52 protein-coding genes, 5 pseudogenes and 1 riboswitch (2 of these 58 only partly in view) are annotated in these 56,814 nt (G+C 59.0%); of the genes and pseudogenes, 29 read left to right on the top strand and 28 right to left on the bottom strand.

The genetic code is table 11. The features are described 5' to 3' along the window. From ABLV04_RS20780 to tenA, 6 genes are all read right to left on the bottom strand, one after another. Nucleotides 1–555: the beginning of an aspartate aminotransferase family protein gene (locus ABLV04_RS20780; protein ID WP_348816150.1), read on the bottom strand. It extends 927 nt beyond the left edge of the window; 555 of the gene's 1,482 nt are visible here — the first part of the coding sequence; its start codon is at nt 553–555; its stop codon lies beyond the left edge, outside the window. Nucleotides 556–564: 9 nt separating this feature from the next. After that, on the bottom strand, nt 565–1,950 hold the full coding sequence (locus tag ABLV04_RS20775) for a diaminobutyrate--2-oxoglutarate transaminase (protein ID WP_072096675.1): 1,386 nt from the start codon (nt 1,948–1,950) through the stop codon (nt 565–567). A gap of 306 nt (nt 1,951–2,256) precedes the next feature. Next, entirely contained in the window at nt 2,257–3,192 is a 936-nt protein-coding gene (locus tag ABLV04_RS20770) for an ABC transporter substrate-binding protein (protein WP_032452954.1), read from the bottom strand. Nucleotides 3,193–3,216: 24 nt separating this feature from the next. Then, complete coding sequence (locus ABLV04_RS20765; protein ID WP_180265905.1) at nt 3,217–3,957, bottom strand: ABC transporter permease; 741 nt, start codon at nt 3,955–3,957, stop codon at nt 3,217–3,219. After that, nucleotides 3,954–4,682 (bottom strand): ABC transporter ATP-binding protein, encoded by a 729-nt coding sequence (locus ABLV04_RS20760; RefSeq protein ID WP_044523394.1) that lies wholly within the window; start codon nt 4,680–4,682, stop codon nt 3,954–3,956. The genes ABLV04_RS20765 and ABLV04_RS20760 overlap by 4 nt, the downstream gene beginning before the upstream one ends. After that, nucleotides 4,679–5,374 carry a thiaminase II gene (tenA, locus tag ABLV04_RS20755; RefSeq protein WP_048335800.1) on the bottom strand — a complete coding sequence of 232 codons (696 nt, stop codon included), beginning with the start codon at nt 5,372–5,374 and terminating at the stop codon, nt 4,679–4,681. Before tenA ends, ABLV04_RS20760 begins: the two co-directional genes overlap by 4 nt. A 68-nt stretch (nt 5,375–5,442) precedes the next feature. After that, nucleotides 5,443–5,544, bottom strand: a riboswitch (TPP riboswitch). Between the two features lie 220 nt (nt 5,545–5,764). On the opposite strand from tenA, the gene ABLV04_RS20750 reads away from it, so the two are divergent. The 3 genes from ABLV04_RS20750 (at nt 5,765) to ABLV04_RS20740 (ending at nt 9,021) form a co-directional block, all read left to right on the top strand. Continuing rightward, nucleotides 5,765–6,886 carry a BamA/TamA family outer membrane protein gene (locus tag ABLV04_RS20750; protein WP_102002470.1) on the top strand — a complete coding sequence of 374 codons (1,122 nt, stop codon included), beginning with the start codon at nt 5,765–5,767 and terminating at the stop codon, nt 6,884–6,886. An 18-nt stretch (nt 6,887–6,904) separates the two neighbouring features. Then, complete coding sequence (locus ABLV04_RS20745; RefSeq protein WP_050534078.1) at nt 6,905–7,849, top strand: hypothetical protein; 945 nt, start codon at nt 6,905–6,907, stop codon at nt 7,847–7,849. 65 nt (nt 7,850–7,914) lie between these two features. Then, nucleotides 7,915–9,021, top strand: coding sequence for a DUF4056 domain-containing protein (locus tag ABLV04_RS20740; RefSeq protein ID WP_023289781.1), 1,107 nt, complete (start codon nt 7,915–7,917; stop codon nt 9,019–9,021). A 36-nt stretch (nt 9,022–9,057) separates the two neighbouring features. On the opposite strand, the gene ABLV04_RS20735 is transcribed toward ABLV04_RS20740, so the two are convergent. The 3 genes from ABLV04_RS20735 to ABLV04_RS20725 form a co-directional block, all read right to left on the bottom strand. Then, nucleotides 9,058–10,230, bottom strand: a complete 1,173-nt coding sequence (locus tag ABLV04_RS20735) for a Gfo/Idh/MocA family oxidoreductase (RefSeq protein ID WP_180265907.1) — start codon at nt 10,228–10,230, stop codon at nt 9,058–9,060. Between the two features lie 12 nt (nt 10,231–10,242). Next, on the bottom strand, nt 10,243–11,166 hold the full coding sequence (locus ABLV04_RS20730; RefSeq protein ID WP_180265908.1) for a TIM barrel protein: 924 nt from the start codon (nt 11,164–11,166) through the stop codon (nt 10,243–10,245). A 190-nt stretch (nt 11,167–11,356) separates the two neighbouring features. Further along, a complete protein-coding gene (locus tag ABLV04_RS20725) occupies nt 11,357–12,397 on the bottom strand; it encodes a LacI family DNA-binding transcriptional regulator (RefSeq protein ID WP_048298678.1) in 1,041 nt (346 codons plus the stop codon). 396 nt (nt 12,398–12,793) lie between these two features. On the opposite strand from ABLV04_RS20725, the gene ABLV04_RS20720 reads away from it, so the two are divergent. Beyond that, complete coding sequence (locus ABLV04_RS20720) at nt 12,794–14,050, top strand: sensor domain-containing diguanylate cyclase (protein ID WP_032428856.1); 1,257 nt, start codon at nt 12,794–12,796, stop codon at nt 14,048–14,050. An 89-nt stretch (nt 14,051–14,139) separates the two neighbouring features. Next, entirely contained in the window at nt 14,140–15,081 is a 942-nt protein-coding gene (locus ABLV04_RS20715; protein WP_023289776.1) for a hypothetical protein, read from the top strand. Between the two features lie 54 nt (nt 15,082–15,135). Here ABLV04_RS20715 and guaD read toward each other — a convergent pair whose 3' ends face one another. Then, nucleotides 15,136–16,446 (bottom strand): guanine deaminase, encoded by a 1,311-nt coding sequence (guaD, locus tag ABLV04_RS20710; RefSeq protein ID WP_180265909.1) that lies wholly within the window; start codon nt 16,444–16,446, stop codon nt 15,136–15,138. A 101-nt stretch (nt 16,447–16,547) separates the two neighbouring features. Then, complete coding sequence (locus ABLV04_RS20705; protein ID WP_180265910.1) at nt 16,548–18,044, bottom strand: NCS1 family nucleobase:cation symporter-1; 1,497 nt, start codon at nt 18,042–18,044, stop codon at nt 16,548–16,550. Nucleotides 18,045–18,189: 145 nt separating this feature from the next. Here ABLV04_RS20705 and ABLV04_RS20700 point away from each other — a divergent pair, with 145 nt between their 5' ends. The 8 genes and pseudogenes from ABLV04_RS20700 to ABLV04_RS20665 all read left to right on the top strand — a co-directional run bounded on the left by ABLV04_RS20700 (nt 18,190) and on the right by ABLV04_RS20665 (nt 25,533). Next, nucleotides 18,190–18,906 (top strand): GntR family transcriptional regulator, encoded by a 717-nt coding sequence (locus tag ABLV04_RS20700; RefSeq protein WP_002905523.1) that lies wholly within the window; start codon nt 18,190–18,192, stop codon nt 18,904–18,906. Then, a pseudogene (gene hpxA / locus ABLV04_RS20695) lies at nt 18,906–19,771 on the top strand (allantoin racemase). The gene ABLV04_RS20700 and the pseudogene hpxA overlap by 1 nt, the downstream one beginning before the upstream one ends. Beyond that, the gene (puuE, locus tag ABLV04_RS20690; RefSeq protein ID WP_223171644.1) at nt 19,695–20,594 is read left to right on the top strand and encodes an allantoinase PuuE; all 900 of its coding nucleotides are present in this window, start codon (nt 19,695–19,697) and stop codon (nt 20,592–20,594) included. Before hpxA ends, puuE begins: the two are co-directional and overlap by 77 nt. A 90-nt stretch (nt 20,595–20,684) precedes the next feature. Continuing rightward, a pseudogene (locus ABLV04_RS20685) lies at nt 20,685–20,759 on the top strand (hypothetical protein); the annotation flags it as partial. A 204-nt stretch (nt 20,760–20,963) separates the two neighbouring features. Continuing rightward, a complete protein-coding gene (locus ABLV04_RS20680; RefSeq protein ID WP_180265911.1) occupies nt 20,964–21,188 on the top strand; it encodes a hypothetical protein in 225 nt (74 codons plus the stop codon). A 143-nt stretch (nt 21,189–21,331) separates the two neighbouring features. Further along, complete coding sequence (locus tag ABLV04_RS20675) at nt 21,332–21,952, top strand: histidine phosphatase family protein (protein ID WP_180265912.1); 621 nt, start codon at nt 21,332–21,334, stop codon at nt 21,950–21,952. Nucleotides 21,953–22,195: 243 nt separating this feature from the next. Then, the gene (gene betT, locus ABLV04_RS20670) at nt 22,196–24,193 is read left to right on the top strand and encodes a choline BCCT transporter BetT (protein WP_142793133.1); all 1,998 of its coding nucleotides are present in this window, start codon (nt 22,196–22,198) and stop codon (nt 24,191–24,193) included. 62 nt (nt 24,194–24,255) lie between these two features. Next, the gene (locus ABLV04_RS20665) at nt 24,256–25,533 is read left to right on the top strand and encodes a DUF2254 domain-containing protein (RefSeq protein ID WP_348816146.1); all 1,278 of its coding nucleotides are present in this window, start codon (nt 24,256–24,258) and stop codon (nt 25,531–25,533) included. An 88-nt stretch (nt 25,534–25,621) separates the two neighbouring features. Here ABLV04_RS20665 and ABLV04_RS20660 read toward each other — a convergent pair whose 3' ends face one another. The 4 genes from ABLV04_RS20660 to ABLV04_RS20645 all read right to left on the bottom strand — a co-directional run bounded on the left by ABLV04_RS20660 (nt 25,622) and on the right by ABLV04_RS20645 (nt 29,548). Further along, entirely contained in the window at nt 25,622–25,969 is a 348-nt protein-coding gene (locus tag ABLV04_RS20660) for an ASCH domain-containing protein (protein ID WP_117136986.1), read from the bottom strand. Between the two features lie 164 nt (nt 25,970–26,133). Next, the gene (locus tag ABLV04_RS20655) at nt 26,134–26,904 is read right to left on the bottom strand and encodes an SDR family NAD(P)-dependent oxidoreductase (RefSeq protein ID WP_180265914.1); all 771 of its coding nucleotides are present in this window, start codon (nt 26,902–26,904) and stop codon (nt 26,134–26,136) included. 55 nt (nt 26,905–26,959) lie between these two features. Then, nucleotides 26,960–28,159, bottom strand: coding sequence for an arabinose transporter (locus ABLV04_RS20650; protein ID WP_241509230.1), 1,200 nt, complete (start codon nt 28,157–28,159; stop codon nt 26,960–26,962). A 66-nt stretch (nt 28,160–28,225) separates the two neighbouring features. Next, on the bottom strand, nt 28,226–29,548 hold the full coding sequence (locus ABLV04_RS20645) for an amidohydrolase family protein (protein WP_101861620.1): 1,323 nt from the start codon (nt 29,546–29,548) through the stop codon (nt 28,226–28,228). Between the two features lie 98 nt (nt 29,549–29,646). On the opposite strand from ABLV04_RS20645, the gene ABLV04_RS20640 reads away from it, so the two are divergent. Then, the gene (locus ABLV04_RS20640) at nt 29,647–30,648 is read left to right on the top strand and encodes a LysR family transcriptional regulator (protein WP_218969104.1); all 1,002 of its coding nucleotides are present in this window, start codon (nt 29,647–29,649) and stop codon (nt 30,646–30,648) included. Nucleotides 30,649–30,819: 171 nt separating this feature from the next. Here the strand turns inward: ABLV04_RS20640 and ABLV04_RS20635 are convergent, their stop codons facing one another. Then, complete coding sequence (locus ABLV04_RS20635) at nt 30,820–31,545, bottom strand: type 1 glutamine amidotransferase (protein ID WP_180265915.1); 726 nt, start codon at nt 31,543–31,545, stop codon at nt 30,820–30,822. Nucleotides 31,546–31,637: 92 nt separating this feature from the next. Between ABLV04_RS20635 and ABLV04_RS20630 the strand changes: the two genes are divergently transcribed. Beyond that, complete coding sequence (locus tag ABLV04_RS20630; RefSeq protein ID WP_175393105.1) at nt 31,638–32,438, top strand: helix-turn-helix transcriptional regulator; 801 nt, start codon at nt 31,638–31,640, stop codon at nt 32,436–32,438. Nucleotides 32,439–33,071: 633 nt separating this feature from the next. Here ABLV04_RS20630 and ABLV04_RS20625 read toward each other — a convergent pair. Both ABLV04_RS20625 and ABLV04_RS20620 read right to left on the bottom strand, forming a co-directional pair. After that, nucleotides 33,072–33,428, bottom strand: a complete 357-nt coding sequence (locus ABLV04_RS20625) for an ASCH domain-containing protein (RefSeq protein WP_072096678.1) — start codon at nt 33,426–33,428, stop codon at nt 33,072–33,074. 238 nt (nt 33,429–33,666) lie between these two features. Continuing rightward, a complete protein-coding gene (locus ABLV04_RS20620) occupies nt 33,667–34,602 on the bottom strand; it encodes a LysR family transcriptional regulator (protein ID WP_180265916.1) in 936 nt (311 codons plus the stop codon). Nucleotides 34,603–34,701: 99 nt separating this feature from the next. On the opposite strand from ABLV04_RS20620, the gene ABLV04_RS20615 reads away from it, so the two are divergent. Both ABLV04_RS20615 and ABLV04_RS20610 read left to right on the top strand, forming a co-directional pair. Beyond that, nucleotides 34,702–35,136, top strand: coding sequence for a DMT family transporter (locus ABLV04_RS20615; RefSeq protein WP_023289765.1), 435 nt, complete (start codon nt 34,702–34,704; stop codon nt 35,134–35,136). A 9-nt stretch (nt 35,137–35,145) separates the two neighbouring features. Continuing rightward, nucleotides 35,146–35,637: a DMT family transporter gene (locus tag ABLV04_RS20610; RefSeq protein ID WP_072420149.1), complete on the top strand. Its 492-nt coding sequence runs from the start codon at nt 35,146–35,148 to the stop codon at nt 35,635–35,637. Nucleotides 35,638–35,898: 261 nt separating this feature from the next. Here the strand turns inward: ABLV04_RS20610 and fabF are convergent, their stop codons facing one another. The 3 genes and pseudogenes from fabF to ABLV04_RS20595 all read right to left on the bottom strand — a co-directional run bounded on the left by fabF (nt 35,899) and on the right by ABLV04_RS20595 (nt 37,967). After that, nucleotides 35,899–37,173: a beta-ketoacyl-ACP synthase II gene (gene fabF, locus ABLV04_RS20605; RefSeq protein ID WP_180265917.1), complete on the bottom strand. Its 1,275-nt coding sequence runs from the start codon at nt 37,171–37,173 to the stop codon at nt 35,899–35,901. Nucleotides 37,174–37,192: 19 nt separating this feature from the next. After that, a pseudogene (locus ABLV04_RS20600) lies at nt 37,193–37,368 on the bottom strand (EmrB/QacA family drug resistance transporter); the annotation flags it as partial. Nucleotides 37,369–37,409: 41 nt separating this feature from the next. Then, the gene (locus ABLV04_RS20595) at nt 37,410–37,967 is read right to left on the bottom strand and encodes a helix-turn-helix domain-containing protein (protein ID WP_048297543.1); all 558 of its coding nucleotides are present in this window, start codon (nt 37,965–37,967) and stop codon (nt 37,410–37,412) included. Between the two features lie 323 nt (nt 37,968–38,290). Here ABLV04_RS20595 and asd point away from each other — a divergent pair, with 323 nt between their 5' ends. After that, complete coding sequence (asd, locus tag ABLV04_RS20590) at nt 38,291–39,409, top strand: aspartate-semialdehyde dehydrogenase (protein WP_072413229.1); 1,119 nt, start codon at nt 38,291–38,293, stop codon at nt 39,407–39,409. Between the two features lie 172 nt (nt 39,410–39,581). On the opposite strand, the gene hpxZ is transcribed toward asd, so the two are convergent. Genes hpxZ through hpxW form a run of 4 tightly spaced genes read right to left on the bottom strand, consistent with a single transcriptional unit; the run spans nt 39,582 to nt 43,141 of the window. Continuing rightward, complete coding sequence (gene hpxZ / locus ABLV04_RS20585; protein ID WP_032452923.1) at nt 39,582–39,968, bottom strand: oxalurate catabolism protein HpxZ; 387 nt, start codon at nt 39,966–39,968, stop codon at nt 39,582–39,584. Next, nucleotides 39,965–41,362: an AtzE family amidohydrolase gene (locus tag ABLV04_RS20580; protein WP_044523349.1), complete on the bottom strand. Its 1,398-nt coding sequence runs from the start codon at nt 41,360–41,362 to the stop codon at nt 39,965–39,967. Before ABLV04_RS20580 ends, hpxZ begins: the two co-directional genes overlap by 4 nt. Beyond that, complete coding sequence (hpxX, locus tag ABLV04_RS20575; RefSeq protein WP_023289758.1) at nt 41,359–41,544, bottom strand: oxalurate catabolism protein HpxX; 186 nt, start codon at nt 41,542–41,544, stop codon at nt 41,359–41,361. The genes ABLV04_RS20580 and hpxX overlap by 4 nt, the downstream gene beginning before the upstream one ends. 10 nt (nt 41,545–41,554) lie before the next feature. Next, entirely contained in the window at nt 41,555–43,141 is a 1,587-nt protein-coding gene (hpxW, locus tag ABLV04_RS20570; protein ID WP_117128879.1) for an oxamate amidohydrolase, read from the bottom strand. Nucleotides 43,142–43,320: 179 nt separating this feature from the next. Between hpxW and hpxU the strand changes: the two genes are divergently transcribed. From hpxU to ABLV04_RS20525, 9 genes and pseudogenes are all read left to right on the top strand, one after another. Continuing rightward, nucleotides 43,321–44,160, top strand: coding sequence for a MurR/RpiR family transcriptional regulator HpxU (gene hpxU, locus ABLV04_RS20565; RefSeq protein WP_023289756.1), 840 nt, complete (start codon nt 43,321–43,323; stop codon nt 44,158–44,160). A 214-nt stretch (nt 44,161–44,374) separates the two neighbouring features. Further along, nucleotides 44,375–45,160, top strand: coding sequence for a transporter substrate-binding domain-containing protein (locus ABLV04_RS20560; protein ID WP_023289755.1), 786 nt, complete (start codon nt 44,375–44,377; stop codon nt 45,158–45,160). A gap of 9 nt (nt 45,161–45,169) precedes the next feature. Next, nucleotides 45,170–45,835, top strand: coding sequence for an amino acid ABC transporter permease (locus ABLV04_RS20555; RefSeq protein ID WP_025712445.1), 666 nt, complete (start codon nt 45,170–45,172; stop codon nt 45,833–45,835). Continuing rightward, on the top strand, nt 45,835–46,491 hold the full coding sequence (locus tag ABLV04_RS20550) for an amino acid ABC transporter permease (RefSeq protein WP_002905295.1): 657 nt from the start codon (nt 45,835–45,837) through the stop codon (nt 46,489–46,491). The genes ABLV04_RS20555 and ABLV04_RS20550 overlap by 1 nt, the downstream gene beginning before the upstream one ends. Beyond that, on the top strand, nt 46,472–47,209 hold the full coding sequence (locus ABLV04_RS20545) for an amino acid ABC transporter ATP-binding protein (protein ID WP_147733465.1): 738 nt from the start codon (nt 46,472–46,474) through the stop codon (nt 47,207–47,209). Before ABLV04_RS20550 ends, ABLV04_RS20545 begins: the two co-directional genes overlap by 20 nt. Before the next feature lie 15 nt (nt 47,210–47,224). Beyond that, nucleotides 47,225–48,466 (top strand): alanine--glyoxylate aminotransferase family protein, encoded by a 1,242-nt coding sequence (locus ABLV04_RS20540; protein WP_023289753.1) that lies wholly within the window; start codon nt 47,225–47,227, stop codon nt 48,464–48,466. Further along, nucleotides 48,463–49,722, top strand: coding sequence for an allantoate amidohydrolase (gene hpxK / locus ABLV04_RS20535; RefSeq protein ID WP_180265918.1), 1,260 nt, complete (start codon nt 48,463–48,465; stop codon nt 49,720–49,722). The genes ABLV04_RS20540 and hpxK overlap by 4 nt, the downstream gene beginning before the upstream one ends. Before the next feature lie 63 nt (nt 49,723–49,785). After that, a pseudogene (locus ABLV04_RS20530) lies at nt 49,786–49,938 on the top strand (LysR family transcriptional regulator); the annotation flags it as partial. 88 nt (nt 49,939–50,026) lie between these two features. Beyond that, nucleotides 50,027–50,515 carry a hypothetical protein gene (locus ABLV04_RS20525; RefSeq protein WP_032452914.1) on the top strand — a complete coding sequence of 163 codons (489 nt, stop codon included), beginning with the start codon at nt 50,027–50,029 and terminating at the stop codon, nt 50,513–50,515. Nucleotides 50,516–50,744: 229 nt separating this feature from the next. Here ABLV04_RS20525 and ABLV04_RS20520 read toward each other — a convergent pair whose 3' ends face one another. Further along, on the bottom strand, nt 50,745–51,845 hold the full coding sequence (locus ABLV04_RS20520; RefSeq protein ID WP_023289748.1) for an NADH:flavin oxidoreductase/NADH oxidase: 1,101 nt from the start codon (nt 51,843–51,845) through the stop codon (nt 50,745–50,747). Between the two features lie 107 nt (nt 51,846–51,952). Then, nucleotides 51,953–53,560, bottom strand: coding sequence for an FAD-NAD(P)-binding protein (locus ABLV04_RS20515; protein WP_180265919.1), 1,608 nt, complete (start codon nt 53,558–53,560; stop codon nt 51,953–51,955). 275 nt (nt 53,561–53,835) lie between these two features. Between ABLV04_RS20515 and ABLV04_RS20510 the strand changes: the two genes are divergently transcribed. Next, nucleotides 53,836–55,068 carry an MFS transporter gene (locus ABLV04_RS20510; protein WP_023289746.1) on the top strand — a complete coding sequence of 411 codons (1,233 nt, stop codon included), beginning with the start codon at nt 53,836–53,838 and terminating at the stop codon, nt 55,066–55,068. Between the two features lie 39 nt (nt 55,069–55,107). On the opposite strand, the gene ABLV04_RS20505 is transcribed toward ABLV04_RS20510, so the two are convergent. Beyond that, nucleotides 55,108–56,022, bottom strand: coding sequence for a DMT family transporter (locus ABLV04_RS20505; RefSeq protein WP_023289745.1), 915 nt, complete (start codon nt 56,020–56,022; stop codon nt 55,108–55,110). A gap of 202 nt (nt 56,023–56,224) precedes the next feature. Here ABLV04_RS20505 and ABLV04_RS20500 point away from each other — a divergent pair. Then, nucleotides 56,225–56,814, top strand: a pseudogene (locus tag ABLV04_RS20500) (iron-containing redox enzyme family protein); it runs 509 nt beyond the window's last position.

Here is a 56,814-nt window from a genome sequence, read left to right as displayed (position 1 = left end):
GCGGATATCCCCCGGCAGTCCATCCTGCTGGATGGAGTGTCCCTGACGGGCGAAGAAGGCGTCGCGCGCCAACATCAGGCCCATCAGGTTGCTCTGGGTGCCGCCGCTGGTGAAGACGCCGGCGTCGCCTGCCGGATAGCCGACCCGGGCGCGCAGCCACTCGATCAGCTTCATCTCAATGATGGTCGCCGACGGGCTCTGATCCCAGGAGTCCATGCTCTGGTTGGTGGCGTTGATCAGCACTTCCGCCGCCTGGCTAATCACCAGGCTCGGGCAGTGCAGGTGCGCCACGCACTGTGGGTGATGCACCGACAGGCTGTCTTTCAGGAAGTACTCGATCGCACGATCAATCGCCGCCTGGTTACCCAACCCCTGTTCGTTAAATTCAAGGGAGATACGCTCACGCAGTTCGTTAACGCTTTTCCCCTGATACATCTCAGGTTGCTTCAGCCACTGCACAACGGCCTGACTGGTCTGCTCGATAACCTGCTGATAGGCCTCAACGCTCTGCGCCGAACCAGCAAGAATCGGATTCAATGTGGACATGGTGGTCACTGACTCCACTCAGACCGGTTTCACACCGGCGGCCAGCAGGGCCTGTTCAAATTTGTCGAGGAACACATTCAGTTCCGCGTCGCTGATCAGCAGGGACGGCAGCAGGCGCAGCACGCAGCCGTGACGGCCACCGCGCTCCAGAATCAGGCCCGCTTCGAAGCATTTCTTCTGCAGCAGGGCAGAGAGTTCGCCGTCAGCCGGGTAGCAGCCCATGTGATCCTGCGCGTCGTTCGGCTTGACGATTTCGATACCGATCATCAGACCGAGACCGCGAACGTGGCCAATGACCGGGTAGCGCTTCTGCAGCTCCGCCAGTTTGCCTTTCAGCCACTCGCCCTGGGCGGCGACTTTGTCGGCAATGTTGTTGTCGCGCAGGTGGCGCAGGGTGGTCAGGCCGGTAGCCATCGCCAGCTGGTTGCCGCGGAAGGTGCCGGTGTGGTGACCCGGTTCCCAGGCGTCGAACTGCTTTTTAATGCCCAGCACCGCCAGCGGCAGACCGCCGCCAACCGCTTTCGACATCACGATGATGTCCGGCTGAATACCGGCGTGTTCGAAGGCGAAGAATTTACCGGTACGGGCAAAGCCGGCCTGCACTTCATCAACGATCAGCAGAATGCCGTGCTCTTCGGTCACTTTGCGGATGCGCTGCAGCCACTCGACCGGCGCCGGGTTCACGCCACCTTCGCCCTGAACGGCTTCGAGGATCACGGCCGCCGGTTTACGGACGCCGCTCTCCACGTCGTTGATCAGGTTTTCGAAGTAGTAGGTCAGCGCTTTGACGCCGGCTTCGCCGCCGATGCCCAGCGGGCAGCGGTACAGGTGCGGGTAAGGCATAAACTGCACTTCCGGCATCATGCCGTTGACCGCCGCTTTCGGCGACAGGTTGCCGGTGACCGACAGCGCGCCGTGGGTCATCCCGTGATAGCCGCCGGAGAAGCTGATCACCGACGTACGACCGGTGTATTTTTTCGCCAGCTTCAGCGCCGCTTCCACGGCGTCAGCGCCGGAAGGACCGGTGAACTGCAGGCAATACTCTTTCCCTTCGCCCGGCAGGCAAGAGAGCAGGTATTCGGAGAAACGATCTTTTAACGGAGTAGTCAGATCGAGAGTATGTAACGGCAAGCCGCTGGTAATGACACTTTGGATGCTCTGCAATACATCAGGGTGGTTGTGGCCCAGAGCGAGAGTACCGGCGCCGGCGAGGCAGTCCAGGTACTGTTTGTTATCCGCATCCGTCAGCCACACGCCTTCAGCTTTAGTGATAGCCAGCGGTAACTTACGCGGGTAACTCCTGACATTCGATTCGAATTCGGCCTGACGGGCCAAAAAGGTTTCGTTGTTTGCGTCTAATAAATCGGCACGTAAAGTATCAATACGGACTTTATCCGTCATCATATCACTCCCACAACCAGCATTGCGGTTGAACGCTGGTTGAATAATTGGTGTAAGGAATTGAATTGGCATTCATAAAGCGCGCACAATATATGGCTTTTTAAATCCGCATTCAACGTTTTATTGATTGCGTTATTTTGACGTTATTCTTACCGGGGTAAAAATTAACGTAACCTGCTGAATTATAATAAAACAACCCAAGGTAACGATAACCCTTTAAAGTGTAATTATTAGTGAGAAAGTCTCTATATTTTTATTGCCGCTGCGTTAAAGCGCTGACGGAAAGCCTTCCGTCAGCGATAGCAAGAGTCAATGCAGCTCAACCGCATAATTTGTTAAAGGTGTAACTTTTTTCACCAACTTATTGTTATATAAAAACTGTTCGTAAGTGTCGTAGCGCGCTTTATCCAGCGCCGCCGGATCGGCGGCGAACAGCGGCACGGTTTGCAGCCACGCCTGATGGTTAAGCTCGGTCTTCAGCTCCGGATGCGCGGCGGCGAACGCCTCCCAGCTCTCCTGCGGATGCGCGCGCAGGTAGCTGACCCCGGCCTGCAGGGCGGTGAGGAATTTACGGATTTTCGCCTCATGAATCGCGTCGCGGTGGGCGACAATCACCAGCTCGTCATAGGCCGGTACGCCATAATCCTCAACGTTCATCACCACCGGGGCTTTGCCCTGCAGCTTCAGCTCCTGCGCTTCTATATTACGATAACCGCCGATGACCGCGTCCACCTGGCCCGCCAGCAGAGCGCTGGTCAGCTGAAAATTGACGTTGACCAGCTTGATACTGGCTGGATCGATCCCCGCATGCTGCGCCATGGTCGACAGGGTGGCCTGCTCAATGCCGCTGACCGAGTACCCCACCTTCTTGCCTTGCAGATCCGCCGGGGTTTTGATCTGCTTATCCAGGGCGATCACCGTGTTCAGCGGCGAGCCGATCAGGGTGCCCACGCGCACCAGCGGTAACCCTTCGTCAGCGAAGAAGTGCACCTGCGGCTGGTAGGTGATGGCCAGGTCCGCCTGACGGGCGGCCACCATGCGGGGCGGCAGCGCCGGATCCGACGGGGGGACAATCTTGACGTCCAGACCCTGGGCCTTAAAGGCGCCGATCTGCTCGGCCACCATAATCGGCGCATGGTCGGGGTTAATATACCAGTCCAGCACCAGGGTGAGCGGTTCATTGGCCAGCGCGTGACCGCTGAGCAGCGCCGTCAGGGTTGCTCCGGCGAAAAGCGACGTTTTCATCTGTTTTCCTTTATTACTTCATGATTATTCCGGCGACCAGTCGATCAGCCGGTGCAGCAGGGTGTCTACCGCCAGCCACAGGAAGAGGGTCAGCAGTACTAAAATAAACAGCGCGGCGAAGCAGATATCGGTTTGCAGCCGCGCGTTGGCATTGAGCATGACGTAGCCCAGCCCCTCGGCGGAGCCGACCCATTCGCCGATAATAGCGCCGATGGGGGCCACCGCCGCCGCCATGCGCAGGCCCGAGCCCAGCGCCGGCAGGGCGGCCATCAGGCGGACATGCCGCAGCTGAGCGCCGAAGGAGGCGTTCATACTGCGCGCCAGATCGAGATACTCGTGGTTGACCCGTCGCAAGCCGTCAAAGAAGGCGGACGTGACTGGAAAGAAAATCACCAGCACCGCCATCGCCACTTTGGCGCTCATGCCAAACCCCAGCCACAGCACCAGCAGCGGGGCGAGGGCAAAGACCGGGATCGCCTGACTGGTGAGCACCAGCGGCATCAGCCAGCGCTGCAGGCGCGGGGAGAGGATCATGCCCAGCGCCAGCGTGACGCCGAGCGCCACCCCCAGCGCCAGGCCGCTGAGGATCTCGCTGAGGGTAATCAGCGTGTGCCAGCCGAGATAGGCGCGATTGATCCACAGCGCCTCGGCGACCGCCGCCGGGGAGGGTAAAAGAAAGTGCGGAATGCCGCTGCGGCTGGCCAGCCCCCAGAGAAGCATCAGTCCGCAGAACACCATGCCGCCGCGCCAGAGACGTCCAGTCATGAGTGGGCCCTCATCAGCTGCTGCAGCAGCGCCGCCTGGGCGTTCAACAGCTCGGGCGCATCCGGCGCGCGCGGAGGCGCGCCGGTGAGGTGATGGCTGTCGTCGATCTCCCCGTCGGCGGCCGAGAGGACCAGCAGACGGTGGCTCAGCCGGCAGGCTTCCAGCGGATCGTGGGTGATCAGCACCACCGTGCGCCCCGCCAGTAGAGTGGCTGCGAGGGTCTGAATGCGCGTGCGGGTGAGGGTGTCCAGCGCTGAGAAGGGCTCATCCATCAGCACGATGGGCCGGTCCTCATACAGGGTGCGGGCCAGCGCGGCGCGCTGACGCATCCCGCCGGAGAGCGTCGCCGGCCGGGCGTCGGCGCAGGAGGCGAGCTCCACCTGTTCAAGCAGGGTGGCGACCCGGGCGTGATCCACTTTCTCACCGCGCAGCCGCGCGCCGAGGGCGACGTTCTCCCGAACGCTCAGCCAGGGGTAAAGCAGGTCTTTCTGCCCCATCCACGCCAGGCGGCCGGGTATCGGCTTTCCGTCGCTGGCGACCACTTCCCCGCGGGTGGCGGGGGCCAGGCCGGCCATGACCCGCAGCAGGCTGGTTTTACCGGCCCCGCTGGCGCCGAGCAGCGACACCCACTGGCCGCCGGGGACCGTCAGCGACAGGTTGTCGAACAGGCGGCGGTCGCCGAAATGGAGGCTCAGCTTACGGACCTCGATACCTGGCGCCGTCACGCCCTGGACTCCGACGCGGCGTTAAGCCCCATCTGCCAGAACTGCGCCTCCAGGCGGGTGGCGGTGGTGAAGATGTCGCTCAGCCCGGCGAGGCGGGCCTCGCTTCCGCGCTGTTGCCACACGGTCTCCAGCAGCGCCAGCGCGGCGCTGACGCCCTGCAGATAGCCTTCATCGCCATAGTTTCGGATCCACGAGGCGTAAGGATTATCCTCCAGTCGGGTGGCGGGGTGATGCAGCAGGCCCAGACCGATTTCGGCGTAACCCGCCACGCAGGGCATCAGGGCGACCAGCAGATCCAGCGCGTCGCCTGAATGACCGATATCCAGCACGTAGCGGGTGTAATTGATGGTTTCTGGCGCTTCGGGCTGGGCGGCCATCTCCGGTTCGCTAATGCCCCACTGGGCGCAGTAGCCGACGTGCAGCGGCACTTCGTTAAGGATGGCGTTCATGGAGGCGGCCGCGGCGCGCATCTCCGGCAGCGTGCGCAGTTTACTCACCAGCAGCGCGTAGCTGCGGGCGAAATGGATCAGAAACAGATAATCCTGGGTCAGATAGCGACGGAACGCGCTTTTCGCCAGGGTGCCTTCGGCAAGCTGCTGAACGAAAGGGTGCGCCACATAGTGCTGCCAGTCAGCGGCGGCCAGCTGGCGTAAACGGCCATAAAGACCTTGGCTAAACGCGGGAACAATCACAGGACCTCCATTTATGCAGGGGAGATCCGGGCGTGCAGGGGTGTGAACAGGCAATGGCGGTAATGCTGGCAAAATTGCCGACCCGTCCCTTCGCTGGCATGACCCAGATCAGGTTCAAAGGGTTCGGCTTGCGCCATCTCAGCCCTCACGGGACACCCCTCGGTAGCGCTATGTTATACGACATTCACCTTATGAATACAATCATCGCGCCGACCGGCGGCGCAAAGGCGTTTTTCTGTGACGGCCAGCTCTTTTTTGTACAAAAATACCCGAAAAACAGGCCGCTGCGCGTTGGTGAGGGTTCTCCGGTTACGTTATATTTTCATTATTCCGATGTAATAATCCTGTTCGCCACGCGTGTCGTGCGCGCCCCAACGCCCTGGAGTGAGCATGAAATTCCCGCTGTCCGCGCTGGCGCTTCTGTTCCTGTTGTGCCCGCCTGGCGATGCCGCCGATCTCTTCGATGCGGAAGATAGCATGCTCGACATGAGTCAATATCTGGCGGAAAACCGTTACGGTTTTCTGCCGGTGCCGCTGGCGATAACCGAGCCGGCGATCGGCTATGGCGGCGGACTGTTTGGCCTGTTTTTACACGGTAAAGGCAGCCGGGAGGGCGGGCAGTTTATTCCTCCGCCGCTCACCGCTTTCGGCGGGGCCGCCACGCAGAATGGCACCTGGTTTATTGGCGGCGGCCATCGTCACACCTGGCGGCATGATCGCATTCGTTACCTGGCGGGAGCCGGCTACGCTAACGTCAATCTGGATATCTATTCCGGCGATACCGGCGGCTTCAGCCATGCTAAACCGGTGCAGACGCAGACCAAAGGGGTCGCCGCGCTGCAAAAGCTGCTGTTTCGCGTGGGCGATACGCCGGTGTTCCTCGGAGCCTCCCAGGTGTATGCCCGGGCGGATGTCGCTTTCGATAATCCGCGGGTCAACCGGGTCTGGCAGCAGGTGCTCGGGCAAAACAGCACCTCTTCGGCGCTGGGGGTGGTGGCGGAATATGACACTACCGATAATATTTTCTATCCTCAGAGTGGGTTAGCGCTGAAGGGCGAATATCGGTTTTTCCGTTCGCTGCTCGGGGGCGATTATCACTACAACACGTTTTCGCTGGACGGGAAGGTGTTTATTCCGCTCAGCCAGACGCTGACCCTGGCGGTCGCGGGCAATTATCAGTCCTTAACCCACCATGATAAGCACCTGATGCCGATGGCGCGTCCTTACATCGCGCTGCGTGGGATTTCGCGCTACCGCTATCAGGGCGACTACGTGGCCACGGCGCAAACCCAGCTGGCCTGGGCCGTCACTCCGCGCTGGATCCTGCAGGGATTCGTTGGCGCCGGGAGCGCGGCGGACGCGGCGGAAACACTATGGGAACAGTCAGAGGTGGCATGGGGGGCCGGTTTTCGTTACCTGATCGCGCGACAGTACGGTTTGCGTACCGGGATTGACGTGGCGTTCAGCGAGCATGAGCAGGCGGTCTATTTCAATGTCGGTTCGGGTTTATAACTACACATGAGAACAAAAATGAGAGCATCCGGCGCGGTGTTAACGCTGCTGTTAGCGACCTGGGGCACGTCGGCTGCGGAGCCGGACGAGAGCGACAGCTATTTTCCGATCTGGGGCGATGAGGCTCGCGCCAGAGGATATTCCATTCCGTTACCCTACGGCGTCAACCTGAGCTATATGAATATCCGCCAGGATATCATGGTCGACAGTATTACCTTTTCCGGGCTTAAGCTCGGCAATCATCCCATTCCCAGCGATATGTTCGCCATCGATGCCGGACACACCCGCGAGAAAAGCAAAACCGAAAACCTGCGCCTGGATATGTGGGTCTTTCCGTTCCTCAACGTATACGGACTGGTGGGGCATACCCGCGGGTCGTCCGTCTCCCAGGTATCAGTGGATTCAGACCCGTCGCAGTTTCGCGGCCTGGATCGGGCCATCGCCGGCGCGGTTCACCAGCTTTATCAGAGCGGGAAGTTGCAGGATATTGATTTTAAGCTTGATTTTAAAGGGACCACCTGGGGGGCCGGCTTTACGCTCGCCGGCGGCTACGGCAACTGGTTTGGGTTAGTGGATACTAACTATACCCGCACCGACTTCGATATCCTCGACGGCAGCATTTCGGCGGTCACCGTCTCGCCGCGCGTCGGCTACCGTTTCAGTTTTCAGGGGATCGACGGGCCGTCCCATCTCAGCCTGTGGGTCGGGAGCATGTATCAGGACGTGCAGCAGGAGTTTAAGGGCGATCTCGCCGACCTGCACATGCCGCCAGAGCTGCAGCCCCTTATTGCCGCGGTCAATAAAGACGGCGAGGGCAAATTCGACGTTAAGCAGAAGCTTACCTCGCCGTGGAATATGCTTATTGGCGCCCAGTATGAGGTCACCAAAAACTTTAACGTGCTGACTGAATTCGGTTTTAACGACCGCAACAGCTTCTTTGTCTCCGGTGAATACCGTTTTTAACTAAAACTGCAGGCGCCGTCTGCCGGTAAGATGCGCGCTCTTTTGTTGCTGTGGAGAGGCTGTTGATGCGTAAAGCCTTATGGCTGTTATTCGCGCTGGCGCTGCCGGCGCTGGCGCAGGACCCGGTGTTGCCCGCCGTGACGGCGATCCATCCTGCGCCCACCCTGGGCGAGCTGTCGCCGCCGGAATCGCTGCGGCCATGCTGCGCCTTTGGCTACGACCTGCACGTGCGGGCGGTGGGCATTCCGATCCCGGTGTATCAGATTGGTAACGTGCTGACCCTGGATACCCTGGGCAAGCACCATTACAACGACAGCGCGCTCGGCGCGGTGAAAAATCTGCTGGGGCTGAGCGAGGAGCAGAACGGGCTTATCTATACCCGTCGCGGCGGGTTTATCGATATTGCCCATGTGCGCGACACGGCGGATTACACCTTTTATCTGTTCAATCGCATTTCGCCGACGCTGGGCCAGGCGGGGCGCATATTCTACAGCGAAGAACTTGGCGTGCGCCGCGTTCAGCTCAATGCCTTTACGCCGCCGGCGGGGGTCAGGCAGCGCTATCAGTTGGCGGCCTGGCTCGCCGGGCATCTGGCCTTCGAAATCGCCCAGTGGCATGAGATCGCCCAGTGGTATGGCTTCCAGTCAGTGCCCGGGTTTTCAGAGGAGATCTCCGCGTTTTCGCCGGAGGATCTCTACTCCAACTTACTGGGCGCCAGGCTGGCGATTAACGTCATCCTTAGCGGCCACGGCGGGTCGGTGGAAGCGTATAACCGGGCCATGGAGGCGGCGCTGAAAAAGGCGCTGACCCGGCTGATGGTGGCCACGCGAGGGGAGACGGAAGCGATGTTCCAGCGGATCGATGGCGACTGGTGGAACAGTCGCCGCCGGGTGCCGGATAAGTTTCTGGTGCTGAAGCGTAATTACGATCTGCAGGAAAACCGGCTGCCGACGCCGGTCCCTTTCGAAACCATGCCGCCATATCGCCTGACCATGCCGGCGCAGGTGGGGGGATTCCGCTTGCGCGACCTCGGCGAGCTGCAGATCTATCCGGGGCACGATATGCAGGCGCTGCCGGTTCCTGAGCAATACTATGGCGCTGCCGCGTTTCAGGGGCTGGCCGATCGTGCCCGCGAGGCCGATAAAACCCAGCTGGCGCGCATTGAGAAGTAGCGAGAAAGGCTCAGGGCGAGGCCCTGAGCCGGCGAATTAGCGGAAGTTGACCCAACAGGCGCCGTTGTCGGCAGAGCGTACGCAGTTTTCCACCCAGCGGACGCCGAACGCCCCGGCGCGGGCGTCCGGATACCAGAAGTCCGCCAACAGCGCCTCGTCACGCCGGTCAGCGGCGTCCATGGCGATGGCGAAGCGGCGATAGAGATTCGACCAGGCGTCGAACAGCCCCTCCGGGTGGCCACCGCCGATGCGATCGTCCTGGCGCGCCAGCGGATCAAGATAGCCCATGCCGCGCTCCAGAACGCGCGCCGGTTCGCCCTGCACCTCGTAGCGCAGCTGGTTGGGCTGTTCATCCCACCATTCAAGACTGGCTTTTTCCCCCACGATGCGCACCTTTTGCCCGTGCATGGAGCCGCAGTTAACGGCGGAGCTCCACAGCGAGCCGACGGCGCCGTTGTCATACTCCATCAACACATGCGCGTTATCTTCCAGCGGGGCGCGGCTTTTGACGAAGCTTTGTCTGGCGCACATCAGCCGGGCGATCTTCAACTGCGGGGCCATGGTTTCGACCAGAAACAGCGGGTGAGTGGCAAGATCCCCCAGCACATAGCTGGGGCCGACGAAGCGGGGATCGACCCGCCAGCGGGTACTGGCGTTTTCCTGCTCCACCGGCTGGGCGTGGAAGCCATGAGCAAACTGCATATTGACGATACGGATGTCGCCCAGCAGTCCGTCGGCGATCATCTGCCGGGCCTGCAGGATCATCTGATGGCCGGCATAGCCGTAGGTCACGCCGATGATCTTACGCTGCCGCTGGCTGAGGGCCACCAGTTCCTCCGCCTCTTCGCTGCTGAAGCACAGCGGCTTTTCACACACCACGTGCAGCCCGGCCTCCAGCGCCGCCCGACAGATGGCATAGTGGGTGTTATTCGGCGTGGCAATCGATACGGCCTGAATACCGTCCGGGCGGGCAGCCTCGCCGCGAAACAGACTCTGGTAATCGGCGTAACAGCGTGCGGGATCCACCCCCAGCTGTTGGCCGAACTGGCGCCCGCGATCGGCATCAATATCAAAGGCGCCGGCCAGCAGCGCAAAGGTGTTATCGCGCAGGGCGGCAGAGCGGTGAATATAGCCGATTTGGCTGCTGCCGCCGCCGCCGACCATGCCCCAGCGCAGGGTGCGGTCGAGCGGTCTTAAACCGTTAATCATGGGGTTCTCCTGTCAGAATCCGACGCCGCGCAGATAGCGCAGGCTCTCCGTGACCGCCTGCAGGCTGCCTGCGGCATGGCGCGGATCACGCTCTTGTTCAATGGTTATCCAGCCCTGATAGCCGCGGCGGGCAAGAAAATCGTTAATGGCCGGGTAGTCAATGGCGCCGCTGCCGAGCGGGCACATCACCCCTTCGGCGCAGGCGGTGAAAAAGTCGATGCCTTCGGCGATGGCGCGCTGGTAAACCTGCGGATCCACATCCTTGAAGTGCAGGTAGTCGAGCCGCGCGTAATAGCGATCCAGCCAGGTGAGCGGATCCATTCCGGCGTAGTAGAGATGCCCGGTATCCAGACACAACCCTGCCACGTCGTGCGGGATAGCGTTGGCCAGCCGCTCGATTTCATCGGCAAATTCGATGCAGCCCCCGGCGTGGGGATGGATAACCGCCCGCACGCCGTACTCCCGCCAGGCGAGGGTGCTGAGGGCGGTAATGTGCGCCATCATCCGCTGCCAGTCTGCATCATTGAGGCGCGGAGCCAGCGCGCTGCGTCCGGCAAAGCGCGCCCGCTCGGGGTTGCCGAAGTCGATAATCACCATATAGGGCGGCTGGAAAGGGTGTCCCGGGATGGGGTCGGCGGCCGGAGCCTGCGACAGATTGCGGCAGATTTGATGGGTCAGCGCCTCCAGAGTGGGATAATGGTCTTCGCTCACCAGATCGTCAAAGATCGTCCCGGCGACCAGCGACAGCTGATGCTGTTCCAGCGCCGCGCGCAGGCTGGTCGGGTCGGTGGGCAGGTAGCCCCACGGGCCGAGCTCGATGCTGCGATAGCCGGCCTGCGCCGCCTCCTTCAGCACGGTAGCCCAGGCGGGAAGGTCAGGGTTTTTCGGGTCATCCACGCCCCAGCTGCAGGGGGCGTTGGCGATAGGATAGGTCATGTCGGCTTCCTTTTATCACAGGGGATGCCGCTGAGTATTGAATGAAAATTTCATAGTCAACAATGTTGGAATGATAATTTTATGATGGCCGTCATGATTTGCATTGAGGTTGTTTTTGATAGTTATTTATCAAAATGAGTCCAGGCGTGGTCCAGGCGTGAGGCCGCCCCGTCGGCGACGGGGCGGGCGTTTACATATTTTCTTTGGTGATGATATCGAAAGGCTGAGGGTGCGAAATCACTTCGCTGGGCGGCCGCGAAACGGCTTCCGTCATGGCGCGCAGGGTGGCGGCGGCAAAGTCATCCAGCCGGTGGTTGAGAATGACATCGATGGTGCCATCGATCAGCGCCAGTTCACTGTCGCTTAGCGGGCCATGGCAGACCAGGGTGACGGCCTGCTGGCGGCCGCTGTCGCGCAGCGCCCCGACAATCCCTTCAATGCCGCCGCAGGGAGCATAGATCGCCTGCAGGGCCGGGTACTGGCTGAGCAGCTGTTCCGTTACGCTTCTGGCGATATCCGCCCGTTCATGGCTGCGAACCGGCTCAAGGATCTGCTGCCCTTTACCCTGCTCGCGCAGACAGGAGCGGAAGCTGATCTCACAGCTTTCCTGACAGGTAAAACGATTATCGCCAATGATAATGGCTATTTCGCCTTCGCCACGGCATAAGCGGTCGATAAACCAGGCGGCGGTGCGCCCGGCTTTTTGGTTATCAAGGCCGATATAGCCGCTGCGCTGGGGAACTGACAGATCCGAAAGCAGGGTGAATACGCGAACGCCGCGGGCGGCGGCCCGGCCCACCGCATGGCGAATCAGCGGGTGATCCAGCGCCACCAGGCCGAGCACCTCCACCTCATCGCTGAGCCGGTGAATGGCCTGGGCCATCGCTTCCACCGCATCAATGGCAAAATGCAGGATCGTCGGCGTCTCGCCCGCCGGCAGCCACGGCGCGGCCTCTCTTGCGAGCGCCCTCGCCAGCGGCAGGTAGAAGGAGTGGGTCTCCTGCAGCAGAATAAAGCCCATCCTGACGGTAACCGGCGCTTTGCCGGCGGCCAGGCGATAGTGCGGCTGTTCGAGCGTAAACCCCAGCCGCCGGGCGGCCTCCAGCACGCGGTACGCGGTAGATTCTTTCACTGCCGCGCGCTTGTTGAGTACCCGGTCGACGGTGGCCACGCCGACGTTGGCTTCGCGCGCAATGTCGGTAAGCGTGATCTTGCTGGCGGATTTTTTCACTGTGATGACCATTGAAAATGAGCGTTATGATAGAAACTATCATGGTAACGCTGAGCAGAACAACGGCCATCTGCGTGCCACGGCACAAGCCTGCCCCCCTGCAGCGTAAAGTGTGACGGGTATACACAGTCTGTGATCAAAAGCGACTACCCGTTCTGGCATTGCTGCTATGCTATTGAAATAAAATTAATAATAAAGGCAGTGTCTCCTCTGTCGGTTAAACCGTGCGCAAAGTCGCTCCGGGTGGGCGTCGCAGGGCCAGGAACCGACTATACTTGCCGCGCATGCGCGTAATGACGGTTACTCGATTATTTTTGCTATCACTTTATGCCAGCGTCAGGGCTGCACTGAACGATGTGCCGTTCCGCGCCGGGAGTGGGTCGGTTTGGGGCCTGTATGTTATTAAAAGAACTGGCTGTTTTTGATGTATTAAGCACCCCGATCTGGGTAGTCCATCCTTTTACAGAGTGTGTGGTCTATGCCAATCAGGCTTCCCGGACGCTGAGCGGCGATATGTCGCTGAATGAGATGCGCAACGGTATCTATTCCACCTGCCCGGAAACGCAGCTGCAGCATTATTTGCGCTATCTCGACGCCATGACTGAGATATTTGAAGTCTGGACGCTGCAGACCGCCAAAGGGTTGCAGTCGGTATATTGTAAAACCACCCTGGTGGAGACCGAGGACAGCGGCACCTTACTGTTATTCGAAGCGGTGAAGCTGCTCGCGCAAAATCAGTCGATTCATACCGGCTCTCGCCGCTACCAGCGGCGGAACAATGGCTTTTTTGCCCGCTTTTTTATGACCAATACCGCGCCGATGCTGTTGATCGATCCTCAGAAAGAGGGCCGGATTGTCGATGCCAATATTGCCGCGCTGCGCTTTTATCATTATTCCGATGAGGAAATGCGCAATAAACATACCTGGCAAATTAATACCCTGGGCCGGGATGTGATCCCCATTATGAATAACATTGCCAATATGCCCGGCGGGCATAAGCCGCTTAATTTTACTCATATTCTGGCTGACGGCTCGCTGCGCCATGTTCAAACCTATGCCGGGCCGGTGGTGCTGTATAATATCCGGCTGATGTTATGCATCATTCACGATATCACTGAAGAAGTGCATCTGAAAAAAGAGCTGGAATTTTCCGCCGCCCACGATCCCTTAACCGGACTGTTAAATCGCCGCGAATTTTACCGGCTCGTCGACGCGCCGTCGTTTATCGCCCATGGTTTTTGTCTGTTGTTAATCGATATCGATCATTTCAAGAGTATTAATGATATTCACGGTCATCAAAAAGGCGATGAAGTTCTGCTGGTGATCTCCCGCATTCTGGAAACCTCGGTGGACCGTGAAGATAAGATATATCGCTGGGGAGGCGAGGAGTTTCTGCTCTTTTTGCCCCATTCGCCGATCGCCCGCGCGCTGATGGTGGCGGAGGCGATCCGCCAGGCGGTCAGCGAATATCAGACGCTGTCGGTCACCGTCAGCATCGGCGTCGCCGAGCATCATGATGGCGAAGCGATTGATCAGCTGTTTTACCGCGTCGATAAAGCGCTGTATGCGGCGAAAAATGACGGGCGCAACCGGGTAACGCGCATGCCTTTTGACAGTGCGGAACTGTTGCGCAATAGCGGTGGCGCAGCCTGATTCGCGCTCGCCGACTATACTGAGGATGAGCCAGCCTGTTGTAACGGGTGGTAATAAGATTAGCCTGTGTTTGAGGTGGCAAACAACGTATGGTGCGTCTTCTCGTTCTGCTGTCGGTAGTCTCTCTTTCTGCGCCGACGACGCTGGCGGCGGACGGGCACGCGATTAAACAACGTGCCGATGCGGTATTGACCTTGATGAGCTATACCGTGGTTCCCGACGTGACCGCCAGCGATCTCAACATCGGTTCCGGCAGCAACGATAAACACAACCTGACCATCACCCAGTTTGGCGGCGGAGCGACCCTGAGCGAGTCGTTTCCTCTTTACCTCGAAGGCACAATGGGCTACAGCCGTTACGACCCGCGATTCGTCGTCAGCAATGGCCAACAGACGCGGAATGTGCCGACCAAATGGAACAGTCTGACCACCACCGGCGGCGTCGGCTGGGATTTTTCGCTGCACCGTGACAGCCTCGGAGGTAACCTGGTGCTGCGGCCGATCGTCAATGTGATGCTCGGCACCCTGGCCAGCGATGTACGCCTTGGCCGCTGGGTCATAGAGCGAAAAACCAACGCCGATCTGCAGTTTCTTGACGGCGGACGCTTCAACGCCTGGGGGCTGGGCGGGGCGCTGATGCTGGATTATGAACGCTTCTCCGCCACCCAGGATATTGATGCCGAACTGCGTTACTCCTATATGCGTCTGCAAAGTTTCGGCAGCAGCGCCGAGGTGGTGCAGGGCGAAGCCAGCGCGGAGAACCTCGGCCTGTATCTGCGCCGCCGCGCGCCGATCGCTGACTGGACGCTGCTGGGCAACCCGCTGCGCTACGTGCTGGAGGGCGCGCATACTGAATTTATCGGCGACCAGCGAGGGGCGCTGGGTTTTACCGGTTTGACCTCCCTGGGGGTTGGTCTCGAACTGGACAGCAGTAAATACCCGGTCTTTATCACCCGCACCCGGCTGGTGGCGCGCTATATGTTCGGCAATAACACCACGGGCTATGGCCTCGGCCTGGCGATGAGTTTTTGAATGCCGCTAACCCAGCCAGCGCCATCTCCCTTTTGGAGAGGGCCAGGGCGAGGATCAATCCTGACACCACACCCGCTCGCCGTTCACCCACGTCTCGCTGATATTGCGCTCATCGCCCAGGGTCATCAGTACGAACAGCTGCTCATAAATATCATGGCAGCGGCCCATCCGCAGACGCTGCAGCGGAGTGACCGCCGGGTCAATGACCACAAAGTCGGCCTCTTTGCCCGGCTGAAAATTGCCAATCTTCTCTTCCAGCCGCAGGGCGCGCGCCCCGCCGAGAGTGGCGTGATAGAAGGCCTCGCTGGCGCGCAGGCGATAGCTCTGTAGTTGTCCTACCTTGTAGGCCTCACCCAGCGTTCGCAGCATGCTGAAGGTGGTCCCGGCCCCGACGTCGCTGCCGATGCCCATCCGCACCCGGTGCTGCCAGCAGGCGGGCAGGCGGAACAGCCCGCTGCCGAGGAACAGATTCGAGGTCGGACAGAAGGCAACGGCGGACCCGGTGTCATGCAGGCACTGCCACTCGGCATCATCAAGATGGATCCCGTGAGCGAATACGCTGCGTTCGCCGGTGAGCTGGTAATGATGATAAACATCCAGATAGCGTGCATGCTCCGGCCACAGCTGTTTAACCCAGGCGATCTCCTCCCGGTTTTCACTGAGATGCGTCTGCAGCCAGGTATCGGGAAACTCGGCCCGCAGACGCTGCACCGCCTCCAGCAACGCCGGCGTCGAGGTGGGGGCAAAGCGCGGGGTGATGGCATACCCCAGCCTGCCGCGCTGATGCCAGCGGCGGATCAGCGTCCGGGTCTGCTCGTAGCTTTCCCCGGCGGTTTCGCACAGATAGTCGGGCACATGGCGATCCATCATCACTTTTCCGGCGATCAGGCGCATATTAAGGCGCAGCGCTTCGCTGAACAACGCCTCCACCGAGGCCGGATGCAGGGTACAAAACACCAGCGCGGTGGTGGTGCCATGGCTAATCAGCTGATTGACAAAAAACTGCGCTATCTCCTGGGCATACTCCGCATCGGCAAACTGGCTCTCCACCGGGAAGGTGTAAGTGGTAAGCCACTCCAGCAGCTGTTCGCCAAAGGCGCCGATCATCTCAGTCTGCGGATAGTGGACATGGGCATCGACGAACCCCGGCAACAGCAGCTTACCCCGCAGGTCAACATAGCCCTTCAGCGGATGCAGAAAGGCTTCACCCTCCAGCCATGGCAGCAGCGTAACAATTTTCCCGTCCTGCAAGAACAACAGGCCATCATTGAGATAGCGGGCCTGGGCGGCCACCTCATCCGGCGTCTCCGCCACGCCGGCGATATCAAAAAATGCACCGCGCACCGCGGTCTGGTAATCCATCATCGAACCTGCCTTCTCTTAACGCTCAGGGAATAGTGATAAACAGCAAGATTGGTGCCAGTTTGCAGCCTGCCGCGGCCAGGCGCCGCGGCAGAAGGGGAAGGTTACTCTTTTTGCGCCACCGCGCCGGAGCGGAAGGCGGCTTTCGCCGCCACTTCACGCTCGTCGCGAGCCAGCCAGCGGTAGGTGGTCGCGCCGAGGAAGACGCCGATAAACCAGCTGAAGTTCGCCACTTCGTGCAGGGCCGGAATAAAGCTGATAATCAGCCCCAGGCCCACCGACGGCAGCAGGGCGGCAATGGCTTTCGGGTTAAAGCCGTTGCGGTACCAGTATTTACCCTTCGGCGTATCGTCAAACAGGTCGTCCACCGACACCCGGCCGCGTTTGATCAAATAGAAGTCGGCGATCAGGATGCCAAACAGCGGGCCAATAAAGGCGCCCAGCACGTCGAGGGTATAGTGGATCAGTTCCGGTGAGTTAAACAGGTTCCACGGCGTCAGAAGTATCGACCCCACCGCGGCGATCATCCCGCCGGCGCGGAAGCTGATTTTCTGCGGCGCGCAGTTGGAAAAATCGAAGGCCGGCGAGACAAAGTTAGCCACGATATTGATGCCGATGGTGGCGGTGATCATGGTCAGCAGGCCGATGGCCACCGCCAGATCGTTGCCCACGCGGCTGACGGTTTCAATCGGGTCGGTGATCATTTTGCCGAACAGCGACTGGGTGCCGGAGACAATCACCACGGTGACCACCGAGAACAGCAGGAAGTTAAACGGCAGTCCCCAGCGGTTGCCGCGGCGGATCTCGCCCATGCTTTTGCCGTAGCGGGAAAAGTCGCCGAAGTTAAGCAGCGGCCCGGAGAAGTAGGAGACGACCAGGGCCGTGGCGGTGATCATCTGCCAGGTCTGCTCTCCGGCGCTCAGGGATTTGCTGGCGAGGGTAAAGGAGATCCCGTCGAGACCGGTCTTGTATACAATCCAGCCCGCCAGGGCCAGCATCACCACATAGACCGCCGGACCGGCGATGTCGATAAAACGCTTGATGGCGTTCATGCCGTGCCAGAAAACCATCGCCTGCAGCAGCCACATGGTGGCGAAGCACAGCCAGCCGAGCGTCGACAGCCCGAGGAAACTGCTGACGGTCAGCGAGGCAAGGGAGGGCCAGAACTTGAGCAGGACCAGCATCAGGGCGTTTGCCGCCAGATAGGTCTGAATACCGTACCAGGCGAAGGCGATCAGCCCGCGGATCACCGCCGGGATATTGGCGCCGAAGACACCGAACGCCTGGCGACAGATCACCGCGTAAGGCACCCCGGCCATCTGGCTGGGCTTCGCCACCAGGTTAGCGCACAGCTGTACAATACAGATGCCCACCAGCAGGCAGAGCAGAACCTGCCAGCTGGCCAGTCCAAGCGTAAAGAAGCTTGCCGCCACCACGTAGCCGCCCATGCTGTGCACGTCCGACATCCAGAATGAAAAGATATTGTACCAGCTCCAGTTCTGGTCGCGGGTGGGCGCCAGATCGTCATTACATAGCCGCGGACTGTAGCCGGCGGCCGCCTCGTGAGTCTTCGTCTGCTGCGTGTGGGATGAATGTGGCATGAAACCTGCTCCTCTGAATGAAAACCCTTTTGATATGGATTGCTGAGGCTATTGCAGGATCCAGGCCAGAATGATGAATCTTGTATACAAAAAATAAATTTTATGTATACGATCTGCTATCGATAAGTGAAACCGGAGTGGGTTAATGAATAATGAACATCGTCTCCAGGCCGCGCCAGCGCTGCAGGATAAGGACGAAAGCATTTACCAGGCGCTGATGACGGCTATCGTCGAACATCAGCTGCCGCCGGGCAGTAAACTGCCGGAAGAGGCGCTGGCGGAAGTATTCGCCGTGAGCCGCACCGGCATCAGAAAGGTGCTGCAACGACTCGCCGCTGTGCAACTGGTCACGTTAACGCCCAAACGTGGTGCACACGTCACCAGCCCGAGCGTGGAAGAGTCCCAGGCGATCTTTCGCACCCGGGCGCTGCTTGAGGTCGCTAATCTGCCCGATGTGATCGCGCGCTGTCAGCCGCCGCATCTGGCGGCGCTGGAGAACATTATCCAGCGTGAACAGCAGGCCCATGAGGCGCACGACGGCCCGGCGGCGATCCGCCACTCCGCTGACTTTCATATTCAGCTGCAGGCTATCTCCGGCAACCCGGTACTCACCGAGATGGTGACCCGCCTCAGCCAGCGCTCCTCGTTAGTGATTGCCGCCTGGGGCGCACCCTGGCGCCAGGGCTGCCGCTGCGACGATCACCAGCAGCTGGTCGGTTTGCTGCGGGATAAAGCCCTGCAGCCGCTTAGCGAGGCGCTGATGCACCATTTTGATCATATTGTCGCCAGCCTGTGCTTCGAGCGCGATGGCGTCAGTCTGCCCGATTTTTCCCGGCTGTTCGCCGGCCACAAGGAGTCGTGATGTCTTCCGTTTGTATACAAGTGATCAACCCCAACACCAGCCTGGCGATGACCGAAACGATAGGCGCCGCCGCGCGTGCGGTCGCCGCGCCTGGCACCGAGATCCTTGCGGTCTGTCCCCGCGCCGGCGTGCCGTCAATAGAGGGCCACTTTGACGAAGCCATCGCGGCGGTCGGCGTGCTGGAGCAGATCAGGGCCGGACGCGAGCAGGGAGTGGATGGGCATGTGATCGCCTGCTTCGGCGACCCGGGGCTGCTGGCGGCGCGCGAGCTGGCTCAGGGGCCGGTGATCGGCATTGCGGAAGCGGCGATGCATATGGCGACGATGGTCGCCACCCGGTTCTCCATTGTGACCACGCTGCCGCGCACGCTGATCATCGCCCGCCATTTGCTGCACCAGTACGGATTTCATCAACACTGCGCGGCGCTGCACGCCATTGATTTACCGGTGCTGGCGCTGGAAGACGGCAGCGGCCTGGCGCAGGAGAAAGTGCGTGAGCGCTGCATCCGCGCGCTGAACGAGGATGGCAGCGGGGCGATTGTCCTTGGCTGCGGCGGGATGGCGACGCTGGCGCAGGAGCTGACCCGCGAGCTGCGGGTGCCGGTGATCGACGGCGTCAGCGCGGCGGTGAAGATGGTCGAGTCGCTGGTCGCGCTGGGGCTGGCGACCAGCAAGCACGGGGACTTAGCGTTCCCGGAGAAAAAAGCGTTAAGCGGACAGTTTCAGTCGTTAAATCCATTTTAAAAGGGGCAGGAGATGGTTGAGAACCAGGAACACTATCCTCGCGATCTGCGAGGTTATGCAGGGCAGCCGCCGCACGCGCGCTGGCCGGGCGGGGCGCGGATCGCGGTGCAGTTCGTCCTTAACTATGAGGAAGGCGCTGAGAACCACGTCCTGCATGGCGATGCGGGTTCGGAACAGTTCCTGTCCGATATTATCGGCGCCGCCAGCTACCCGGCGCGCCATATGTCGATGGACTCTCTCTATGAATACGGCAGTCGGGCCGGGTTCTGGCGCATCCATCGCGAATTTAGCCAGCGCGGGCTGCCGCTGACGGTCTTCGGCGTGGCGATGGCGCTGGCGCGGCATCCGGAGATTGTGGCGGCAATCAAGGCCGCGGATTACGATGTGGTCAGCCACGGCTGGCGCTGGATCCACTATCAGCACATGGATATCGCCGAGGAGCGCGAGCATCTGCACAAAGCGGTGCAGGTGCTGACCGATCTGTTCGGCAAGCCGCCCACCGGCTGGTATACCGGCCGCGACAGCCCCAACACCCGCCAGCTGGTGGTGGAGCACGGCGGCTTTGACTACGACAGCGATTATTACGGCGATGATTTACCTTTCTGGAGCGAAGTGGCCTGCAGCGATGGCAGCCGTCGACCGCACCTGATCGTGCCTTACACCCTCGACGCCAACGACATGCGCTTTGCCACCGCCCAGGGGTTCAACACCGCGGAGCAGTTTTATACCTACCTGAAAGACAGCTTTGACGTGCTGTACGCCGAGGGGGAAACCGCGCCGAAGATGATGTCCGTGGGGATGCATTGCCGGCTGCTGGGGCGTCCGGGCCGTTTCCGCGCGCTGCAGCGTTTCCTTGACTATATCCAGCAGCACGACAAGGTATGGGTCTGTACCCGGCAGCAGATCGCCGACCACTGGCGCGAGGTCCATCCGTATCGCGGGTAGCTTGCTGCCACTCATCAGGCCCTCTCCCCGGGGAGAGGGCATCGCCCGAACGCGGCTCTCGCACCGATAAAACCTGAAAGACGCCGTGATGAATCTGCGTCCTCTTTCACCACCCTGTTCCGCCGCGTGACCGGGCAGCCGCCATCGTTTTATCACCCAGCTTGATGCTCCGGGGAAGAGGGCTCCCTGCAGCATGGGTCGGAAATGAATGTCACTTTTATGGCGTTGCTATGCGTTAACGCAGTCATAAGACAGACAATCCTGGAATGCCTGGCTTGCGTCTTCAGGTACCCCTACATTTAGTGGTGGCTGCCTCCAGGCGGTTTCTCTATTCTGTCTGTAACCGTGAGAAGACCGGAGTCTCTCTTTGTGAACCATCTTATCGTTGAAAAAGTCATCATCATCTTTCTTCTCATCCTGTGGGGATTCGATACATTCAGAACCAGGAAAAGAAAACGTTTTGATCCTGCCATTGAAGCGGCTGATGCCAGAGAACGTTATCAATGGCGTTATCTGAGATGGGGGTTTCGGATCATACAGGTGGTAGCGGGAGTGTATATCGTCGTGCAGCTGATTCAGGTTTTACTGAGATAGCGGTCCCGGGCAGGGGCGACTGAATATAACCCTTGTCAGCGACACGTGTTCCTGTTTTTCGCCGAGAGCTAAGAACTTGCCTGCATATAAACGGGGTGTTTTTAGTTTGTAACATTTCAAACAACAGCATACGTGACCTTTCAATGATGCAAGTGATACTGGTTCGACACGCAGAAACAGAATGGAATGTAAAAGGTAGTATTCAGGGACACAATGATAGCGCATTGACGCTTCGGGGGGAGCGTCAAACATCAGCCTTACTGGCGGCGATTGCAGCGAGTAATTACCGGGCAGAATGTGTTTACGCTTCTCCGCTTGGCCGGGCCTGGCAAATGGGACAGCGCCTGGCGGAGAGTTTTTATTGTTCACTGATAGCTGAACCAGCTCTGAAAGAACAGGCTTTTGGTCAGTTTGAGGGCATGACAAGCGTAGAGCTCCTGCAGAATAATCCAGACGCCGCAGAAGCGTTATTCAACCTTGATGCAGAGTATTGTCCGCCAGGGGGGGAGTCTCTCTCACATGCTTCGCAGCGAATTATGCATTTTTTATCCAATCTGGAAAAAAAACATCATCATCGAACAATATGTCTTGTCTCTCACGGGCAGGTCATTCAGGGCGTGCTTGCGATGCTAGCAAGCGGAGCTGTGGATGATTTTCACAGGTATGCGCAACCCAACGCGAGTTACTCCGTTTTCGAGTTGGTTAATGGAAGGTGTACCGCCCTTAGATGGGGGATCGCGACACATTTACGTCACCTGGATTGAACAGTCTGACTTACCCCAAATTAATATACTTCACTTCACGTATATCCCAGCTTTGATACAAATAAATGCCCCACGAAGCGGCAGGCTGAGTAACCAGGAACCCCTTAGAATACAGGATGATTTGTATCGGCACTTATTACACCATGCGTTCCGATTAACGCCGCATAGCCAGTTGAACTTTGCTACTCTGTGAAAGGTAGTGCCGTCTATCCAGTGCGGATTTAATTAATGGAATAAATGATTATGAGTGATAATGATACAACCCCGAAGAAGTCTACAAGCCAGATTAACAAAGCGGTATTCTTTACATCTGCTTTGCTAATTTTCCTTCTTGTCGCCTTTGCCGCCGTATTCCCGGATGTCGCCGACAAAAATTTTAAACTACTACAGCAACAAATCTTCACGAATGCCAGCTGGTTCTACATCCTTGCTGTGGCCCTGATTTTACTAAGTGTCACGTTCCTTGGACTCTCACGCTACGGTGATATCAAGCTGGGCCCGGACCATGCGCAGCCTGATTTCAGCTACCACTCCTGGTTTGCGATGCTTTTTTCGGCAGGGATGGGGATCGGCCTGATGTTCTTTGGCGTTGCCGAACCTGTAATGCATTATCTTTCGCCTCCCGTTGGCACGCCAGAAACCGTTGCGGCAGCCAAGGAAGCAATGCGTCTGACCTTCTTCCACTGGGGACTGCACGCATGGGCAATTTATGCCATTGTGGCGCTGATTCTGGCGTTCTTCAGTTACCGTCACGGTCTGCCTTTAACTCTGCGCTCCGCACTCTATCCCATTATTGGCGATCGCATATACGGGCCTGTAGGCCATGCGGTTGATATTTTCGCTGTTATAGGCACGGTCTTTGGCGTCGCGACATCGCTGGGTTACGGTGTTTTGCAGGTGAATGCCGGTTTGAACCATCTTTTCGGGGTGCCCATCAATGAAACGGTGCAGGTCATTCTGATCGTGCTCATCACGGGGTTAGCGACGATTTCAGTGGTGTCCGGCCTGGATAAGGGAATACGTATCCTGTCTGAGCTCAATCTGGGTCTGGCGTTGTTGCTCCTGGCGCTGGTTCTGTGTCTGGGACCAACCGTGCTTCTGCTGAAGTCATTTGTTGAAAATACGGGCGGTTATCTTTCGGAACTGGTGAGTAAAACGTTCAACCTTTACGCGTATGAGCCTAAGTCGAGCAACTGGCTGGGGGGCTGGACATTACTGTACTGGGGATGGTGGCTTTCATGGTCGCCGTTTGTGGGGATGTTCATCGCCCGGGTCTCCCGCGGGCGAACCATTCGCGAGTTTGTCACCGGCGTGCTGTTTGTTCCCGCGGGTTTTACGCTAATGTGGATGACGGTGTTTGGTAACAGCGCGATCTATCTCATTATGAACCAGGGAGCCACAGACCTCGCCAATACTGTTCAGCAGGATGTGGCGCTGGCCCTGTTTAATTTCCTGGAGCATTTCCCGTTCTCTTCCGTGCTGTCATTCATCGCAATGGCGATGGTCATCGTCTTCTTTGTCACGTCTGCTGATTCGGGGGCAATGGTAGTTGATTCTCTGGCATCAGGTGGAGTGGCAAACACACCCGTCTGGCAGCGAATATTTTGGGCCTCGCTCATGGGCATTGTCGCAATTGCGCTTCTCCTTGCCGGAGGGCTAAGTGCGCTGCAAACAGTGACAATAGCGAGTGCATTGCCTTTCTCAGTGATCTTACTGATATCTATATACGGACTTTTAAAAGCTTTGCGCCGGGATTTGACCAAGCGTGAAAGCCTGAGTATGGCGACAATTGCTCCTACAGCTGCACGTAACCCAATTCCCTGGCAGAGAAGGTTGCGCAATATCGCGTATCTGCCGAAGCGATCTCTTGTGAAACGTTTTATGGACGACGTCATCCAGCCCGCCATGACGCTGGTTCAGGAAGAGCTGAACAAGCAGGGGACGATAAGCCACATCAGTGACACAGTCGAGGATCGTATTCGTCTTGAAGTCGATTTAGGTAACGAGCTGAATTTTATATATGAAGTGAGGCTTCGCGGGTATAGCTCACCGACCTTCGCGCTCGCCGCGATGGATAATAATGAGCAGCAGACTGAACAGCATAGATATTATCGCGCTGAGGTTTATCTCAAAGAAGGCGGTCAAAATTATGATGTGATGGGCTGGAACCAGGAACAGCTGATTAATGACATACTGGACCAGTACGAAAAACATCTGCACTTCCTGCACCTGGTTCGTTAATAGCAACATGCCGTCCTGGGGGCGGCAATTATTTATCCCGGCCGCAATATGAGGAATGCAGAATGATTTCACGCTGGAAATGGATTCTGAAGCAGACATTTAAAAAGCTATGGTTCAGGGCAACGTTATTCGCCATTGTCGCGATAATAACGGCCCTTTTATCAATTCTTTTTAAATCAATGATACCTGAGTCGGTTTCCGTGAAGTTTGGTGCGGAAGCAGTCGATAACATTCTGAACATACTGGCATCGAGTATGCTGGCAGTGACCACTTTTTCGTTGAGTATCATGGTCACAGCCTACGGTTCAGCCACTACTAATGTGACTCCCAGAGCTACGCGTTTAGTTGTTGAAGACGTAACCACACAAAATGTACTGGCCACCTTCATCGGTTCTTTTCTCTTCAGTCTGGTAGGGATTATTGCCCTCAATATGGGAGCTTATGGAGAAAGGGGGAGAGTCATTTTATTCATTGTCACACTGGTTGTCATTGCCTTAATCCTCATCACATTGCTTCGCTGGATACAGCATTTGACCTCTCTGGGGAGGGTAGGTGAGACAACGGCAAAAGTAGAACAGGCGGCCATCGAATCATTTATTGCGAGAGCAAGAAATCCCTTTCTCGGCGGATATCCATGGCTTGAGAACAATGAACAGCCGAAAGGAACGGTTGCAGTTTATCCGAAGAAGATTGGCTATGTTGAACATATTGATATGGTGCAACTTAGCAAGCTGCTGACCAATGATCCCCGTCATGTATACCTCGTGGCGCAGCCAGGCAGTTTCATACATCCATCCATGCCCGTTTTGTACCTGAGTCAAGGCCAGGAGTCATCAATCAGCGCCGATTTACTTGAGACGATTATTGTCTCGGATGTACGTTCATTTGCTCAGGATCCCCGATTTTGTCTTAGCGTCATGGCCGAAATAGCCTGCCGGGCCCTTTCCCCCGCAGTGAACGATCCTGGAACCGCCATTGATGTCATTGGCAGAGGTGTTCGTATACTTTCCACTTACGCGCAGAATAAATCTGATGAAATAGAAGTGAAATATCCTTCAGTTCATGTTGCACCACTTCAGAATAACGATCTACTGGAAGACTTTTTCTCACCTGTCGCGCGCGATGGTGCCAGTATGAGGGAGATTCAGATAAGAGTCCTTAAAGGACTGTCTATGCTGAGTAAGGGTTGGCCTGGGATATTTTCTGAGGCCGCGCATAATTTAGCATTTGAAACATTAGAGCATGCAACACGTGCTGACCATATAGATTCTGACAGATGTCTAATAAAATCAATTTATTATAATTTATTTGGTGGCGAAGATTCTAATAAAAAACCATAGTTGCGGAGCAAGCGATTCGGTTGTTGGCAAGTAAAGGGCAAAGCATTCGCGTGAGAATGGGCGTCTGCTTTGTGCCAGGGTCGGACTTTTACAAAATCTCGCTAAGCTCAAACTCCTCAAAGACAAGTTCCATTTCCTCAGAATAAGTGCCTTCACGCTCAAAATAACGTTTGTGTCCTTCCTTCCAGTACTCCAGACTTAAATCACCTTGACCTTCTTTGCTGGCGAGTTCGCTTGTCATTTCACAAAAGCGAATGACCTGCAACCTGACAGTCTGAATCACGCACATTGGCTGTCCTGTTCCGTCGAGAATGATATTGTCACTTCCAGCGCAGGGAGCTTCGCCTCGTTCATATTCACGCTGAAAAGAAGTTTTCGAACAGCAGGTTGCTGTTTTACTCCCACTTAGAACCAGTTGTTTGCGCAGAGTGAACATCAAGGGTTCACAATTCGGTTAAGTACCAATCGGTCAAAGTAGATAATTGAAGGATGAAGTGCTTTATTAACCGGCTGTACGATTAATTACAGCCGGCCAAAGAACCGTCGGGAATCAGACAGCCAATGATATGTCCTCTACTAACGGTGGTTAAATTTTCCTTCTTACTCCGGCAACATAACACCTGAAAGCTCAGCACAGATATGAAGCAGCCGATCCTGCAGTGCAACATCATTGGCCTGTGGATTCGCGGTCATGCGCTTGAGGTGGTAGAAATATTTACCTGTTACCTTTGCCTGCGGATCATCACTGGCGGCAAGCCAGGCCTGAGTCAGATGCGCCTGTTCCATATCATCGGGCGCACCCGGGCCGCCCATTCTGGTGGGCACCCAGCCGGGCTCCAGAGCGTTGACGTGCACGTCCCGCCAGCGACGCGCCACGGCAAACGCCAGCATCGCGTCATGCAATTTACTCTCAGCGTAGGCGTCAGCGCCATTCCAGGGCCGCTTGCGCCAGAGAATATCGTCCAGACAGGCTCCGACATGATGATGCATACCAGAACTCAGATAGACGAGGTGCTGCGGACGCGCGATCAATGCGGTTAGTATGTAAGCGGAAAGCGTATTAATTGCGAACACATGCGGCAACCCGTCCCGGGTGACACGGCTGGCTTCACGATAGCCCACTGCGGCGTTATGGATCACAGCATCGAAATGCCCGAGATCGTTAACGCGTGATGCGGTTTCCTTCGCCCCCGCAATCGTTTCGAGGTCGCCGACGACGACCGCTTTGGCCTGCGGTAAAGCGCGCCGGGCATCTTCTGCACGGCTGCTATTACGCGCGTGCAGCACAACGTCATGCCCCTGCTGAACCAGCAGTTCAGCCGTCATCAGACCCAGGCCGGTGGACGAGCCGGAAATAAAAATACGAGACATAGAACTTCTCCAGAGTAGTGCGCCGCCAGACACGACTGACGGCACTGCGTGATATTCAGAATTGGGCGCGGCGGGAGACACTCGCGAGTAGCGCACCCAGCAGTGCACACAGCGCGCCAGAGAGATAAACGGCGGCATAACTGTAATGACCGGCGATAAACCCCGCAGCCGGGCCAGAGAGGCCATAGGCGATATCAAGAAAAGCGACGAAGGCGCCCATCGCACTACCACGATTGGCCGGTGGCACCCGCCGGAGTGCTTCGACACCCAGCGCCGGGAAAACCAGCGCACAGCCCAGTCCGGTCACCAGCGCACCGGCAAGCGCCGTCCATTCATTTGTGCCCAGCCACAACATGGCCTGGCCGATGGCTTCAACCGTCATCGACCAGATTGCCACGCGATAGCCTCCCATTCGATCGGGCAGATGGCCGAAGACAAGGCGAACGAAAATAAACCCGAGTCCAAAGGCTGTCATGACCAGACCGGCGTTCTGCCAGTGGTGTGCCGCAAAGTACAGCGAGGCAAAAGCGGTGAGTCCGGATAAGCCGACACCCTGCAGCATCAGCCCCAGCCCTTCGCGCCAGATGCGTCCGATCACCTGATAAAATGGCAATCGCGTGCCTCCCGGCGACACATAAGCAGAAGAGCCCAGCGCGATCAGCGCAGCCAGGACCGGTGCAGCAATGCAGGCCATCATGGCTACCGCGAGGCTGTAATGCTGATACAGCGCCATGCCAACCGGCGCGCCAATTGACAGGGCTGCGAACATGGCAATGCCGGTCCATGACATCGACATTCCGGCCCGCTGTGGGCCAACCGAAGCAATCGACCAGGAGACACACCCCGTGACGAACTGGCTTTCGCCAAAGCCAGCCATCAGACGACCGGCAATGACGATGCCGAGGCTGGCGGTGGGCGATAGATCCGACGCGGAAGCGGTCAGATACAACCCACCCGCCAGCGCCGAAAGCAGTGCCCCCTGCAGTGCAGAACGCTTGCCGCCCAGCTGGTCGGTTACCCGTCCGGCATAGCCACGTGTGAGCACGGTGGCCAGAAACTGAATGCCGATCACCAATCCCACGACGAGGTTACTGAAACCGAGGTGACCATGTATGAATAACGGAATCACCGGCAATGGCAGGCCAACCGCCAGATAGCCAAAGAACAGTGCGGCGATAACGCCCGAAGCCGGGCGGGGAAGCAGCGCGGGCGGATTGTTTTCCTGCATGCTCCGCTTTATAGCGAGATCTGGCATGGAAATCTCCTGTGCGAGAAAGGCGTAAAAGTGTGATACGGCCCGCTGCGACGGGCCGCTCTGTCATCAGGCTGCGGTGAAGCGATCGACATGCCAGCCGCTGGCTTTGAGCAGGTAATCACGGGACGCTGTGGTATCCGCCTCCAGTGCGGCCAGATCCACGTCAATCAGCTGGCCCGCGCGCTTACGTAACTGTCCCGCCACCATTACCGTGTCCACATCCGCGCGTTCAATCGCCTGCACCACTGTTCCGGTTACATTCGTGACCGGGAAGACGGCGACGCCGCTGGTGCGTACCATGATGATGTCAGCCTGCTTACCTGGCGTAAGGGTGCCAATCTGATCCTCCAGTCCGGCCGCGCGGGCGCCATTGACGGTTGCCGCCTTCAGTACCGCTGCGACCGTAATAGGTGCCGGTACACTCTCTTCACCACGGAAGCGCCGGTAGCGCATCGCTGAGCGCTGTTGTCCAAACAGCGCATGCATTTCTCCGAACATATCGCTGCCAAACGCGGTATCCAGATCAATGCCCAGCGCTGGCGTCAGACCATAATTAACGGCCTTCTGATAGGCGAAGCTCTCATCGTCGAAGCCAAACAGCGCATCTGAACGCGGATTAACGGTGACGTTAACACCTGCTTCGGCCAGTAGCTGCCATGTCTCATGCGGAACCCGAGAACAGTGGTTAAATATATTGTGCGTACCCAGCACACCCGGTTTGGCAAATTCCGGGCCGAGCTTCGCCAGATCGCCGATGAATTCCGTCAGAATCCGCATGTCGAGATCACGCGCGACCTGCCACCAGTCCAGATTAAGTTGCCCGAACAGGCCCACGCGTACCCGGCTTTCCGGGGTATTCCAGCGCTGCGCCAGCCGCGGCAGATCGCCCGGCAGATGCGCGGCTGAGGCTTGCTTGTCCATCGCCGCACCCACCATGTGTAATGCGCGAATACCGCTCTCCTGCAGGGCATCCAGCGCGGCATCAGTGTGGGCCGGGCTGCGCGCGTTGTGGCAGGCATCAATAACGGTAGTGATACCCGCGTCCAGACAGGCGGCCGCGGTCAGTCTGGTACTCAGAAACATGTCCAGCGGCCGATAGTGGGCACCCAGTTTTTCAGCGACAACATCAATGTAAGCAAACAGATCGTCCACATCTGGCATCATGCGACGCATGACACCCAGCCACATGTGATGATGAGCATCAATCAGTCCTGGCATAACAATATGATGAGTGGCATCAATCACCTCAGCGTCATCCGCCTGCAGAGCCGGTCCAACAGCCGCGATCCGATCGTCCTCGACAAGGACATCGCCGACGTCAAGATTAGGAACATTGGCATCCAGCGTAAGGATAATGCCGCCTTTGAAAAGAGTGCGCTTTGTTGTCATGTCGTATTCCTCAGAATTAAGGGGTGCCGTTCGTTGCGGAATTACCCGGCCTGAACCAGGTAAACTGCGAGTCGCAACGATGTGGACGACACAATAGGTTGCGCACCATCTTTGATAAAGGTAGTTTTATTCAAATTATTTTTGCTAAAAATCAAAGATGGGTGCTTATGAGTTTTGACGGACGACTTCTCTCGGGGCTAAGCGTGTTGGCAGCTGTCGTCGAGGCTGGTAGTTTCAGCCGCGCTGGCGAGATACTGGGACTTTCAGCTTCCGGCGTAAGCCGATCTATTGATCGGCTTGAAGCACGTCTCGGTGTACGTCTGCTGAACCGCACCACGCGCACCCTGAACCTCACCAGCGAAGGCAGGGCTTTATATGAGCGCGCTGCGCCGCATCTGGAAGGTATTGAAGTAGCGGCAAGCTATGTTTCTGGTGCTGCCGTGGCGGTGCGTGGTGCATTGCGCGTTAGCGTGAATCCCATCTTTGCTCGTTACATTCTGGCACCCAAATTGCCGCTGTTACGCCAGCGTCATCCGGATCTGAAACTGACGGTAGTGCAGCAACCCGATGTCGGCGATCTGGTGACGGAGGGGATCGATGTCGCAGTGCGCTTTGGGCCGCAACCTCCCTCTACCATCACATCAAAGCTGCTGCTGAATACGCGCGTGCTGACGGTAGCCGCGCCGGCTTATCTGGCACAGCACGGAAGGCCACAGAATCCCCAGGATCTTACCAGGCATGAATGCATTCAATATATTGATCCTCGCAGCGGTAAACCGTTCAGTTGGGACTTTCGGCGCGGTCGGGAATGGCTGTCTGTAGAGACACAGGGGCATCTGATCACCACTGATGTCGATCTTATGGTGCAGGCCTGCGTGAGCGGCACCGGTATTGCGCAGGTATTATCACTGAGTGTCGCGCACCTGATAGCAGACGGGAAGCTCACAGAACTGTTTCCGGAATGGCCGGATGAAACCTATCCACTGTATGTTGCCCGCCCATCGCGTCGTCTGGCACCAGCGGCTGTCGAGGCCTTTTTGAATTTTTGCACTGAAATCAGTGACGATTTTGAAGAGTTCCAGCCCAGCGCACAGCGATGACAAGCATATATTCAGTCTGCTTCGGGGAAGAAAGCTATTTAGCCGAAGTGTCGGGAGATTGAAGGTCCGCTCCTCGCTCATAGCGGACCTTCAAATCAGTTAGTTCGTCCGCTCTGTGCCAGGAGCGGACATGACAAGCTCAACCCGATGGCAAGCTCACCGGGCATGACATTATGCTTGAGCGGCGTTGTAACGCGCTTCCAGCTTATCCAGAAAGCCAAAAAGCGCTTGATTCATTTCACTGTAATCGTGGGCCCGGAGCGCTTCAGGCGTGTCAACGAAACGGTAGTCTGCTGCACGGCTCAGGTCTTGCTCAGAATTGGCGATCAGCCGTTCTACAACGTCCAATGTGAGCTCCATGTGGCACTGGAAACCAAAGACGCGGTCTGAATAGGCAACGATCTGCCGGGGACAGCCTTCGCTGTAAGCGATAATTTTGGCCTCCGGCGTCAAGCCTGGCATATCGTTATGCCAGTGACCCACTTCCAGTGTTCTCCCAAAGTGAGAGAACATCTCATCCTTTCTGCCGTCTTCGGTCAATGTGATCGGGAATTTACCAATCTCTTTTTCCGGGCTATGAGAGAACGGCGCGCCCAGCGCTTCACCAATGAGCTGTGAACCCAGGCAGATACCGATCACCGCCTTACCGGTTTTAACCGCAGAAGCAATCAGCGCCTGTTCCGCTTTAGCATTAAAGTGCGGGCACGCTTCAAGCGTTGTGTCCGGATCTTGCGGACCGCCCATCACGATAAGAAAATCGACGCCTTCGGCGTCAGCAGGTAACCGATCGCCTGCATAGACGCGTGAGTAAGTTACATCATGACCTTGGTTTATTGCCCAGGTTTCATATGCGCCCGGGGCTTCAAAACTTTCATGTACGATAAAGTGTACACGCATGAGGTTAAGCTCCTGTAATATCTTTGACGATCAGAATGATAAGTCACGCACCCATTGCCTAAGGCTCTACTCCGGGTGGTTCCAGTTTCGATATGATAAATGCAGGGGCTAAATCTGAAATGCCAGGTAGTATAGATAAAGCGCCAAGACATGATGAAGCCACAGGCTGGTCCAGTACTGCGATAAGCTATCAACGCGGTGAGGTAGATCCTCCCCATCATCATGTTGAGGGGCAGCTACTCTTCGCCACCAGAGGGGTGATGCTGGTGCAAACAGAGAGTGACCGTTGGGTGATCCCTCCTCAGCGGGCATTATGGCTACCGCCTCTGCATATCCATAGTTACCATCTGCTTTCACAAACCGATCTCAGGGCGATCTATTTCAGCAGTAGCCTTATCGCAGAATGTATGAGCTTTACGAAGAGTCAACAGGTGCATGTGATCACGGCTACGCCGTTAGTCAAAGAACTTATCGCAGGCCTGTTCAGTGAGGACTACGCCAGACCGATTCAACGGAAGATAGCGTTGTTGCTTCTGGAAATTCTCAGCGAGGCGCCACCTTTAACGATGGCGCTTCCCATGCCGAATGATGAGCGATTATTCAGCGCGGCCAGATCGCTACTGGTCAATCAGCGCTGGGAAGCATCGCTGAGCGAGCTGGCTTTTATGTCGGCCATGTCGGAACGGACCTTTTCCCGATTGTTTATGAAGGATACAGGCTTTAGTTTTCGAACATGGAAGCAGAGAGCCAGAATTTATGCGTCGTTGGATCTTCTCGCGAACGGCGTTCCAATCAAACAGGTCGCTTACCAGCTTGGTTTCTCATGCCCGGCGGCATTTACCGCTGCTTTTCGTTCCATTCTTGATTCAACGCCGCGCGATTTTGTGCCTTAAACCGGGAAACCATATCCGTTTTTTGCTCATCGCAGCCGTTCGGATATGTTGCACGGGGAGCCATCTGCGAGGAACAGAATCACCGTAAGATCCTTGAGGAAGAGAATGACATTTACCCCAGTATTTAGTGATGGTTATGGGAAGGCGGTTCAACTATGTTGCCATTATATGAGCAGAATGAGACAGCTTTTAAGTATGGCCGTTTTTTATACAGCCACACGTTATTGAATCCAGGTCCGAAAAGGGCTACTGACCCACAAAAGAAAGGATGCACGAGATCGCGCTATGCGTATTGACTTAGTCTGCATAGGCGAAAGCAGTTTTTACCCGGGCCTGTATGTTGATGAGAAGGGAATTCTGCAGCAGGTAAACCCTTCAATTACGAGAAATGACGTTAAGGTGACTTGCCGTTGCTGCACGCACACTTATATTGGTGAACCTGTACCCAGGATAGATTGAGTGACATTGCCTACTTTCCTGCCACGGATGCGACTGTCATCAGCAATGAGAGCGATTGCCAACTTCGCATTTCGCGCAATGCAGACCTTTTGCTCGATAGCTTTTCCGCTTCGCGCCAGCATCGAATATTGTTATCAAAGGCGATTGATAAAACGTCAGCCCGTTAACCTTGTCTCACAGCACCTCAACCACTTCAAACTCTTCTGCGATCAACTCCATATCCTCAGAAAAATGACCTTCACGAATGAAAAAACGCTGATGCTCTTGCTGCCAGTATTCAAGGCTTAAATCGCCTTCACCCTCTTTGCGGGCGAACGCTTCAGTCACATCACAAAAACGCACCAGCTGCATCGAAACCAGTCTGATCACGCAAACTGGAACATTCTGGCCATCAAGAATAATGTTATAATCCCCAATCCTCGGAGCAGACGCTTCCTGCTGATAAGAGGCAAAAGATCCGCAAGAAGCCGTTTTGATCCCTTTTTTAATCAGCTCCGCAAGCTCGCTTGCCAGTTCCGGACTGTCACCCATTTGCCAGGCCCCTGCGCCTGGATATTTCCTTTTTATTTCCTCAACCTCAACCATGAAAATTCCTTCGTTATCGTCAATGAAAAGAAAGTTATACCTTTTTTAACCTGAGCGGTCCCAACATTATCAGCGATATCTTTCTTTAGATAGTGTGCTCAAAACGACCTTAAGCGCATTTAACGCATTCGCTCTGTGCCAAAAACGGAAATTAACTTCAGGACGAGCAATAACATCGCCTGTCTTATTCAGACTGCCAGTAAAGCGGTGAACCGAACGCGTCCAGGTAGTAATCGATAATCGCCCGAACGTTCAGAGGAGGGTGGCGGGCATTCGGATAGATTGCCGCGATATGCTGTGGCTCCGTTTTTATGGACGTATCCAGCTCCGGCAGAAGTTCGACAAGCTCGCCGCGCTTCAGCCGGTCTCCAATCAGCCAGTCAGGAAACAGCACAATCCCCATTCCCCCGAGCGCGGCAATCAGCAGAGTTTCAGCATTATTCGATGACATCAGGGGCGAGACGGGGTAGTGCACCCATTCTTCTCCGCGCCTGCGCAGCAGCCATTGGTTTGGTCCTGACGAACCGCGATAGACCAGGCATTTATGCCGCGCCAGCTCTTCGGGTGATCCCAACATGCCGTGCCGGCGGATGTACTCCGGTGACGCGGCAAGATGATAGAACTGCTGGCCAAACACGCGCGCATGAAATGCGGAATCCGTCAGCACGCCAATGCGGAAAATTACGTCAGCCGGCTCGCGGTGCGGATCGATGTAATCATCAGTCAGGGTAAGCTCAATGCTGAGCTTCGGATATCGCGCCGTCAGGCCGGGTAACGCGGGGGCGACATGGCGCTGTCCAAAGAATACCGGTGCGTTTATGCGCACCATTCCGGAAGGCTCAAGGGTTCTCTCGTTGAGTTCCCGCCGCGCCTCCTCCATGCTGCCAGTCATGGCTCGCGCATAGCGGATAAAAAGATGGCCGCTTTCCGTCGGAATTATCGCCCGGGTATTGCGGTAAAAAAGCTGCTGCCCGAGCACATCCTCCATCTGATGGATGATGCGCGAAACCTGAGAGGCAGATATCCCTTCCCGCCGAGCTACCACAGAGAAATTCTGCGTCTCATAAACGTCAATAAAAATCAGCAGGGCGCGAATACTGATGTTCCCAAGCTCATTCATTAATGCATATCCTGCACAAGTGTTTATCTCATTATGGCATTTTTCTCATCCATGTTAAGTCGTAACCTTCTCCGCCTGAACTACGGGAGACTGATTGCTATGCAACTCATATTGATTTTTATCGTCATTGCCGGAGGCATGGGACTGTCCATAGAGGCAGGATTGCTCGGGCCACTGGGTGGGGAGGTCGGTGACCTCTGGGCTACCTTTAGCATATTCGGCGTGGGTGCGGCGCTGACCTTTCTGCTGATGCTTTTTTTCAGCCCGCGCAACAGCCCGTCATTCTTTGCGCAACCAGCGTGGCAGCTGCTTGGCGGCGTGCTTGGGCCGATCTACGTCATCATCCTCACCGTGGTAACGCCGGCAATCGGCATCGCCATGACGATGATCGGCATTCTGGCAGGCCAGGTGTTCAAGAGCCTGATGATTGATCACTTCGGCCTGCTCGGTACGTCGCGCCGGAAAATTGACAGTAAGCGTATCATTGCGCTGATTTTTATCATTGCAGCGCTGGTTATGGTTGCCCAAGGGTAAAGGAACGTTATGACAATTATCATGATTCTTCTCGCCGTCGCCGGTGGCGCCATGCTGAGTATCCAGGCGGCTATCAATGGCCAGCTGGGCAGCAAGGTCGGCGTATTCAAGAGCGCGTTCCTGACATTTTCTGTCGGCGCGCTGGTGACGGGATTGCTGATCTTCTTCTTCGAACCCAAACACCCCCTGACGCTGATGGACGTGCCTAAATGGCAGCTGCTGGGCGCAATGTTTGGCGTACCGTATATCGTCATTATGGTACTGGCCGTCCAGCGTATTGGCGCTGCAGTGGCTACGGTCGCCGTCATTTTTGGCCAGTTAACCATGAGCATGCTGATCGATAACTTCGGTTGGCTGGGCAATGCGTCGATTCCATTCTCGCTGAGCCGAATCGGCGCCATTGTCTGCCTGGGTATCGCGCTGTTCTTCATTTACGCCAGCAGCAGGTCAAAAGCCGCAACGGCGACACCCCCCCGGCAGCAGGAAAACGCTAACACATAAGCTCAGGTCTTCGTCATTAACATCGGTTTTGGTCTACAGGACGCCATAACCCCAACGCACCCGTTTTCGCAGCAACGCGTCAGTGGCTCCCATTTTTTGACCTTAAGAGAAAGGGGCCGCTCACCCGGCTTCAGCGGTGGTAGCGAATTTTTTAGCTTCAGCAGAGAACACAGGAGCCAGGTGGACATGTGATACCCGCGACAGCGTAGGGTGTCCGGGTGGAGCTCCCTCGCCAGCCAGCGCCGGCGGGGGAGTTGACGATTATTCCCAGCGTTTCAGCAGCAGGCTGGCGTTAACCCCGCCAAAGCCAAAACCGTTCGACAGCGCATAGCGCATCTTCTGCGGGCGGGCCTCCAGCGCCACCAGGTTAAGACCGGCCGCCTCTTCATCGGGGTGATGCAGGTTCAGCGTCGGCGGCACCATCTGATCACGCAGCGCCTGAATGGTGAAGATGGCCTCAATCCCGCCTGCCGCGCCTAACAGATGGCCGGTGGCGGATTTCGTCGAGGTAATGGCGACGGGATGGGCGCCAAACAGCGTTTTAATCGCCGCCAGCTCGCCTTTATCGCCGACCTGGGTCGAGGTGGCGTGGGCGTTGATATGGTCAATCTCTTCAGCGGTCACTCCGGCCTGGCGAAGGGCGGTTTCCATGGCCCGACGCGCGCCGTTACCGTCTTCCGGGCCCGCGGTCAGGTGATAAGCATCTGCGCTGGTGCCGTAGCCCACCAGCTCGGCCAGCGGCGTGGCGCCGCGCGCCAGCGCGTGCTCCAGCGACTCGATCACGATAAGCCCGGCGCCTTCTCCCATCACAAATCCATCGCGGTCGCGGTCAAAGGGGCGGGAAGCGGCTTCCGGCTGGTCGCTGGAGGCGCTGGAGAGCGCCCTTGCCGCGGCGAACCCGGCAAGGCTAACGCGATGTATTGCCGCTTCCGCGCCGCCGCAGAGGGCGATATCCGCCTCGCCGCTGCGGATCATCCGCGCCGCATCGCCAATGGCCTGGGCGCCCGCCGCGCAGGCGGTGACCGGCGCGCCGATGGGGCCCCGGAAACCGTGAGCGATAGACACATGCCCGGCGGCCAGGTTGGCCAGAAAAGAGGGAATGGTGAACGGGGAGAGGCGACGCGGCCCGCGCTCGTCGGTGGTATGTACCGCATTGGCGATCTCGCTGAACCCGCCGATCCCGGTGGCGATCACCGTGGCGGTGCGTTCCTGTTCGGCCGCAGATGCCGGCGACCAACCGGCCTGAGTCAGCGCTTCACGCGCGGCGACCAGCGCAAACTCGATAAAACGATCCATCTTTTTGCGCTCTTTCGCCGGGATGGTCGCCAGCGGATCGAAGCCGTGCAGCGGATCGCTTTCAATGGACGGCACCTGGCCGGCCACTTTGCAGGGAATATCCGCGACCAGCTGCTCGCTGAGCCGGGTAATGCCTGATTTTCCTGCCAGCAGCGACTGCCAGACGTGCTGTACGCCGCAGCCCAGCGGGCTGACAATCCCCATCCCGGTGACGACAATGCGTTTAACGGAAACGCCCATAGTTAACTCTCCTGTAGTATCAGTGTGCCGGCGGCTTTTTCATCAAGGGAACCAGCTGCGCGGCAGGCAAAAAACCAATCATGATGAGGTAGAACGCATCGGAAAATGCCTGGGTTCGCGCCTCCCGCAGCGCCAGCGCGGCATCCGGCGAGATCCCCGCGTGGCGAAGTTTGCCGCGCTGCGCTGAACAAAATCCTGGCGTTATTCAGATGGCCGCCAGAACGACGACGCTTTTCTTACTGGCCGGATTCATTGCCGGCATCTCTGTAGGGTTCAGGCTGGAATTTTTGCCCGTTATCGCCTTCGCGTTTGCGCAGCAGATATTCATGACGATATTGCATCAGCGGCGAGGCGGCGGGGCCCGGCACCATGGCGTATTTACCCGGAATAATCTCTTCCCCGGTCGCTTTATCCACCATGACTGGCTCCACCCGTCGCTGGGTGGCGGTTTCCACCAGCTGCATCTGACGGCCTTCGGGAGCGAAGTGGCGATTACCCCATTCCGCCAGCGCCAGCAGCACCATGCGGAAATCGCGGCCGCGCGGGGTGAGGTGGTATTCGTAGCGCGGCGGCGTGTTGCTGTAGCAGACCTTCTCCAGCAGCCCGTCGTCGACCAGCGCCTTCAGGCGGCGCGAGAGAATATTGGGCGCGACGTTGCTGCTTTTCTGAAATTCGTCGAAGCGGGTAAAGCCCGCAAAGGCGTCGCGCAGGATCATGATGCTCCAGCTGTCGCCGATGCGGCCCAGGCTACGGGCAATGGGGCAGGGAGCGTGGCAAAGCGGTTCATTTTTCATGGGCGGTCCAGGGAGCAGGTGGTTGTTGCCAGCAAATTGACATAGTCACTATCAAAATGCAAGTTACTCTTGATAACTGTCAGGGGAGCAACCGCTGGCGTTCCGCTACGTCATTTCTTCCTTTGAATGCTGAAAGCGGGACTGTCTCCGCCGCCTGCTTATTTCTGCTTTACCGTAATAAGAGATAAAAACCGCTGATGGCAGATGAAACATTTTAATAATCATTAAAATCGATGTGGTGGGTAATGACCTTTATTGGGGGATACGATATAAGGTATGGCGAACACAAATTAATATTCTCATAACTTTTTAAGGTTAAATAAATGAAGCAGGTGGGTATTGTTGGCTGGCGGGGCATGGTTGGCTCAGTATTGTTGCAGCGAATGATCGAAGAGAATGATTTCGACGATATTTCAGCGCATTTTTTTAGTACCTCCAGTGCGGGTGCCGCGGGCCCGGTTATTAATGGTAAAAGCGACAGACTGAAAGATGCGAATTCCCTGAGCGCCCTCGCCGAAATGGATATTATTATTACCTGTCAGGGCGGGGATTATACCAAAGCCATCTATCCGGCGTTAATTCACTCTGGCTGGCAAGGGTACTGGATCGACGCCGCTTCGGCGCTGCGAATGGATGAGAACGCCTGCATTATTCTCGACCCGGTCAACCGCGATAATATCGATCGTGCGGTGAAAGCGGGAGTGAAACTGTTTGTCGGCGGCAACTGCTCCATTACGCTGAGCCTGATGGGGCTGGCCGGGCTGATCAAGGCTGATCTGATCGAATGGATGAGCGTCATGACCTATCAGTCTGCCTCCGGGGCGGGCGCTAAGCAGGTGCGGGAATTGATCGCGCAAAGCGCGTATATCAGCCAGCATTTGTCCGCTGATGAACTGGCGGCATCAGGTTCCGTGCTGCCTTTAGTCAATAAAGTGAGTGAGCTGATTAATAGCGCCGGCATGCCGGTGGAGAGTTTTGGCGTCCCGCTGATGGGTAGCATTATTCCATGGATCGACAGCGATTTAGGCGATGGAAATAGCCGCGAAGAATGGAAGGGTGAGGCGGAAACCAATAAAATACTTGGCCTTGCGCCCGGCACCATACCGGTTAATGGTTTATGTATTCGGGTCGGCGTGATCCGCTGCCACAGCGCTGCCATTACCCTTAAACTTAAACGTGAGGTCAGCGAAACGGAATTCGCAGAGTTAGTGACCCATTCCCATCCGTGGGTAAACTATATCCCCAATAATAAGCCAGAGAGTGTCAGTAAACTGACCCCGGCTGCTATTAGCGGTTCGCTGCAGGTGGGTATTGGCCGCTACAAGAAAATGTCGCTAAATAATGAGCCGATCTACTCGGTGTTGACGGTGGGCGATCAGCTGTTATGGGGCGCGGCGGAACCCTTGCGCCGTATGTTAAATATCCTGCTTGGCAAAGTGTAATGACTGTTGCTGCCTGACAGGCCTGCGGCAGAAATGACCTTTTCAGCGCAAGACTATCTGCTGATTCAGCAGCCCTCAATCATCCTGACCATCGTCAATCACTCCATTTTTACCGGTTCGGGAATGGCCAGGGGAGACGGTATCCACCTGGCCATAATCGGTATTGTTCCCCTCAGTCCATCAGACTGACCTGGGCGGCGACAATCCGCCAGCCATAGGGAAAGCGCACCCACGTCTGCTGCTGGCGTCCAGGGCGGGCGCTGCCTTCGCGGGTGAACTCGGTGCTGCACACCGCCATGTCCGCGCCAAAGGTGGTGATGATGGTATGGCGCAGATCGCGGGCCAGACCGGCGGCGGGGCGGGCGGCGCGAAAGGCGCGGATCGCCTCGATGCCATACAGATTTTCACCGGCCCCCAGCCGTACGGTGCGCGGGTCGTGCCAGAACAGCGCATCCAGCGCCTCGATGTTATTGCTGACCAGCGCCTCTTCATACTGATAAAACGCCGCCGTCACCTCGGCGAGGATCGCCGGGCGGTCTATATTATCCAGATTGATCATGCTGCACTCTCCGCCACTCGGGCATCGGTAATGCCCATCGCTTCCAGCGCCCGCGCGGCGCGAAGACAGGCTTGTTCGTTAAACGGCGCGGCAATCAGCTGCAGGCCAATCGGCTTGCCGCTGGCGGTACGCAGGGGCACGGTCGCCACCGGCAGCCCGAGGAAGGAGATCGGCTGCGTCAGCATTCCCATGCTGGCGCGCACCGGCAGCGGCTGGCCGTTAATCACCATCTCCTCGGCGCCAATCGGCGTGGCGCTGCATGGGGTGGCCGGGGCGATCAGCACATCGGCCTGACTGAACAGGGATTTCATCGCCTGACGGGCATGGCGGCGGAAGCGCTGAGCCTGCAGATACCATGCGGAGGGGATCATCGCCCCGGCCAGCAGCCGCTCGCGGGAGTGAGGCTCAAAGCGCTCGGGCGAGTGGCGAAGATCCGGCAGATACTGATTGCCGCCTTCGCTGGCGCTGATGATAAAGGCCGCCGAGCGGGCCAGGGCGGCATCCGCGAACTGCAGCTCGCTGTCGGCGCCCAGCGCGTGGGCGACCCGATCCACGGCCGCCCGGGCGTCGTCATCGCACCAGGTGGTGAAATAGCCCCCCAGCCGCGCGCAGCGCAGACCCTCCAGCCCGCGCTCCAGCAGGTTGCCGGTGCGCTCGCTGGCTTTATCGGCCTGAAAGTCATCGGCCGGGTCGCGCCCCTGCAGGGCGTCATACACCGCGGCAAGGTCGGCCACCCGGCGGGCAAAGGGACCAATGTGATCCAGACTGGCGACAAACGGATGGCTGCCGGAGCGGGAGAGGCGGCCGAAAGTGGGTTTCAGGCCAAAGATCCCGCACAGCGACGCGGGGACGCGGATCGAGCCGTTGGTATCGCTGCCGAGGCTGAAATGGACCAGCCCGGCCGCCACCGCCGCGGCCGAACCGCCGGAAGATCCGCCGGCGATCCGCGACAGATCGTGCGGGTTATGCGTCGCGCCATAGTGGCTGTTTTCGGTGGTGAAGCCGTAGGCGTAGGCGTCCATATTGAGCATCCCGCTGAGCAGGGCGCCGGCGCTATGCAGCTGGCGCACCGCCCAGCTGTCGCTGGCTGCCGGCGGCCGGTCGCTCAGCAGTTCCGCGCCGGCGAGGGTGGTGTGCCCGGCGACATCAAACAGATTTTTCACCGCGTAGGGAATGCCCGCCAGCGGCGGCAGGGGGCGCTTTTCCCGGCGCAGGGCGTCGATGCTGTCGGCCTCCGCCAGCATGCGCTGGGCGGTGACCTCGGTCCAGGCGTTGATCTGCGGATTCACGCGGGCGATATCGTCCAGCGTCTGGCGGGCGATCTCCCGGGCGCTCAGTTCGCCCTCGTGCAGCGCACGCTGGATCTCGGCGATGGTGAAATGGTGAAGTGTCATGCTTTATACACCCCCGCAATGTCGTCGCGCGGCCCGAGGGGATAGTCCATCAGCGGCTGCGCCATGGCGGCGATGCGGGCAAACTGGCGCTCCAGCTCCTCACGGCGCGGCGCATCCAGCTCCAGGCGCAACAGGTGGGTCATTTGCGTCAGATACTCGCTCCAGTCTGGCTGTGTGGTCATGGTCTGCTCCTTAGTATCCGGCGGCGGCGCCGTTGCTGCGTGGATCGGTAGCCCCTTCAAGCAGGCCGTTGGGATGGCGGACAATGGCCCCGGCGTGGCCCATCGCCTCGCTGAAATCGGCCAGCACTTCCACCTCGTGCCCCAGCTCGCGCAGGCGAGCGATGCAGGCGGAGGCAAAGCGTCCCTCCAGCTTCAGTGAATCCGAGGACTGGCCCCAGGTGCGGCCCAGCAGCCAGCGCGGCCGGGAGATGCTCTCCTGCAGCGGCGCCCCCTGCAGGATATAGCGGGTAAACAGCGCCGCCTGGGTCTGCGGCTGACCGTCGCCGCCCATCGAGCCATAGACCATCACCCGGCCATCGTTCAGGCGCGCCGCGGCGGGGTTGAGGGTATGGAACGGCTGTTTGCCTGGCGCCAGCGCCAGAAGATGCTGCGGATCGAGGCTGAAGGCCGCCCCGCGGTTTTGCCAGACGATCCCGGTGTCCGGGATCACCACGCCGCTGCCAAACTCGTGATAGATGCTCTGAATGAATGACACCGCCAGGCCGCTGTTATCCACGACGCCCATCCAGACGGTATCGCCCGGGCCTTTGCCGCCGCCCCAGGGCGAAGCGCTGGCGTCGTCGATGCTGTCGGCCAGCGGCTGCAGCGCCTCCGGAGTCAGCAGTTGCTGAACGTCGACATCCAGATGGCGCGGATCGGTGATATGCGCATCGCGCAGGGCAAACGCCCGCTTGGTGGCTTCGACGATGCGATGCACCGTTTGCGCCTCGTCGGCGTCGGCCATGTTCAGACGGTCAGTGATACCAAGGATCGCCAGCGACACCAGCCCCTGCGTCGGCGGGGCGAGGTTCCACAGCGTGCCCTGTCGGTGCTGGAGCGTCAGCGGCGCCGGGCGCCGGGCGCGGTGGGCCTGCAGGTCGCCGAGGGTGACGGGCATCCCCAGCGCGGCCATCCCCTGGGCGAGACGTTCGGCCAGCGGGCCGCGATAGAAACTGTCGAGACCGTCGCTGGCCAGCATGCGCAGGGTTCCGGCGAGGGCGGGCTGGCGAAAGCGGCTGCCGGCCCGGGGGGGCTCGCCTGCCGCCAGCCAGGTTTCGCTGAAGCCCGGCTGGTGGCGCAGCTCTTCCAGTTTGCTGGCGGTGGCATGGGCCTGCGAGGCGGTGACCGGAATGCCGTCTTCGGCATAACCGATAGCATCGGCCAGCAGGCGCGCCACCGGCAGCGCGCGGCCGGTTAAGTCCCGTGAAATTCGCAGCGCCTCGTCCCAGCCGCTGACGGTGCCGGCGACGGTCAGCGCAGCCTGCGGCCCCCGGTGGGGGATATGCCGCTGACCGGCATAGGCCTCGAGGGTGGCCAGCGAGCCGGCCGCACCGCTGGCGTCAATGGCGATGGGATCCCCCTCGGGAGGCACGATCAGCCAGAAACCATCCCCGCCCAGGCCGTTCATGTGCGGATAGACGACGGCGATGGCCGCGGCGGCAGCCACCATCGCTTCAATGGCGCTGCCGCCCTCGCGCAGGATGGCCAGCGCGCTCTGGCTGGCGAGGTGGTGGGGAGCGACCGCCATGCCGTGGGTCGAAACGTTGCTACTGTGCATAAATTATCCTTTCTGAACGAATCACCCGCAGAACACTGCAAAAGCTGTTCCATCTCTGAACGTTTCGTTTCATTGATAAAAACAATGACCGGAATTTTCCCGCTGGCACGCTATGTGTAAGGCATAGCAGATACAGTATGATGAGGGATGGATGATGAAACGAAAGTTACAGGGGCGCTATGCAACAACTCGATGAACGACTGAAAGGGCAATACGCCTCGCTGTCGCCGCAGGAGCAGCGGGTGGCGGATTTCATCTTTGACCACTTTGATGACCTGATAAGCTACAACAGCGCCGAGCTGGCGCAGCTGAGCGGCGTGTCGAAAGCCACCGTCAGCCGGCTGTTCAAGCGCCTGGGCTATGACAAATATAAGGACATGCGCGATGAACTGCGCACCCTGCGCCAGAGCGGAATGCCGCTGACCGACCAGCGCGACGCGGTGCAGGGTAACACGCTGCTGGCGCGTCATTATAAGCAGGAGATGGCGAACCTCACCCAATGGGTCAATGCCCTTGACGCTCACCAGTTCGCCGAGGCGCTGACGGCGATGGTGGCCGCGCGCCGCATTGTGGTGATTGGCATGCGCAATGCCTATCCGGCGGCGCTACACCTGCGCCAGCAGCTGCTGCAGGCTCGCGGTCAGGTGCTGGTGCTGCCCCAGCCGGGGCAGAGCCTCAGCGAAGAGCTGGTCGACCTGACAGCCGATGACCTGGTGGTGATGATGGCGTTTCGCCGGCGGCCGCGGATCGTGCGCCCGCTGCTGCAGCAGCTGCAGCGCGACGGGGTGCCGGTTCTGTTAATGTGCGAGCCGCAGGCCCACAGCCTGTTCCCGCTCTCCCGCTGGCAGCTCTGCGCGCCGCTGGACAGCGTCTCGGCTTACGACAGCTATGCCTCGGTCAACAGTCTGATCAATCTGCTGGCCAATGCCTTTCTGCATGAAACGCTCGACAGCGGTCGTCCGCGGATCCACGATATCGCTACGCTTTATCAGCAACTGGACGAGCTGGAACAACGCTGATGGGGCGCCAGCGTGGTGCTGTGCATCAATATGGTGCATTTGATTCCGCGTTCTGGCGCCGTCTATTTTTACTCTTCTGCTCCTTACCCCCTGTCCGTTCTCACTTTTTGCCTTAATTCCTCGCCAACCCGCGCATCGACCGTATCTGGCACATTAGTTGCAAAAACAGATTCAAAGAATCTTTTGTTTCATGCTAACGTAACGGGTAAACATCATGAAGAAACTGTTGATCGCACTGGCCGGGGCCGCTTGTCTCCTTTCGTCTGTTTCCGCCGCTCAGGCTGACCAGCTCCAGGATATTGAAAAACGCGGCGTCATCCGCATTGCCGTACCCCAGGATTTTCCGCCATTCGGCTCGGTGGGGACCGACCTGCAGCCGCAGGGGTATGACATCGACATGGCGCGCTATCTGGCGAAGTCGATGAAGCTCAAGCTGCAGCTGGTCCCGGTAACCAGCGCCAACCGCGTGCCGTATCTGCAGACGGATAAGGTGGACCTGGTGATCTCCAGCCTCGGCAAAAACGCTGAGCGTGAGAAAGTGATCGACTTCAGCCGCGCCTACGCGCCGTTCTTCCTCGGGGTGTTTGGCCCGAAAGGGGCGGAGCTGAAGGACGCGGCCGCGCTGAGCGGTAAAAGCGTCGGCGTGACCCGCGGGGCGGTGGAAGACATGGTGCTGACCAGCGTGGCGCCGCAGGCGGCGCAGATTAAGCGCTACGAGGACAATAACACCACCCTGTCGGCCTACCTGTCAGGCCAGGTGCAGTATGTCGCCACCGGGAACCTGGTGGTGGCGGCCATCGCCCGGCAGAACGCCGACAAAGCGCCGGTGCCGAGCTTTATGCTGAAGGACTCGCCGTGCTTTATCGGGCTGAAAAAGAACGAACCGGCGCTGAAGGCGAAAGTGGATACCCTCATCGAGCAGGGCATTAAGGACGGCACCCTCAACGGTCTGTCTGAGAAGTGGCTGAAAGCGCCGCTGCCTGCCAGCCTCGGCGCGTAAGGTCTGTGGATGACGGAGCAACTTCATTTTTCTGAGCTCTGGCCGCACTGGCCGGAGCTGCTGGCCGGCCTGTGGGTGACGGTGCAGCTGACGGTGCTGGCGACGATCGGCGGACTGGCGATCGGCATCCTCGGGGCGGCGATCCGCAGCGGCCGCCCGGGCGTCCTCAGCCGGGTGTGGGGCGGATATGTGGAAATCATTCGTAACACGCCGTTCGTGGTGCAGCTCTTTTTTATCGTCTTTGGTTTACCGAACCTGGGACTGAAAATGACCGCCGGCGAAGCGGCGCTGCTGGCGATGGTGGTGAACCTTGGGGCCTACAGCACCGAGATCGTGCGCGCCGGCATTCAGGTGACGCCGAAAGGCCAGTGGGAGGCCGGACGCGTGCTCGGACTCAGCCGGACGCAAACCTTCGTTCGCGTCGTGCTGCCCCCGGCGCTGCAGCGGATTTATCCGGCGCTGGTCAGCCAGTGCATCATCGTGATGCTCGGCTCGTCGGTGGTGTCGCAGGTCTCCTATGAGGAGTTGACCTTCGCCGCCAACCTGATCCAGTCGCGGACATTTTTGAGCTTTGAGGTCTATCTGGTGACCACCGGGATCTACTTAGCGTTATCGATAGCGATGCGTCAGCTGCTGATGGCGGCGGGGCGTAAATGGCTGGGAGTGCAGGCATGATGACCACCTTTACCGACTGGGACATTATCCGCAACCTGCTGCTGGCCGGTCGCTGGACGGTGCTGCTGTCTCTGGTCGCGTTTACCGGCGGGGCGCTGGTGACCTTACCGTTGCTGCTGCTGCGCCTGACCGGCGGACGGCAGGTGAAACGACTGATCCGCGGCTACGTCGAACTGTTTCAGGGGACGCCGCTGCTGATGCAGCTGTTTCTGGCATTTTTCGGCGTGGCGCTGTTCGGCATCGACGTCTCGGCATGGACCGCGGCGTCGGTGGCCCTGACGCTCTACACCAGCGCCTTTCTGCTGGATATCTGGTTCGGCAGCATTCGCGCGCTGCCGAAAGGCCAGTGGGAAGCCTCGCGCTGTCTCGGGCTGAGCTTCGGCCAGACCCTGTACCGGGTGGTGGCGCCGCAGGCGCTGCGCATCGCCATCGCGCCGACGGTGGGGTTCGCCGTGCAGGTGATCAAAGGTACGGCGCTGGCCTCGATTATTGGCTTTGTGGAGCTGACCAAGGCGGGAACCATGCTGACCAACGTCACTTACCAGCCGTTTAAAGTATTTGCCCTGGTGGCGCTGGGCTATTTCATTCTGTGCTATCCGCTGTCCCGCTACAGCCGTTATCTGGAGAACAAATTCAATGCCTCTCATCACCATTAATCAGATGCAGAAGTACTACGGCGACAACCATGTGCTGAAGGGCGTCGATCTGGATATCGACATGGGGGAAGTGATCTCGATCATCGGCCGCAGCGGCTCAGGCAAAAGCACTCTGCTGCGCTGCATCAATGGCCTGGAGGGGTACCAGGAGGGGAGCATCAAGCTCGGGGGCATGACCATCACCGACCGCGATTCCCAGGCCCGGGAGATCAGCCGCTCCATCGGCATGGTGTTCCAGAACTTCAATCTCTTTCCGCACATGACGGCGCTGGAGAACGTCATGCTGGCCCCGCGGCGGGTGCTGAAGAAGTCCCAGGCCGAATGCCGCGAGCTGGCGCAGCGGATGCTGGAGAAGGTCGGGCTCGGCGACCGTCTGGATTACTACCCGGCCAACCTCTCCGGTGGCCAGCAGCAGCGCGTGGCCATCGCCCGGGCGCTGGCCATGGCGCCAAAGGTTTTACTTTGTGACGAAATCACCTCGGCGCTCGACCCTGAACTGGTGGGCGAAGTACTGAAGGTGCTGGAGCAGCTGGCGGCGGAAGGCATGACGCTGATCCTCGTCACCCATGAAATGAATTTTGCCCGCGAAGTGGGCGACCGCGTGGTGTTTATGCATCAGGGGCGCGTCTGGGAGCAGGGTGACAGCAAAACACTGTTCGCCAGTCCGCAGACAACCGAACTGAAACAGTTTATCTCCTCGGTGCGCGGTCTTAACTAACGTAAGGAATGGCAGATGGATATCACTCAGTTTTCGCAAATTAACCCGCCGCAGCGCCTGCTGATGGGGCCGGGGCCGATCAACGCCGACCCGCGTGTGCTGCGCGCCATGGCGAGCCAGCTGGTGGGGCAGTACGATCCGGCGATGACCCACTATATGAATGAAGTGATGGCGCTCTACCGCGGCGTGTTTCGCACCGAAAACCGCTGGACGATGCTGGTGGACGGTACCTCCCGCGCTGGTATCGAAGCGATCCTGGTGTCGGCGATCCGTCCGGGCGACAAGGTGCTGGTGCCAGTGTTCGGCCGGTTTGGCCACCTGCTGTGCGAGATTGCGCGCCGTTGCCGGGCAGAGGTACACACCATCGAGGTGCCGTGGGGGGAAGTCTTTACCCCGGACCAGGTTGAGGACGCGATCAAGCGCGTGCGCCCGCGCCTGCTGCTTACCGTGCAGGGCGATACCTCGACCACCATGCTGCAGCCGCTGGCGGAGCTGGGGGAGATTTGTCGTCGCCACGACGTGCTGTTCTATACTGACGCCACCGCGTCGCTCGGCGGCAACCCGCTGGAAACCGACGCCTGGCAGCTGGACGCGGTGTCCGCCGGGATGCAGAAGTGCCTGGGCGGCCCCTCCGGCACCTCGCCCATTACCCTCAGCCCGCGGATGGAAGAGGCGATCCGCCGCCGCCGCTGCATTGAGCAGGGGATCCGCACCGACGCCCACCACGATGGCGTCGACGAGATGATCTACTCCAACTATTTCGATCTCGGGATGGTGATGGATTACTGGGGGCCGGAGCGCCTTAACCACCACACCGAAGCGACCTCGGCGCTGTTCGCCGCCCGGGAGTGCGCGCGCCTGATCCTTCAGGAGGGACTCGACAACGGCATCGCCCGCCACAAGCTGCACGGCGACGCGCTGCTGAAAGGGATCCAGGCGATGGGTCTTGAGACCTTTGGCGACCTGCGGCACAAAATGAATAACGTGCTGGGGGTGGTGATCCCCAACGGGGTCAACGGCGACCAGGTGCGTAAGCTGATGCTGGAAGATTTCGGCATTGAGATTGGCACCTCGTTCGGCCCGCTGCACGGTAAAGTCTGGCGCATTGGCACCATGGGCTATAACGCGCGTAAAGACTGTGTGATGCAGACCCTCAGTGCGCTGGAGGCGGTGCTGAACTACCTCAAGTTCACCACCACTCAGGGCGCGGCGATGCAGGCGGCCTGGGATCACTACCGCACCGAGGGCAACCTATGAGTGATACCGTCCGCCAGCAGGCGGAGAGAGAGGTGGCCGCCAGCCGGGTAATGGCGCGGGCCGACCAGCTGGCCGCCCTCAGCGAAACCGCCGACGCCCTGACCCGGGTCTATCTGTCGCCGGAGCATCTGCAGGCCAACCAGCTGGTGGGTCAGTGGATGCAGGCCGCCGGTATGATGGTGTGGCAGGACAGCGTCGGCAACATCTGCGGTCGCTATGAAGGCGTGCAGGAGGGCGCGCCGGCGGTGCTGCTGGGCTCTCATCTTGACACCGTGCGCAACGCCGGGCGCTACGATGGCATGCTCGGCGTGCTGACGGCGATTGAGGTGGTGCAGCGTCTGCACCAGCAAGGGCGACGGCTGGCAAAGGCTATCGAGATCGTCGGTTTTGGCGATGAAGAGGGCACCCGCTTCGGCATCACCCTGCTTGGCAGCCGCGGCGTCACCGGCACCTGGCCCGAAAGCTGGCTGTCGCAGTGCGATGCCGACGGGGTGAGCGTCGCCCAGGCGCTGGTGAATGCCGGGCTCGATCCGGCGCGGATCGCCCATGCCGCCCGCCGCCCGCAGGATATCGCCGCCTATCTGGAACTGCATATCGAGCAGGGGCCGTGCCTGGAGCAGGCGGGTCTGGCGCTCGGCGTAGTGGAGGCGATTAACGGCGCCCGCCGCCTGAACTGCCGCTTTACCGGCGAAGCCGGCCATGCCGGCACGGTGCCAATGCTCCATCGTAAGGACGCGCTCGCCGCGGCGGCGGAATGGATGGTGCAGGTGGAAAGCCTGACCCGGCAGCGCGGCGGCAATCTGGTGGCGACGGTCGGCACCCTGCGCTGTGCGCCGGGCGCGGTGAACGTGATACCGGGCGAGGTGCAGCTGACGCTGGATATTCGCGGCCCGCAGGATGCGCCGCTGGCGGCGCTGCTGGAGGAGGTGCTGGCGGAGGCGCAGGCCATTGTCGGGCGCCGCCAGCTGAGCTTCAGCGCCGAGGAGTATTATCGCATCGCCGCCACCGCCTGCGACAGCCAGCTGCAGGCGGTGCTGAGCGAGGCGGTGGTGGCAGTGCAGGGGCGGTCGCTGACGCTGCCGAGCGGCGCAGGGCATGACGCCATCGCCATCGCCGAGCGCTGGCCATCGGCCATGCTGTTTGTGCGCTGCCTGGGGGGCGTCAGCCATCACCCGGCGGAATCGGTCACCACCGCCGACGTCGGGCTGGCCATCGACGCGTTCTCCCGGGCGGTAGAGCAGGTGGCCGACGCCTGATCGCGCCGGTTGCCGTTCAGATTATGCCCTGGCGATTCCAGACCCCGTCGGGCCGCCATTCCCGGCCAGCTGGTGGAAATTCGGCCGGACTTTCCGGCGCCGCGTCGGCCGCTGTCGCTGCTCTATCCGCACCGGCATCTTTCGCACAAGGTGCGGGTCTTTGCCGACTGGCTGCAGGGGCTGGTGGCGACCCTGGCGCGGACGCCGCCGGCTTGACTCTGCTGGCTGAGCGTTTATATATAAAATGTGAATGCTATTAAGGCAATAAATCACAAGGCTGGATAATGACTCAACCTGTAAGGGAATGCTGATGAAACTCTGGAATAAAACACTGCTCGCTTCCGCACTGTGCCTGACCCTGTTTGGCTGCGACGATGCGTCGAAAGTAGATAACAAACTGGATAAGGCCAAAGATAATGCGGAGCAGATGAAGGATGCCGCGGCGGACAAAGCCCAGGCGATTAAGCAGGATGCGGATAAGCAAATTGATACGCTGAAAAGCCAGGCCGACGCCGAGGCCGATCGTCTGAAGGATCAGGCCAGCGCCATCAAGGCGGAGGCGGACAAGAAAGCGGATGCCATCGCCGAGCAGGCGAAAGCCCAGGCCGATGCGGTGAAGCAGAACGCAAAGCAGGAAAGTGACCGCATCGTCAAAGAGGCGGGTCAGATCAAAGACAACGCCATCGGCGATGCCAATCAGCTTTCGGCGGAAGCGGCGAGCAAAACCAAAGCCATTCAGGACAGTATCGCGAAGGATAAACAGAACGCTACGCCACCGGCCGCCCAGCAGTAACTTGCGGTGTTTGCCTGGCCAGCCGCCGTCCGTTAAAACAGGGCGTGGAGCCTGATATCGCGCCCGGCGGCGCGGCGCTTGCGCGGGCCTGCAAGCGGGGCGAGTTGGCTGCGCAATGATCGGGTATTGTAGGCCGGGCAAGGCGTTGCCGCCGCCCGGCACATAGGACGGCATTAACATCCTGCTCAGGGGTATCTTACGATACCCCTTTTTGATGCCCGTTCCGGGTTCAGCGGTTTGGAAGCAGGGTGCCTTTCAGGCCGTGCGGCTCGGAGCGCAGATATTGCGAAGGTACGCGAACCTGGGCGCCAAGGCTGGCCGCGGCGTGCCATGGCCAGTGCGGATCGTAGAGCACCGCGCGGGCGAGGGCGATCAGGTCGGCATCGCCATTCTCCAGCGCCGCTTCCGCCTGCTGCGGGTCGGTGATCAGTCCCACGCCAATCACCGGGATGGCTACCTGCTCGCGAATGTCGCGGGCGAAAGGCAACTGATACCCCGGCCCGACGGTGATTGCCTGCTGCGGCGACAATCCGCCGCTGGAGACATGGATATAGTCGCTGCCCAGCGCTTCCAGCTGCTGACTGAACTGAATGGATTGCTCGCCGTCCCAGCCGCCTTCGACCCAGTCGGTAGCCGACAACCTGACGCCCACCGCCATGGCGTTGCCCACCGCCTCGCGGATTGCCTTAAACACTTCCAGCGGATAGCGCATGCGGTTTTCCAGCGAACCGCCATACTCGTCCCGGCGCTGATTGCTGAGCGGCGAGAGAAACTGGTGCAGCAGATAGCCGTGGGCGGCGTGCAGCTCAATCAGCTCAAAGCCCAGGCGTTGGGCGCGCAATGCGCTGGCGACAAAGGCCGCTTTGATGCGCGCCAGATCGGCATGGCTCAGCTCGGCCGGGGCGCGATCGCCGTCGTGAAACGCCACCGCGGAGGGGGCGACGGTCTGCCAGCCGCCCTGGTTGAGCGCCAGCTGATGGCCACCCTGCCAGGGGGCCGCGCAGGAGGCCTTGCGCCCGGCATGCCCCAGCTGGATCCCCAGAGGGATCGGTGACCAGGCCCGGATATCCTCCACCACGGCGCGCAGGGCGTTTTCGGTTTCATCATCCCACAGCCCCAGATCCCCCGGCGAGATACGTCCCGCCGGCTCTACCGCCGTGGCTTCCAGAATTAACAGGCCGGCGCCGGAGAACGCCAGCTGCCCGAGATGGATCCGGTGCCAGGACGTCGCCTTCCCCTCGTCAGCAGAGTACTGACACATGGGGGCGATAACGATACGGTTATCCAGCGTCAACTGACCAATACGCGTCGCGCTAAAAAGATGACTCATGAGTACCTCGTAAATGTTAGACGTGGTCTTGCTCGGGGGCGAACAGCCACTGTTTATAGCACGCCTGCCAGCCCCCCTTTATTCGGATATTGCGTTTAAACGTCCCGCTAGTCGATAAACCAGAGACGGCGCCGCCGGCCGGTTGCCTGCTGTGACACCGCGCGGGCCATTGCGCTGCCAATCTCGGCGCTGGCCGTCAGCCCCTGGATAAAGGGGCGATCGTGCATCAGCCAGGGAAGGGCGCCGAAGGCGACCCGGCCGCGCACTGCCTCCGGCGCCTGCAGCGTGTAGTCATCGCCAACGTCCGGAATAGCGTCGCCGCAGGCCAGCAGCTGCTGGCGCAGTGAAGGAAAGGGCAGATCCCGGGTTTTCAGCGCTTTCTGTCCGCGGGCATCGATAAAGACATCGAATTCACAGCGCTGCTGATGATGGACAATCAGCGTCCGGTCAGACTCGCGCTGCAGATCGTAATCCTCACCCAGCGCCACAATGCGCAGAATGCCCGCCCGGTGCAGGGCCAGCAGGCGGCGAATGGACTCCGGCGGGATCGCGGCGTAGTTATCAATAAACACGCGGGCGAGCCCCTGGCGGAAGCGACGGCTGTCCTCGTCGTTGAGCTGCGGCACCACGGTTTCAATCGCCTCGTGCAGGCGGAGAATGGCATAGCGCCAGGGCACCGTGTGGCGCTCGCGCTTATTGCGCTCCACCTCCTGCAGATTGCGCTGCGCCCACTGGAAGGGGTCATGGGTGAGACGGTCGGCAAACCAGGCGTCGGCGATGCTGTCAGGCGTCAGCTGGCGCAGCCCCATCGCCTGGCACCAGGCCGGGGCGGCATATTCCAGTTCCTGGACGATCAGCTGAAACACCCGCTCCAGCAGGCCGTCGCTACCCTGAGCGACGGCCGCCTCAAGGGCGGCAGGGGTGGCGATCTCCAGCGGCTCCCACGGGATCGGGCAGTAGAAATCGGCCTCCGGCAGCACGCCGTTGCGTGACATCAGCGTGATCTCCAGCGCTTCGCTGCCGGGATGCAGGGAAAAATGGGTCGTTTTGTCGTGTTCAGTATGGAAAACGCCGTGGCGGGCTACAACCGCCACGGCGGCATCAATCGCGCTTAAGGAGGTCCCGAGGATCCCCACCCGACAGGGGGCGATGCGGGCCTCCATCAGGCCGGTCCACGGGCTGGGGAAGTATTGCCGGCTGGCGCGTTCTTCTTCAGGCCACAAATGGCCGGTGGCTATCACCACCAGATCGACGATAACCGGCTGCGCCGCGCTGTCGGTGTGGATGGCGATCCCGACGGGCTGCACCGCAATATCCGTGACCTCACAGGACTCGCAAACGTTCACCACGAAGCCCGCGTCTCTGGCCCGTTGGACAAGATACAGAAAGCGGTCGCGGTAGTACTCGCCGAGGATCACCCGTGGCAGAAACTGGCGCTCATCCAGCGCGTGCCGTTCAAGACCGCGCGCCGCCAGCCAGTCATCGCTCTGCTGCTGCAGCCATTGCAGATAGGTCAGGTCGATAGGGGGGATCTCAATGCTGGCGATGTTGGCCAGCATCTGCGCCGCGGTATTATCGTCGCTGTAGGGCATACCGACCCCGGCCTGCGCCTCTTTTTCAAACAGCGCGATCGATAGCGGCTCACCGCGCCTCACCAGTTCATACAAGGTGTAAATCCCCGTCGGCCCGGCGCCGACGATGGCGATTCTCTTCATGATTCTCTCCCTTCCTGTGGGTGGATACGGCATCGGGGCAGTGCACTGAAGCCAGCCTGCCCTTAATTCTGGTCGAAAATTAGCGAACCGGTGGGCCGTCGCACGCAATTTGAAACAAATTAGCGTGCTAATAAACTTGCCGACGGCCGGAAAAGGGGTGTAATTAACAAAAGAGCAACTTTCTATACAAACAATTTACACAAGCGGTGACACCAGCCTGCTCTGCCGGACGCCGCGCAAGCTCCCGGCAACGCCGTCGGGATAGGGATGACAAGATGCACGGCTGGACTTCACGACAGCGCAATGCGGCGATCGCCAGTTTTTTAAGCTGGACGCTCGATGCTTTCGACTTTTTCCTGTTGGTTTTTTTACTGAGCGATATCGCCCACTCCTTTCACGTCGACCTCGAAGAGGTCACCCTGGCGATTCTGCTGACCCTGGCCGTGCGGCCCGTCGGCGCATTGATCTTCGGCAGGGCGGCGGAAAAGTTTGGCCGCAAACCGATCCTGATGCTCAATATCGTGTTCTTCTCCGCCTTTGAGCTGCTCTCCGCCGCGGCGCCGTCGTTGATGCTGTTTTTTCTGCTGCGGGTGCTGTACGGCGTGGCGATGGGCGGGATCTGGGGCGTGGCTTCGTCGCTGGCGATGGAGACGATCCCCGACCGCTCGCGCGGCCTGATGTCCGGTCTGTTCCAGGCGGGGTATCCCTTCGGCTATCTGCTGGCGGCCGTGGCCTACGGGCTGCTGTTTGCACAGCTCGGCTGGCGCGGGATGTTTGTCATTGGCGCCGCCCCGGTGCTGCTGTTGCCGTTTATCTATTTCTGCGTCGAGGAGTCCCCGGTCTGGCTGGCGGCCCGGCAGAGTAAAGCGAGCACGGCTCTGCTGCCGGTGCTGCGTAGCCACTGGAAGCTGTGCCTGTACCTGGTGGTGCTGATGGCGGCCTTTAACTTCTTCTCCCATGGGACGCAGGATCTCTACCCGGTATTTTTGAAAGTCCAGCACGGGTTTGCGCCGGAAACGGTCAGCATTATCGCGGTGTGCTACAACATCGCCTCAATCATCGGCGGGGTGTTCTTCGGCTCACTGTCGGAGAAGATTGGCCGGCGCAAAGCGATTATGATCGCCGCTCTGCTGGCGCTGCCGGTGATCCCGCTGTGGGCTTTCGCCAGCGGCTCGCTGGCGCTGGGGGCCGGGGCGTTTCTGATGCAGTTTATGGTGCAGGGCGCCTGGGGGGTGATCCCGACCTGGCTCAACGAACTGGTCCCGGCCAACACCCGGGCGGTGCTGCCCGGTTTCGTCTATCAGCTGGGGAATCTGCTGGCCTCGGTGAATGCCACCCTGCAGGCCTCCATTGCCCAGCACCACGGGCATAACTACGGCCTGGCGATGGCCCTGGTGGCCGGGACGGTGGCGATCGTCATTACCATTCTCACCTTCTTTGGCCGCGAGGGCCGGGTGGCGCAACCTGCCGGAGCGGCGCGTCACCAGCCGCTCTCCACCAGCCGTTAAGGGCTGACGCCGGGCGTAATCAGGCGCCCGGCAGACACGCTAACCGCGCAGGCGAACCGTCGCCGCCTGGCGTTTTTCCAGCGAGCAGATGCCAATCCCCAGCATAATGAACAGCGCGCTGAACAGGTGCCAGGCATGGGGCTGGGTATGCAGGAAGAGGATGCTTAACACGCCTCCCGAGAGGGGGATGATGTGGGTGTAAATCTCCCCCCGCGTGGCGCCGATGGTGGCGATCCCTTTATTCCAGAACAGATAGGCCAGCCATGACGGAAAAATCACCAGATAAGCCAGCCCGCTGAGGAAAAACGGCTCGCGCCAGGCATCCCAGTCCTGCGCCGGGTGGCGCATCAGCCAGAAGGCGACGATCGGCAGCAGGAGCAGGGCGCCGAGCAGCGAGCTGACGGCGACAAAGCCATTCGCCGGGATCCGGCGGTCCTTCAGACGTAACAGCGAACAATAGAGCGCCCAGCTCAGCGCCGACCCCATCGCCCACAGATCGCCGACGGAAAAGGTATGCAGCGAGGCGGCATGCAGCGGGTTGCCCTGGAATAAGAGGATCATCACGCCGAGGGTGCTGAAGACCACCCCCAGCCAGTTGCGGGCCGATACCGGGTCGCGAAAAATCAGCCGGTTAATCAGCAGCACCATGCTCGGCGTGGCGGACATATAGATGGCGGCGTTGAGGGCGGAGGTGGTTTGCAGACCGATATAGAGCGTGAGCGGGAAACTGACCTGACCGCAGAGGGTGAGCACCAGCACCGCCGGGGCGTTTTCCCGCAGCAGATGACGACTGCCGGCAATCTGTCGGCGGTAGAGCAGGCCCAGCAGCAGCGCCGTTAACGCCCACCGCGCTTCGGTCATCAGGATCGGATCCACGCCCTGAACCAGCACGTGACCGACAACGTAATTCCCACCCCAGAAGAGGGCGGCCAGCGTCAGTAACAGATAGGGCATCGTGATTCCTTGTGTCGTTTGTCACTGTACGGAATGGTAACGTTATTATTTTTATAATATCAACACTATTTTAGTGTCTATTGTTATGTTTATTTAAAATAGTTAATAAACAGTGCATTAACGATGTGGTTGAAATTTACGTTGCCGCGTTGTGAGCGGTACTATACCGTATAGTCGCCATGCATTTCACAGGGATAAATTCATGCGTAATACCGACAATGGGGTCATTGGTAGTGACCAAACCGCGGTGATAGCCAGGCTGGCGCTGGATGAGTTAATTGACCAGCTTCTGCACAGCAACGCGCTGTCGCTGAAGCTGACGGCCAATCCGCTGGTCGCCGACAGAGCCTGGCATCTGACGGAGAATACCTGCATCCGCGCCTTCTCCGCTGACGATCCGCAGGCCAAAAAGCGCGCGCACCATGCGCTGTTCATCCTTTATCAGTCCTGGCTTGCCGACCCGCTCTCGCCGGCGGCTGCCAATCAGTTTCATCCGCTGCTCTCCGGGATCCGAAATTACATTGAGTCTGAGTGGCTGCGGGCGGAAAGCAAACGTTTCCACCGCCAGAGGCCGGTGCTCAATGCCGGCAATATCGTCGACGAACTGCGCGCCTTATGCCAGCAGCACCCGGCGTCTCATCATCCGCTGTTCGATTTCCTTGCCAGCGAGGCCTCCGCGGCGCAAATCGACTATTTCTTCAAAAGCGACAGCGCGCTGAATCTGCTTTTCTTCGATCTGGTGGCGATGGGGCTGGTGGGCTCGTTGCCGGAAACCCGCGCCGAGATTGCGCA

It is taken from the genome of Klebsiella sp. JN_Kp127 (genome assembly GCF_040062505.1).
In the GTDB taxonomy this organism is placed as follows: Bacteria; Pseudomonadota; Gammaproteobacteria; order Enterobacterales; family Enterobacteriaceae; genus Klebsiella; species Klebsiella quasipneumoniae.
The sequence above is the reverse complement of the archived record's forward strand: the minus strand, read 5'-3'. Positions and strand labels throughout refer to the sequence as shown.

Coding starts and splice junctions, on each gene's coding strand:
- ABLV04_RS20775 (WP_072096675.1), bottom strand. CDS start 1,950: ATGATGACGGATAAAGTCCGTATTGATACTTTACGTGCCGATTTATTA.
- ABLV04_RS20770 (WP_032452954.1), bottom strand. CDS start 3,192: ATGAAAACGTCGCTTTTCGCCGGAGCAACCCTGACGGCGCTGCTCAGC.
- ABLV04_RS20765 (WP_180265905.1), bottom strand. CDS start 3,957: ATGACTGGACGTCTCTGGCGCGGCGGCATGGTGTTCTGCGGACTGATG.
- ABLV04_RS20750 (WP_102002470.1), top strand. CDS start 5,765: ATGAAATTCCCGCTGTCCGCGCTGGCGCTTCTGTTCCTGTTGTGCCCG.
- ABLV04_RS20745 (WP_050534078.1), top strand. CDS start 6,905: ATGAGAGCATCCGGCGCGGTGTTAACGCTGCTGTTAGCGACCTGGGGC.
- ABLV04_RS20740 (WP_023289781.1), top strand. CDS start 7,915: ATGCGTAAAGCCTTATGGCTGTTATTCGCGCTGGCGCTGCCGGCGCTG.
- ABLV04_RS20735 (WP_180265907.1), bottom strand. CDS start 10,230: ATGATTAACGGTTTAAGACCGCTCGACCGCACCCTGCGCTGGGGCATG.
- ABLV04_RS20730 (WP_180265908.1), bottom strand. CDS start 11,166: ATGACCTATCCTATCGCCAACGCCCCCTGCAGCTGGGGCGTGGATGAC.
- ABLV04_RS20720 (WP_032428856.1), top strand. CDS start 12,794: ATGTTATTAAAAGAACTGGCTGTTTTTGATGTATTAAGCACCCCGATC.
- ABLV04_RS20715 (WP_023289776.1), top strand. CDS start 14,140: ATGGTGCGTCTTCTCGTTCTGCTGTCGGTAGTCTCTCTTTCTGCGCCG.
- guaD (WP_180265909.1), bottom strand. CDS start 16,446: ATGATGGATTACCAGACCGCGGTGCGCGGTGCATTTTTTGATATCGCC.
- ABLV04_RS20705 (WP_180265910.1), bottom strand. CDS start 18,044: ATGCCACATTCATCCCACACGCAGCAGACGAAGACTCACGAGGCGGCC.
- ABLV04_RS20700 (WP_002905523.1), top strand. CDS start 18,190: ATGAATAATGAACATCGTCTCCAGGCCGCGCCAGCGCTGCAGGATAAG.
- ABLV04_RS20675 (WP_180265912.1), top strand. CDS start 21,332: ATGATGCAAGTGATACTGGTTCGACACGCAGAAACAGAATGGAATGTA.
- betT (WP_142793133.1), top strand. CDS start 22,196: ATGAGTGATAATGATACAACCCCGAAGAAGTCTACAAGCCAGATTAAC.
- ABLV04_RS20665 (WP_348816146.1), top strand. CDS start 24,256: ATGATTTCACGCTGGAAATGGATTCTGAAGCAGACATTTAAAAAGCTA.
- ABLV04_RS20660 (WP_117136986.1), bottom strand. CDS start 25,969: ATGTTCACTCTGCGCAAACAACTGGTTCTAAGTGGGAGTAAAACAGCA.
- ABLV04_RS20655 (WP_180265914.1), bottom strand. CDS start 26,904: ATGTCTCGTATTTTTATTTCCGGCTCGTCCACCGGCCTGGGTCTGATG.
- ABLV04_RS20650 (WP_241509230.1), bottom strand. CDS start 28,159: ATGCCAGATCTCGCTATAAAGCGGAGCATGCAGGAAAACAATCCGCCC.
- ABLV04_RS20645 (WP_101861620.1), bottom strand. CDS start 29,548: ATGACAACAAAGCGCACTCTTTTCAAAGGCGGCATTATCCTTACGCTG.
- ABLV04_RS20635 (WP_180265915.1), bottom strand. CDS start 31,545: ATGCGTGTACACTTTATCGTACATGAAAGTTTTGAAGCCCCGGGCGCA.
- ABLV04_RS20630 (WP_175393105.1), top strand. CDS start 31,638: ATGATAAATGCAGGGGCTAAATCTGAAATGCCAGGTAGTATAGATAAA.
- ABLV04_RS20625 (WP_072096678.1), bottom strand. CDS start 33,428: ATGGGTGACAGTCCGGAACTGGCAAGCGAGCTTGCGGAGCTGATTAAA.
- ABLV04_RS20620 (WP_180265916.1), bottom strand. CDS start 34,602: ATGAATGAGCTTGGGAACATCAGTATTCGCGCCCTGCTGATTTTTATT.
- ABLV04_RS20615 (WP_023289765.1), top strand. CDS start 34,702: ATGCAACTCATATTGATTTTTATCGTCATTGCCGGAGGCATGGGACTG.
- ABLV04_RS20610 (WP_072420149.1), top strand. CDS start 35,146: ATGACAATTATCATGATTCTTCTCGCCGTCGCCGGTGGCGCCATGCTG.
- fabF (WP_180265917.1), bottom strand. CDS start 37,173: ATGGGCGTTTCCGTTAAACGCATTGTCGTCACCGGGATGGGGATTGTC.
- ABLV04_RS20595 (WP_048297543.1), bottom strand. CDS start 37,967: ATGAAAAATGAACCGCTTTGCCACGCTCCCTGCCCCATTGCCCGTAGC.
- asd (WP_072413229.1), top strand. CDS start 38,291: ATGAAGCAGGTGGGTATTGTTGGCTGGCGGGGCATGGTTGGCTCAGTA.
- hpxZ (WP_032452923.1), bottom strand. CDS start 39,968: ATGATCAATCTGGATAATATAGACCGCCCGGCGATCCTCGCCGAGGTG.
- ABLV04_RS20580 (WP_044523349.1), bottom strand. CDS start 41,362: ATGACACTTCACCATTTCACCATCGCCGAGATCCAGCGTGCGCTGCAC.
- hpxX (WP_023289758.1), bottom strand. CDS start 41,544: ATGACCACACAGCCAGACTGGAGCGAGTATCTGACGCAAATGACCCAC.
- hpxW (WP_117128879.1), bottom strand. CDS start 43,141: ATGCACAGTAGCAACGTTTCGACCCACGGCATGGCGGTCGCTCCCCAC.
- hpxU (WP_023289756.1), top strand. CDS start 43,321: ATGCAACAACTCGATGAACGACTGAAAGGGCAATACGCCTCGCTGTCG.
- ABLV04_RS20560 (WP_023289755.1), top strand. CDS start 44,375: ATGAAGAAACTGTTGATCGCACTGGCCGGGGCCGCTTGTCTCCTTTCG.
- ABLV04_RS20555 (WP_025712445.1), top strand. CDS start 45,170: ATGACGGAGCAACTTCATTTTTCTGAGCTCTGGCCGCACTGGCCGGAG.
- ABLV04_RS20550 (WP_002905295.1), top strand. CDS start 45,835: ATGACCACCTTTACCGACTGGGACATTATCCGCAACCTGCTGCTGGCC.
- ABLV04_RS20545 (WP_147733465.1), top strand. CDS start 46,472: ATGCCTCTCATCACCATTAATCAGATGCAGAAGTACTACGGCGACAAC.
- ABLV04_RS20540 (WP_023289753.1), top strand. CDS start 47,225: ATGGATATCACTCAGTTTTCGCAAATTAACCCGCCGCAGCGCCTGCTG.
- hpxK (WP_180265918.1), top strand. CDS start 48,463: ATGAGTGATACCGTCCGCCAGCAGGCGGAGAGAGAGGTGGCCGCCAGC.
- ABLV04_RS20525 (WP_032452914.1), top strand. CDS start 50,027: ATGCTGATGAAACTCTGGAATAAAACACTGCTCGCTTCCGCACTGTGC.
- ABLV04_RS20520 (WP_023289748.1), bottom strand. CDS start 51,845: ATGAGTCATCTTTTTAGCGCGACGCGTATTGGTCAGTTGACGCTGGAT.
- ABLV04_RS20515 (WP_180265919.1), bottom strand. CDS start 53,560: ATGAAGAGAATCGCCATCGTCGGCGCCGGGCCGACGGGGATTTACACC.
- ABLV04_RS20510 (WP_023289746.1), top strand. CDS start 53,836: ATGCACGGCTGGACTTCACGACAGCGCAATGCGGCGATCGCCAGTTTT.
- ABLV04_RS20505 (WP_023289745.1), bottom strand. CDS start 56,022: ATGCCCTATCTGTTACTGACGCTGGCCGCCCTCTTCTGGGGTGGGAAT.